This window comes from Micromonospora sp. DT233 (assembly GCF_049841815.1).
Lineage (GTDB): Bacteria > Actinomycetota > Actinomycetes > Mycobacteriales > Micromonosporaceae > Micromonospora.
In genome coordinates, this window is sequence record NZ_JBNCLB010000002.1 from 56,036 (window position 1) to 113,706 (window position 57,671).

The 57,671-nt window shown below is 75.1% G+C and carries 48 protein-coding genes and 1 riboswitch (2 of these 49 running past the window's edge); of the genes, 28 read left to right on the forward strand and 20 right to left on the reverse strand.

The window, feature by feature from the left end:
- On the reverse strand, nucleotides 1–635 hold the 5' portion of the coding sequence (locus ACLQ2V_RS04385; protein ID WP_425717059.1) for a copper resistance CopC family protein. The gene continues 28 nt to the left of window position 1, outside the view; 635 of the gene's 663 nt are visible here — the first part of the coding sequence; its start codon is at nucleotides 633–635; the stop codon falls past the left edge of the window.
- 227 nt (nucleotides 636–862) lie between these two features.
- Here ACLQ2V_RS04385 and ACLQ2V_RS04390 point away from each other — a divergent pair, with 227 nt between their 5' ends.
- A complete protein-coding gene (locus tag ACLQ2V_RS04390; RefSeq protein WP_425717060.1) occupies nucleotides 863–1,636 on the forward strand; it encodes a hypothetical protein in 774 nt (257 codons plus the stop codon).
- Between the two features lie 42 nt (nucleotides 1,637–1,678).
- Here the strand turns inward: ACLQ2V_RS04390 and ACLQ2V_RS04395 are convergent, their stop codons facing one another.
- Both ACLQ2V_RS04395 and ACLQ2V_RS04400 read right to left on the reverse strand, forming a co-directional pair.
- Nucleotides 1,679–1,987: a hypothetical protein gene (locus ACLQ2V_RS04395; RefSeq protein WP_425717061.1), complete on the reverse strand. Its 309-nt coding sequence runs from the start codon at nucleotides 1,985–1,987 to the stop codon at nucleotides 1,679–1,681.
- 266 nt (nucleotides 1,988–2,253) lie between these two features.
- Entirely contained in the window at nucleotides 2,254–2,811 is a 558-nt protein-coding gene (locus tag ACLQ2V_RS04400; RefSeq protein WP_425717062.1) for a TetR/AcrR family transcriptional regulator, read from the reverse strand.
- A gap of 74 nt (nucleotides 2,812–2,885) precedes the next feature.
- On the opposite strand from ACLQ2V_RS04400, the gene ACLQ2V_RS04405 reads away from it, so the two are divergent.
- The 9 genes from ACLQ2V_RS04405 (at nucleotide 2,886) to ACLQ2V_RS04445 (ending at nucleotide 12,323) form a co-directional block, all read left to right on the forward strand.
- Nucleotides 2,886–3,851 carry a DsbA family protein gene (locus tag ACLQ2V_RS04405; RefSeq protein WP_425717063.1) on the forward strand — a complete coding sequence of 322 codons (966 nt, stop codon included), beginning with the start codon at nucleotides 2,886–2,888 and terminating at the stop codon, nucleotides 3,849–3,851.
- Between the two features lie 168 nt (nucleotides 3,852–4,019).
- Nucleotides 4,020–5,237 carry a PucR family transcriptional regulator gene (locus ACLQ2V_RS04410; RefSeq protein ID WP_425717064.1) on the forward strand — a complete coding sequence of 406 codons (1,218 nt, stop codon included), beginning with the start codon at nucleotides 4,020–4,022 and terminating at the stop codon, nucleotides 5,235–5,237.
- 119 nt (nucleotides 5,238–5,356) lie between these two features.
- Complete coding sequence (locus ACLQ2V_RS04415) at nucleotides 5,357–6,538, forward strand: acyltransferase domain-containing protein (protein ID WP_425717065.1); 1,182 nt, start codon at nucleotides 5,357–5,359, stop codon at nucleotides 6,536–6,538.
- On the forward strand, nucleotides 6,538–7,482 hold the full coding sequence (locus ACLQ2V_RS04420) for a beta-ketoacyl-ACP synthase III (protein WP_425717066.1): 945 nt from the start codon (nucleotides 6,538–6,540) through the stop codon (nucleotides 7,480–7,482). The genes ACLQ2V_RS04415 and ACLQ2V_RS04420 overlap by 1 nt, the downstream gene beginning before the upstream one ends.
- Before the next feature lie 83 nt (nucleotides 7,483–7,565).
- Nucleotides 7,566–7,805, forward strand: coding sequence for an acyl carrier protein (locus ACLQ2V_RS04425; protein WP_334485728.1), 240 nt, complete (start codon nucleotides 7,566–7,568; stop codon nucleotides 7,803–7,805).
- Between the two features lie 2 nt (nucleotides 7,806–7,807).
- Nucleotides 7,808–9,034: a beta-ketoacyl-ACP synthase II gene (fabF, locus tag ACLQ2V_RS04430; protein WP_425717067.1), complete on the forward strand. Its 1,227-nt coding sequence runs from the start codon at nucleotides 7,808–7,810 to the stop codon at nucleotides 9,032–9,034.
- 26 nt (nucleotides 9,035–9,060) lie between these two features.
- A complete protein-coding gene (locus tag ACLQ2V_RS04435; RefSeq protein WP_425717068.1) occupies nucleotides 9,061–10,479 on the forward strand; it encodes an acyl-CoA carboxylase subunit beta in 1,419 nt (472 codons plus the stop codon).
- Nucleotides 10,480–10,716: 237 nt separating this feature from the next.
- Nucleotides 10,717–11,430: a class I SAM-dependent methyltransferase gene (locus tag ACLQ2V_RS04440; protein ID WP_425717069.1), complete on the forward strand. Its 714-nt coding sequence runs from the start codon at nucleotides 10,717–10,719 to the stop codon at nucleotides 11,428–11,430.
- A gap of 275 nt (nucleotides 11,431–11,705) precedes the next feature.
- Entirely contained in the window at nucleotides 11,706–12,323 is a 618-nt protein-coding gene (locus ACLQ2V_RS04445) for a lipoprotein (RefSeq protein WP_425717070.1), read from the forward strand.
- Nucleotides 12,324–12,404: 81 nt separating this feature from the next.
- On the opposite strand, the gene ACLQ2V_RS04450 is transcribed toward ACLQ2V_RS04445, so the two are convergent.
- A complete protein-coding gene (locus ACLQ2V_RS04450; protein WP_425717071.1) occupies nucleotides 12,405–13,037 on the reverse strand; it encodes a TetR/AcrR family transcriptional regulator in 633 nt (210 codons plus the stop codon).
- A 106-nt stretch (nucleotides 13,038–13,143) separates the two neighbouring features.
- On the opposite strand from ACLQ2V_RS04450, the gene ACLQ2V_RS04455 reads away from it, so the two are divergent.
- Nucleotides 13,144–14,274: an FAD-dependent oxidoreductase gene (locus ACLQ2V_RS04455; RefSeq protein ID WP_425717072.1), complete on the forward strand. Its 1,131-nt coding sequence runs from the start codon at nucleotides 13,144–13,146 to the stop codon at nucleotides 14,272–14,274.
- 39 nt (nucleotides 14,275–14,313) lie between these two features.
- Here the strand turns inward: ACLQ2V_RS04455 and ACLQ2V_RS04460 are convergent, their stop codons facing one another.
- The 5 genes from ACLQ2V_RS04460 to ACLQ2V_RS04480 form a co-directional block, all read right to left on the reverse strand.
- Nucleotides 14,314–15,474, reverse strand: coding sequence for an ROK family protein (locus ACLQ2V_RS04460; protein ID WP_425717073.1), 1,161 nt, complete (start codon nucleotides 15,472–15,474; stop codon nucleotides 14,314–14,316).
- 87 nt (nucleotides 15,475–15,561) lie between these two features.
- Complete coding sequence (locus ACLQ2V_RS04465; protein WP_425717074.1) at nucleotides 15,562–17,832, reverse strand: hypothetical protein; 2,271 nt, start codon at nucleotides 17,830–17,832, stop codon at nucleotides 15,562–15,564.
- Entirely contained in the window at nucleotides 17,829–18,905 is a 1,077-nt protein-coding gene (locus ACLQ2V_RS04470; protein WP_425717075.1) for a glycosyltransferase family 2 protein, read from the reverse strand. Before ACLQ2V_RS04470 ends, ACLQ2V_RS04465 begins: the two co-directional genes overlap by 4 nt.
- 84 nt (nucleotides 18,906–18,989) lie before the next feature.
- Complete coding sequence (locus ACLQ2V_RS04475; protein ID WP_425717076.1) at nucleotides 18,990–20,723, reverse strand: glycoside hydrolase family 3 protein; 1,734 nt, start codon at nucleotides 20,721–20,723, stop codon at nucleotides 18,990–18,992.
- Nucleotides 20,724–20,813: 90 nt separating this feature from the next.
- The gene (locus ACLQ2V_RS04480; RefSeq protein ID WP_425717077.1) at nucleotides 20,814–21,305 is read right to left on the reverse strand and encodes a DUF3145 domain-containing protein; all 492 of its coding nucleotides are present in this window, start codon (nucleotides 21,303–21,305) and stop codon (nucleotides 20,814–20,816) included.
- Between the two features lie 348 nt (nucleotides 21,306–21,653).
- Here ACLQ2V_RS04480 and ACLQ2V_RS04485 point away from each other — a divergent pair, with 348 nt between their 5' ends.
- The 5 genes from ACLQ2V_RS04485 to ACLQ2V_RS04505 all read left to right on the forward strand — a co-directional run bounded on the left by ACLQ2V_RS04485 (nucleotide 21,654) and on the right by ACLQ2V_RS04505 (nucleotide 27,762).
- On the forward strand, nucleotides 21,654–21,983 hold the full coding sequence (locus ACLQ2V_RS04485; RefSeq protein WP_425717078.1) for a hypothetical protein: 330 nt from the start codon (nucleotides 21,654–21,656) through the stop codon (nucleotides 21,981–21,983).
- Between the two features lie 183 nt (nucleotides 21,984–22,166).
- A complete protein-coding gene (locus ACLQ2V_RS04490; protein ID WP_425717079.1) occupies nucleotides 22,167–23,093 on the forward strand; it encodes an alpha/beta fold hydrolase in 927 nt (308 codons plus the stop codon).
- Nucleotides 23,094–23,272: 179 nt separating this feature from the next.
- On the forward strand, nucleotides 23,273–25,390 hold the full coding sequence (locus tag ACLQ2V_RS04495) for a HelD family protein (RefSeq protein WP_425717080.1): 2,118 nt from the start codon (nucleotides 23,273–23,275) through the stop codon (nucleotides 25,388–25,390).
- 92 nt (nucleotides 25,391–25,482) lie between these two features.
- A complete protein-coding gene (locus ACLQ2V_RS04500; RefSeq protein ID WP_425717081.1) occupies nucleotides 25,483–26,400 on the forward strand; it encodes a cation diffusion facilitator family transporter in 918 nt (305 codons plus the stop codon).
- A 154-nt stretch (nucleotides 26,401–26,554) separates the two neighbouring features.
- Nucleotides 26,555–26,684: riboswitch (cyclic di-AMP (ydaO/yuaA leader) on the forward strand.
- Nucleotides 26,685–26,688: 4 nt separating this feature from the next.
- Nucleotides 26,689–27,762 (forward strand): coiled-coil domain-containing protein, encoded by a 1,074-nt coding sequence (locus ACLQ2V_RS04505; protein WP_425717082.1) that lies wholly within the window; start codon nucleotides 26,689–26,691, stop codon nucleotides 27,760–27,762.
- Between the two features lie 133 nt (nucleotides 27,763–27,895).
- On the opposite strand, the gene ACLQ2V_RS04510 is transcribed toward ACLQ2V_RS04505, so the two are convergent.
- Both ACLQ2V_RS04510 and ACLQ2V_RS04515 read right to left on the reverse strand, forming a co-directional pair.
- Nucleotides 27,896–28,381 (reverse strand): SRPBCC family protein, encoded by a 486-nt coding sequence (locus ACLQ2V_RS04510; protein ID WP_425717083.1) that lies wholly within the window; start codon nucleotides 28,379–28,381, stop codon nucleotides 27,896–27,898.
- Nucleotides 28,382–28,481: 100 nt separating this feature from the next.
- Entirely contained in the window at nucleotides 28,482–28,844 is a 363-nt protein-coding gene (locus tag ACLQ2V_RS04515; protein ID WP_425717084.1) for an STAS domain-containing protein, read from the reverse strand.
- Nucleotides 28,845–29,263: 419 nt separating this feature from the next.
- Here ACLQ2V_RS04515 and ACLQ2V_RS04520 point away from each other — a divergent pair, with 419 nt between their 5' ends.
- Nucleotides 29,264–34,204, forward strand: coding sequence for an SCO7613 C-terminal domain-containing membrane protein (locus ACLQ2V_RS04520; protein ID WP_425717085.1), 4,941 nt, complete (start codon nucleotides 29,264–29,266; stop codon nucleotides 34,202–34,204).
- A gap of 82 nt (nucleotides 34,205–34,286) precedes the next feature.
- Here ACLQ2V_RS04520 and purE read toward each other — a convergent pair whose 3' ends face one another.
- The 3 genes from purE to ACLQ2V_RS04535 all read right to left on the reverse strand — a co-directional run bounded on the left by purE (nucleotide 34,287) and on the right by ACLQ2V_RS04535 (nucleotide 38,046).
- Nucleotides 34,287–34,778: a 5-(carboxyamino)imidazole ribonucleotide mutase gene (gene purE, locus ACLQ2V_RS04525; RefSeq protein WP_425717086.1), complete on the reverse strand. Its 492-nt coding sequence runs from the start codon at nucleotides 34,776–34,778 to the stop codon at nucleotides 34,287–34,289.
- On the reverse strand, nucleotides 34,775–35,938 hold the full coding sequence (locus tag ACLQ2V_RS04530; RefSeq protein WP_425717087.1) for a 5-(carboxyamino)imidazole ribonucleotide synthase: 1,164 nt from the start codon (nucleotides 35,936–35,938) through the stop codon (nucleotides 34,775–34,777). The genes purE and ACLQ2V_RS04530 overlap by 4 nt, the downstream gene beginning before the upstream one ends.
- A 71-nt stretch (nucleotides 35,939–36,009) precedes the next feature.
- Nucleotides 36,010–38,046 (reverse strand): thioredoxin domain-containing protein, encoded by a 2,037-nt coding sequence (locus tag ACLQ2V_RS04535; RefSeq protein WP_425717088.1) that lies wholly within the window; start codon nucleotides 38,044–38,046, stop codon nucleotides 36,010–36,012.
- 218 nt (nucleotides 38,047–38,264) lie between these two features.
- Here ACLQ2V_RS04535 and ACLQ2V_RS04540 point away from each other — a divergent pair, with 218 nt between their 5' ends.
- Genes ACLQ2V_RS04540 through ACLQ2V_RS04555 form a run of 4 tightly spaced genes read left to right on the forward strand, consistent with a single transcriptional unit; the run spans nucleotide 38,265 to nucleotide 42,439 of the window.
- The gene (locus ACLQ2V_RS04540; RefSeq protein ID WP_425717089.1) at nucleotides 38,265–39,947 is read left to right on the forward strand and encodes a hypothetical protein; all 1,683 of its coding nucleotides are present in this window, start codon (nucleotides 38,265–38,267) and stop codon (nucleotides 39,945–39,947) included.
- Nucleotides 39,944–40,861, forward strand: coding sequence for a hypothetical protein (locus ACLQ2V_RS04545; protein ID WP_425717090.1), 918 nt, complete (start codon nucleotides 39,944–39,946; stop codon nucleotides 40,859–40,861). Before ACLQ2V_RS04540 ends, ACLQ2V_RS04545 begins: the two co-directional genes overlap by 4 nt.
- Nucleotides 40,858–41,691: a hypothetical protein gene (locus ACLQ2V_RS04550; RefSeq protein WP_425717091.1), complete on the forward strand. Its 834-nt coding sequence runs from the start codon at nucleotides 40,858–40,860 to the stop codon at nucleotides 41,689–41,691. Before ACLQ2V_RS04545 ends, ACLQ2V_RS04550 begins: the two co-directional genes overlap by 4 nt.
- Nucleotides 41,692–41,737: 46 nt before the next feature.
- Entirely contained in the window at nucleotides 41,738–42,439 is a 702-nt protein-coding gene (locus tag ACLQ2V_RS04555; protein WP_425717092.1) for an NUDIX domain-containing protein, read from the forward strand.
- A gap of 22 nt (nucleotides 42,440–42,461) precedes the next feature.
- Here the strand turns inward: ACLQ2V_RS04555 and ACLQ2V_RS04560 are convergent, their stop codons facing one another.
- From ACLQ2V_RS04560 to mca, 3 genes are all read right to left on the reverse strand, one after another.
- Nucleotides 42,462–44,981, reverse strand: a complete 2,520-nt coding sequence (locus ACLQ2V_RS04560; protein WP_425717093.1) for a putative bifunctional diguanylate cyclase/phosphodiesterase — start codon at nucleotides 44,979–44,981, stop codon at nucleotides 42,462–42,464.
- A 188-nt stretch (nucleotides 44,982–45,169) separates the two neighbouring features.
- A complete protein-coding gene (locus ACLQ2V_RS04565; RefSeq protein ID WP_425717094.1) occupies nucleotides 45,170–45,454 on the reverse strand; it encodes a hypothetical protein in 285 nt (94 codons plus the stop codon).
- Nucleotides 45,455–45,502: 48 nt separating this feature from the next.
- Nucleotides 45,503–46,384 (reverse strand): mycothiol conjugate amidase Mca, encoded by an 882-nt coding sequence (gene mca / locus ACLQ2V_RS04570; RefSeq protein WP_425717095.1) that lies wholly within the window; start codon nucleotides 46,382–46,384, stop codon nucleotides 45,503–45,505.
- A gap of 180 nt (nucleotides 46,385–46,564) precedes the next feature.
- On the opposite strand from mca, the gene ACLQ2V_RS04575 reads away from it, so the two are divergent.
- Together ACLQ2V_RS04575 and greA are read left to right on the forward strand one after the other, a co-directional pair.
- Entirely contained in the window at nucleotides 46,565–46,996 is a 432-nt protein-coding gene (locus ACLQ2V_RS04575; RefSeq protein WP_425717096.1) for a DUF4307 domain-containing protein, read from the forward strand.
- A 140-nt stretch (nucleotides 46,997–47,136) separates the two neighbouring features.
- Nucleotides 47,137–47,637: a transcription elongation factor GreA gene (greA, locus tag ACLQ2V_RS04580; RefSeq protein WP_425717097.1), complete on the forward strand. Its 501-nt coding sequence runs from the start codon at nucleotides 47,137–47,139 to the stop codon at nucleotides 47,635–47,637.
- 73 nt (nucleotides 47,638–47,710) lie between these two features.
- Here the strand turns inward: greA and ilvA are convergent, their stop codons facing one another.
- The 3 genes from ilvA to ACLQ2V_RS04595 form a co-directional block, all read right to left on the reverse strand.
- Entirely contained in the window at nucleotides 47,711–48,931 is a 1,221-nt protein-coding gene (gene ilvA, locus ACLQ2V_RS04585; RefSeq protein WP_425717098.1) for a threonine ammonia-lyase, read from the reverse strand.
- Nucleotides 48,932–49,042: 111 nt separating this feature from the next.
- Nucleotides 49,043–50,452 carry an amidase gene (locus ACLQ2V_RS04590; protein ID WP_425717099.1) on the reverse strand — a complete coding sequence of 470 codons (1,410 nt, stop codon included), beginning with the start codon at nucleotides 50,450–50,452 and terminating at the stop codon, nucleotides 49,043–49,045.
- Nucleotides 50,453–50,488: 36 nt separating this feature from the next.
- Complete coding sequence (locus ACLQ2V_RS04595; protein ID WP_425717100.1) at nucleotides 50,489–51,631, reverse strand: cystathionine gamma-synthase; 1,143 nt, start codon at nucleotides 51,629–51,631, stop codon at nucleotides 50,489–50,491.
- A 140-nt stretch (nucleotides 51,632–51,771) separates the two neighbouring features.
- Here ACLQ2V_RS04595 and ACLQ2V_RS04600 point away from each other — a divergent pair, with 140 nt between their 5' ends.
- From ACLQ2V_RS04600 to ACLQ2V_RS04620, 5 genes are all read left to right on the forward strand, one after another.
- A complete protein-coding gene (locus ACLQ2V_RS04600) occupies nucleotides 51,772–52,191 on the forward strand; it encodes an HIT family protein (RefSeq protein ID WP_425717101.1) in 420 nt (139 codons plus the stop codon).
- A gap of 102 nt (nucleotides 52,192–52,293) precedes the next feature.
- Nucleotides 52,294–52,953 carry a peptide-methionine (S)-S-oxide reductase MsrA gene (msrA, locus tag ACLQ2V_RS04605; protein WP_425717102.1) on the forward strand — a complete coding sequence of 220 codons (660 nt, stop codon included), beginning with the start codon at nucleotides 52,294–52,296 and terminating at the stop codon, nucleotides 52,951–52,953.
- Between the two features lie 241 nt (nucleotides 52,954–53,194).
- Nucleotides 53,195–54,979, forward strand: a complete 1,785-nt coding sequence (locus ACLQ2V_RS04610; protein ID WP_425717103.1) for an N-acetylglutaminylglutamine amidotransferase — start codon at nucleotides 53,195–53,197, stop codon at nucleotides 54,977–54,979.
- Nucleotides 54,980–54,981: 2 nt separating this feature from the next.
- On the forward strand, nucleotides 54,982–56,904 hold the full coding sequence (ngg, locus tag ACLQ2V_RS04615; RefSeq protein WP_425717104.1) for an N-acetylglutaminylglutamine synthetase: 1,923 nt from the start codon (nucleotides 54,982–54,984) through the stop codon (nucleotides 56,902–56,904).
- Nucleotides 56,901–57,671, forward strand: partial view of an osmoprotectant NAGGN system M42 family peptidase gene (locus tag ACLQ2V_RS04620; protein WP_425717105.1) — the 5' portion only. The gene runs 420 nt beyond the window's last position; only the first 771 of its 1,191 coding nucleotides appear in the window; its start codon is at nucleotides 56,901–56,903; its stop codon lies beyond the right edge, outside the window. Before ngg ends, ACLQ2V_RS04620 begins: the two co-directional genes overlap by 4 nt.

The window sequence follows — 57,671 nt, forward strand, 5'->3', positions numbered from 1 at the left end:
ACGAGGAGCCCGGCCACGGCGGCGGCCAGCAGCAGGACCCCGCCCCCCACCGCCCAGAGCCAGCCGGGCAGCCCGTCGTCGGACGTCTCGACGGCGGACGGCAACGCGGTGACCGGATCGTCGGTGGCCGGCACGGCCGGTGACGACGCGCCGGGCGACGCGCCACCCGCGCCGGGCGACGCGCCACCCGACGGTGCCGCGGTCGCCGTGGACGGCGCGGCGGCCGAGGACGGCGGCTCGGCCGGGGTGCCCGTGGTGAGGGTGAACCGCACCTCGCCCTTGACCGGATGGCCGTCGGCCGAGGCAAGCTGGTACCCGACGATGTAGAGGCCGGCCGCGCCGGGGGTGAAGGGCACCCGCACCCGGCTGCCGGAGAAGATCGGCTTGCCGCCCGTGGCGGCCACGTTGTCCGGCCCGGTAATTGTGATCTTCGTCGTACCGGGGTCTGGTGTGGACAGGAAGCGCAGCTCGACCCGGGCCGGTGCGGCGGCGAGCCGCGCCCCGTTCTTCGGATCGCTGCCGGTCAGCGAGTTGTGCGCGGCGGCGGGCGACGCCGGCAGCGCCACCGACACACCGAGCGCCACGCCGAGAAACACCATCCAGGTCCGCGCGACGCGCGGGAACCTACTCCCCATGAACCCCTCCGCAAAGGTAATATCCGCCCGCCGATCAATGACTGACCTGTTAGTCGGGCCGAGATCGCAGATAGTTCCAATTCCGGATCCAACTGCTGCAACTTATCGACGTTCTGCACAGTCTTAGAGGTGGGCACCCGCCCTGGGGGGCTTGGTCACCGCCGTCGACCGACCAACGCGTGACCTGCAGCGAAGCCACCCAAATCGAACGGGGCGAGGAGGCGGCGATGGCCCGACAGGTGCGGCGGTTGTGCGCAACGACCATAGGAGTGCTGCTGGCGGCGGCGCTGACGGCGGTTCATCCCGGGCCGGCGCAGGCCGCTGGCTCGGCGGGGAGCACCGGCCTCGGCCCGACGCGGTCCGTGGGGGCAGGCATCTCGCGGGCCGCCGCCCTGGCCAGGCCGATACGGGCCGCCGCCCTGACGACGCCGGAGCGGGCCGCGCCGAAGAAGCCCCCGGCCGGCGTGGACATCAGCGGCGACCAGCTCACCGAGCCGCTGCGGCTGCGGGCCGCCAGCAGCCCCGCCGAGGTGGGCGCGGTCGTCGACCAGGTGAACTGGCTCGGTGGCATCGGTGCCACCCACGGGCCGAAGAAGAGCGCCCTGGGCCCGAAGTTCACGGTCGTCGTGCTCGCCGGGGAGGTCGCCACCCAGACGTACGACCTCTATCCGCTGGCCCAGGGCGGCCCCCGGGTGTACCGGCCGGCCAAGCAGCCGGACGCCTCCCGCCGGGTCAAGGCGGGGTGGTTCCTCGGCCGGCTGAACATGCCGGAGACGCTGCGGACGGTCGGGGTGCCGCTGGAGGGGCAGGTCGACACGGTCACCGGCGGCGTCGGCGGCGGTGAGCGGGTGATCCCCGAGGAGGCGCTGAACCCGGGCCGGGACCTCGACGAGGCGCTGGGCGAGTTGCAGCGGCTGCTGCTGCTCAACGTCGGGGTGATGTTGGCGATCACCCTCGGGCTGGCCGGAATCGCCCTGCTGATCCGCCGCCGCACCCGCTGATCCGCCGCGCCCGGCGGCGGGTGGTCAGCACCAGCGGGGTGGTCAGCACCAGCGGCGCGGCGGGTGCTCCCGGCGGACCGCCCGGTGCCGGGGGCGGACCGGGCCGTGCCGGTGCGCGCCGGCCCAGCCGGGCAGGTCGCTGCGACAGGCCGCCGTGCGGGCCGGCTCGGCGTCGATGCCCGGCTCGGGGGCGCGCTGGCGCGGGACCGTGGCGTCGTCGGGCCGCCCCACCGTCGGTTCGGCCGGGCCGACGAGTCGGCGCACGTGCTTGCCCGTCGGCTGTGGGTCGTGGTGGCCCGGCCGGCAGGTCTCCCCCTGGGCACAGCCTTGCTCGGCCTCCCCGTGCCCCATGCCGGCCTCCCTCACGCTCACCGTCGCGGGCCGCTGATCCTGGCCCGCGTGCCCTGCCACCGTACTGGGGCCGGCCGACGGGTCGTGCGCCCCATCCCCCACCTCGGCGGCGCCGGCCGCCGGGCGCTGCCGACCGCCGCTCGCCCCGCCGGGACCGCAGCGCAAGGGTCGCCCGGGTCGGCGGGCCGGCGGCGCAGGCGGGCCGGATCAAGGGGTGCGTGGGGCTGCGGCCGGTCGGGTGCGCAAGGGGCCGCAGCTGCGGCCGGTCAGGTCCGCAGCAGTCGCCAGGTGGCCAGCGCGATGCCGGCGGGCGGCGCGGGACGGTCGGCGGCGAGCCAGTGGTCGAGCAACCCCAGGAGCGCGCCGGCGAGCCACGCCGCGTGCACGTCGACCGGGACCTCGGCGACGCGGGGCGGGCGGGCGCCGGTGGCGAAGCGGGCGGCCAGCTCGGCGGCGAGCCGGTCCCGCAGGCGGGCCGCGCAGCGGGCACTGCCCTGCGGGCCGAGCACCCGTCGGTAGAGCACGGCCCGGTCGGCGACGTGGGCGAACAGGTCGACCAGGGGGGCCGGGGCCACGTCGGGCGGGGCGTCCAGCGGGCAGAGTGCGGCGGCCCGGGCGACCACGGCGACGGTGTCCTCCATCGCGTCGGTGAGCAGCGCGTCGAGGTCGCGGTAGTGCTGGTACAGGGTGGCGCGGTTGACCCCGGCGCGGGCGGCGACCGCCGACATGGTGACGTCGCTCAGCTCCCGCTCGGCGGCCAGCTCACGCAGCGCGGCGTGCAGGGCGGCCCGGGTGCGCCGGGCCCGGGGGTCGTCCAGGTTCACCCCCTGACGGTACGACACCCGTCGACTAAACGACATTCGTTGTATAGACGTCATGTGTCGTTTAGTCTGAGCTCATGTTGATCGAGGTGTGGGCGGACGTGGTCTGCGCGTGGGCGTACATCGGCAAGCGGCGACTTGAGCGGGCGCTGGCCGGCTGGTCGGGGCCGGCGGTGCGGGTGCAATGGCTGCCGTACCGGATCGACCCGACCGCCCCGGCGACGGCCGAGCCGCTCGACGAGGCGCTGCGCGACCCGGTGGTCGACGGCGCGCTGCGGCACTGCGCGCCCGGCCTCTCCCCCGCCGAGAACCGGGTCCGGGTCTCCCGGATCGCCGCCGAGGAGGGGTTGGGGCCGCGCTGGGGGGCGGCATGGCGGACGTCCAGCCACGACGCGCACCGGCTGATCGCGGCCGCGTACCGCGACGGCGGCCCGGCGGCCCAGGACGCGGTGGTCGAGCGGGTGCTGCGGGCGCACTTCGTCGAGGCGGCCGACATCGGCGACCCGGCGACGCTGGCGGGGATCGCCCGGGCCGCCGGGATCGCCCCGCTCCCGGCCGGGGCCGGCGACACCGAGCTGCGCGAGCTGCTGCTGCGGGGCCGCGCGGTCGGCGTACGCACCTCGCCGACCCTCGTGGTGGGCGGCCGGGCGCTCGCCGGGGCCCAGCCCCCCGAGGTGATCGCGCAGTTCCTCCACGCGGCGGCCGGCGACCCGCCCCGGCGGGTGCCGCCCGAGGTGCAGCGGCTCCGGCAGGCCGAGTCGCTGCTCGACCAGGGCGACCCGCTGGGCGCGCTCACCCTGCTCGATGCGCTGCTGAGCGCGCACGGCGACGACCGGGGGGTGCGACTGCTCGCCGCCCGCGCGTACGTCGCCTCGGCGTCTCTCGGCCGGGCCCGCGCGGCGCTGGAGCGGCTGGTGGCCGAGGAGCCCGGCGACGCCTACCTGCGGCTGCTGCTCGGGCGGGTGCTGCGCCGGCAGGGGCACCCCGAGCAGGCCGCCGGGCAGCTGCGCCTGGCGGCCGCGATGGCCCCGGCGTACGACTGAGCGCCGCGCCGCGCCGCGCCGACGGGCGCGGGCCGCTCGAGCGGGTCGCCGATCCGGCGGGACGCGGCCGGTGCGGGCGAGCGGGACGCGGCCGGCGCGGACGAGCGGGACGTCGTCCGCGCCGGAGGCGTTGACCTGGGGCCGCGCGCCTTCTGCGAAGCTGAGGTGGTGAGCGACCCGGAGGGGATCGAGCTGTCGGCCACGCTGCGCCGCATCGAGCGGGCGGCGGGGGCGCTGGCGTCGGCCAGCGTGGCCCGGATGGACGAGACGCTGCCCTGGTTCCGGACCCTCCCGGCCGACCAGCGCGCCTGGGTGATGCTGGTGGCCCAGGCCGGCGCGCAGTCGCTGGTGCAGTGGCTGCGCGACGGCGGCGGCACGCCCGACAGCACCCAGGAGGTCTCCGACGAGGTCTTCGCCACCGCGCCGCAGGCGCTGGCCCGCTCGATCAGCCTCCAGCACACGGTGGCGCTGATCAAGGTGACCATCGGGGTGGTCGAGGAGCAGGTCGCCACCCTGGCCGCCGAGGGCGAGGAGCAGCAGCTCCGGGAGGCGGTGCTGCGCTTCTCCCGGGAGATCGCCTTCGCCGCCGCGCGGGCGTACGCGCGGGCCGCCGAGTCGCGCGGCGCCTGGGACGCCCGGTTGCAGGCCCTGCTGGTGGACGCGTTGCTGCGCGGGGAGACCCCCGACGTGCTGGCCAGCCGCGCCGCCGCACTGGGCTGGTCGGACGCCCCGCCGGTGGTGGTGGCGGTGGGCCGCTCCCCCGGCGGCGAGGTGGCCGCCGTGCTGCACACCGCGTCCCGGCTGGCCCGGCGGATCGGCCTCGAGATGATCGGCGGGGTGCACGGTGACCGGCTGGTGATCGTGCTGGGCGGGGCGGAGGCACCCCTGGCCGCCGCCGGGAAGCTGCTGCCCGCGTTCGGCGACGGCCCGGTGGTGGTGGGCCCGGCGGTGCCGAGCCTGGACGAGGCGACGGACTCGGCCCGCGCCGCGCTGGCCGGGTTCCGGGCGGCCCCGGCCTGGCCGGCCGCGCCGCGCCCGGTGCCGGCGGCGGACCTGCTGCCCGAGCGGGCCCTCGCCGGCGACGCCGAGGCCCGGCGGCTGCTGCGCCACGACGTGTACGCCCCGCTGGCCCGTTCCGGTGGCGAGCTGCTGGCGACCCTGGATGCGTTCTTCGCCGCCGGCGGGACGCTGGAGAGCGCCGCCCGGACGCTGTTCGTGCACCCCAACACGGTGCGTTACCGGCTGCGGCGGATCGCGGAGGTGACCGGGTTCTCGCCGCTGACCGCGCGGGACGCGTTCGCCCTCCAGGTGGCGCTCACGGTGGGCCGGCTGGACCCGGTGGCACCGACGACGCAGAAACGGACTGCGACCACCTCAGACCGCTAAATCATCACAAAAATATGATCATGTCCACCGATTTTTGTCGGGTTCCTCCAAAGGTTCTAGTGTGGTTTGGTGCCGGTCGGTAGCGTCTTGACCCCCGGACATCCGGAAGAGTCATATCCGTGCTCGCCGTACTCTCACCCGGACAGGGTGCCCAGAAGCCCGGCTTCCTGACACCCTGGCTCGACCTGCCCGGCGCCGAGGCTCGCCTGCGCTGGTGGTCGGCGCTGGCCGGGGTCGACCTGGTCCACCTCGGCACGGCCGCCGACGCCGACGAGATCAAGGACACCGCCCGTACCCAGCCGCTGCTGGTCGCGGCGGCGCTGCTGGCCGCCGCGCACCTGCCGATGCACGACGTCGCCGTCACCGCCGGGCACAGCGTCGGTGAGCTGGGGGCGGCGGCGCTCGCCGGGGTCGTGTCCGCCGAGACCGCGATCGCCCTCGCCGGGGTGCGCGGCCGGGAGATGGCCGCGGCCTGCGCCCTGGAGCCGACCGCCATGGCCGCCGTGCTGGGCGGCGACGCCGACGAGGTGCTGGCCGCCCTCGACACCCACGGGCTCGCCCCGGCCAACCGCAACGGCGCCGGGCAGATCGTCGCCGCCGGGTCCCTCGACGGGCTGGACAAGCTCGCCGCCGAGCCGCCGACGAAGGCCCGGGTGGTCCGGCTGAAGGTGGCCGGCGCGTTCCACACCCTTTACATGGCGCCGGCCGAGGCCACGCTGGGCGCGGTGGCCGCCGGAATCGTCCCGGCCGACCCGCAGCGGATCCTGCTGTCCAACCTCGACGGCACGGCGGTCGGCCACGGCCGGGAGGTGGTGCGGCGGCTGGTCCGCCAGGTCACCTCGCCGGTCCGCTGGGACCTCTGCATGCGGGCCCTCGCCGACCTCGGTGTCACCGGGATCATCGAGCTGCCGCCGGCCGGCACCCTCGCCGGTCTGATCAAGCGGGAGCTCAAGGAGTCCGGGGTCCCCGAGCTGGTCACCCTGAACACGCCCAAGGACCTGCCGGCCGCCCGCGACCTGATCGCCCGGCACGGCACCGCCCACGGCGCGACCCACGCCCACCCGCCGGCCGCCCGGCTGCGGGTGGTGGTGGCGCCCGCGGCGGGTGCCTTCGCGCCGGCCGAAGGGCTGGTCGAGGGCGAGCCGCTGCGCACCGGGCAGGTGATCGGTCACATCACCACCGGGCAGGGCCCGGTCCAGGTGACCGCGCACGACAGCGGACTGCTCACCGAGTGGTTCGCGCACCACGACGACCCGGTCGCCCCGGGCCAACCGCTCGCCCGAATCGGGGGTCAACACTGATGACTGGCAGCCGAATTCTGGCGCTGGGGCACTACCAGCCCTCCCAGGTCGTCACCAACGACGACATCGCCAAGATCGTCGACACCAACGACGAATGGATCCGGGACCGGGTCGGCATCGTCAGCCGCCGGATCGCCGTTGACGAGACGGTGGTCGACATGGCGACGGCCGCCGCCGGCAAGGCCCTGGCGAACTGCGGCCTCACCGCCGCCGACATCGACCTGGTCGTGGTGGCCACCTGCACCGCGATCGACCGCAGCCCCAACGTGGCCTGCCAGGTCGCCGCGCGGCTCGGCATCGTCGCGCCGGGGGCGTACGACATCAACACCGCCTGCTCCGGCTTCGGGTACGCGCTGGGCACCGTCGACCACGCGATCCGGGCCGGTGCCGCGCGCAACGCGCTCGTCATCGGCGCGGAGAAGCTCTCCGACATGATCGACTGGACGGACCGCTCCACCTGCATCATCTTCGCCGACGCGGCCGGCGCCGCGGTGGTCACCGCGACCGCCGAGGGCGAGCCGGCCGGGATCGGCCCGGTGGTCTGGGGTTCGGTCCCCGACAAGGGCGACGCCGTACGCATCCAGGGCTGGCGCCCCTACCTCAAGCAGGAGGGCCAGACGGTCTTCCGCTGGGCCACCACGGCGCTGGCCCCGCTGGCCCTGCAGGCCTGCGAGCGCGCCGGGGTCGCGCCGTCGGAGCTGGCCGCGTTCGTGCCGCACCAGGCCAACGCCCGGATCATCGACGGCATCGCCAAGCGGCTCGGCCTCACCGACGCGATCGTCGCGAAGGACATCGTCGAGTCGGGCAACACCTCGGCGGCGAGCGTCCCACTGGCCCTGTCCAAGATCGTCGAGCGCCGGGAGGTGCCCTCGGGCGCGCCCGTGCTGCTCTTCGGATTCGGCGGCGGCCTGACCTACGCCGGTCAGGTCATCCGCTGTCCCTGACGTCCGGCCCCACCGGGGCCGGTTCGCCCGCCGCCGGCGCACGTCGCGCGGCGAGTCCCATCATCGAGAGGAACGCACCAACCATGACCCGTGACGAGATCACCGCCGGCCTCGCCGAGATCCTCGAAGAGGTTGCCGGGGTGAACCCGGACGACGTGGCCGAGGGCAAGTCCTTCACCGACGACCTCGACGTCGACTCGCTCTCCATGGTGGAGGTCGTGGTCGCCGCCGAGGAGAAGTTCGGCGTGAAGATCCCCGACAACGAGGTGCAGAACCTCAAGACCGTCGGCGACGCCGTCAGCTTCATCGAGGCGCAGTCCTGATCATGTCCTACTCCGACGTCGTCGTCACCGGGCTCGGCGCGACCACCCCGCTGGGCGGGGACGTCGCGTCGACCTGGGACGCCATGCTCGCCGGCCGCTCCGGGGTGGGTCCGCTCACCCAGGAGTGGGCCGCGCAGCTGCCCGTCCGGATCGCCGCGCAGCTCGCCGTCGACCCGTCCGAGCTGCTCGACCGGGTCAAGATGCGCCGGCTCGACCGGTCCGAGGCCATCGCGATCATCGCCGCGCGGCAGGCCTGGGCCGACTCGGGTCTGGCCGATTCCGGGCTGGACCCGGAGCGGCTGGCCGTCAGCGTCGGCTCCGGCATCGGCGGGGCCACCACCCTGCTCGCCCAGGACGACATCCTGGAGGCGTCCGGCCCGCGCCGGGTCTCCCCGCACACCGTGCCCATGCTGATGCCCAACGGCCCCGCCGCCTGGGTGGGGCTCGAGGTCGGGGCGAAGGCCGGGGTGCACGCCGTGGCCAGCGCCTGCGCCACCGGCGCGGAGGCGCTCGCGCTGGGCCTGGACATCATCCGCTCGGGCCGGGCCGACGTGGTGGTGGCCGGCGGCACCGAGGCGATAATCCACCCGCTGCCGATCGCCGGCTTCGCCGCCATGCGGGCCATGTCGACCCGCAACGACTCCCCGGAGCAGGCCTCCCGCCCGTGGGACCGGGGCCGGGACGGCTTCGTCCTCGGCGAGGGCGCGGGCGTGCTGGTCCTGGAGCGGGCCGAGCACGCCGCCGCCCGGGGCGCCCGGGTGTACGCACGGCTGGCCGGCGCCGGCATCACCTCCGACGCGTACGACATCGTGCAGCCGCACGCGGAGGGCGAGGGGGCGATCCGGGCCGTCCGCAAGGCGCTCGCCGACGCCGACATCGCCCCGAGGGACATCGTGCACGTCAACGCGCACGCCACCTCGACCCCGGTCGGGGACATGCTGGAGATCGGCGCGCTGCGTACGGCGATCGGCGACCACCCGGTGATCACCGCCACCAAGTCGATGACCGGCCACCTGCTCGGCGCGGCCGGCGCGTTGGAGTCGATCGCCACCATCCTGGCCATCCGCGACGGCGTCGTCCCCCCGACGATCAACCTGGACGACCCGGACGAGGGGCTCACCATGGACGTGGCCGCCCACAAGCCGCGCCACATGGAGATCCCCGCCGCGCTGAACAACGCGTTCGGCTTCGGCGGGCACAACGTGGCGCTCGTCTTCACCCGGCCCTGACCTCGGCCTGGCCTGGAGAGACCCACGTGGGCAGCACCCCTGGAGGCGGCACCTCGGCGGTCGACCAGCGCGACCCCGAGGGCCGGCTGCGGGCGCTCTTCGACGCCGGCACACTGCGCCCGGTGGGCCCCCCGGATGCCTCGGGGGTGCGCTGGGCCCGGGGCCGGATCGACGGCGTGGCGTCCGTGGCGTACGCGACGGACGCCAACCGGATGGGCGGCGCGATGGGTGCCGAGGGGTGCCGGCACATCGTCGACGCCATCGACACCGCCGTCCGCGAGCGGCTGCCGGTGCTGGGCCTCTGGCACTCCGGCGGGGCCCGGCTGGCCGAGGGCGTGGTCGCCCTCGACGCCGTCGGGCAGGTCTTCGCGGCCATGGTCCGCGCCTCCGGCCGGGTGCCGCAGATCTCCGTGGTGCTCGGCCCGGCGGCCGGCGGCGCCGCGTACGGTCCGGCACTGACCGACATCGTGGTGATGAGCGACGCGGGCCGGATCTTCGTCACCGGGCCGGAGGTGGTCCGCCGGGTGACCGGCGAGGAGGTCGACATGGCGCGCCTCGGCGGCCCCGAACCGCACGGGCGGCGCTCCGGGGTGGCCCACCTGACCTGCGCCGACGACGCCACCGCGCTGGCCGGCGCGCGCACCCTCGCCGCGCTGCTGGGCCGCCAGGGCCGGCTCTGCCCCGACGACGCGGCCCGCACCGGGGACGGCCGCGACCTGGCCGCGACGGTGCCGGCCGAGCCCAACCGGGCGTACGACGTCCGGCCCGTGGTCACCGCGCTGCTGGACGCGCCCGGCGTGGAGCTGCATGCCCGGTGGGCCCCGAACGTCGTCACCACGCTGGGCCGCTTCACCGGCCGGACGGTCGGCGTGGTCGCCAACAACCCGCTGCGCCTCGGCGGCTGCCTCGACGCGTCCGGCGCCGAGAAGGCCGCCCGGTTCGTGCGGATGTGCGACTCGCTCGGGGTGCCGCTGATCGTGCTGGTCGACGCCCCCGGCTACCTGCCCGGCCTGGGCCAGGAGTGGGACGGGGTGGTCCGGCGCGGCGCGAAGCTGCTGCACGCGTTCGCCGAGGCCGTGGTGCCACGGGTGACCCTGGTGACCCGCAAGGCGTACGGCGGCGCGTACATCGCGATGAACTCCCGGTCGCTCGGCGCGACGGCCGTCTTCGCCTGGCCGGGCGCGGAGGTCGCGGTGATGGGGGCGGGTGCGGCGGTGAACATCCTGCACCGCAAGCGGCTCGCCGCCGCCCCGCCCGAGGAACGCGAGGCGCTGCGCGCCCGGCTGGTCTCCGAGCAGCTCCGCGTCGCCGGCGGGGTCAACCGGGCCCAGCAGATCGGCGTCGTGGACGAGGTCATCCCCCCGTCCCAGACCCGCCACCGCATAGCCAATGCCCTAGCCACCGCCCCCACAGCCCGAGGCGCCCACAGCAACATCCCCCTCTAACCACCCCACCCCCACCCCCACCCCCACCCCCACCCCCACCCTCGCCCCCACCCCCGCCCTCGCCGTCGATCATGGACTTGTGGTGCCGGAACGGCGGCATTCACGGCCTTTGTCCCCCGCCACAACTCCATGATCGACGAGCTGGGGGCGGGGGCGAGTGGGGGGCGGGCGGGGGCGGGTGGGGGGTGGGGGGTGGGGGTTAGGGTGGGGGTTGCCGGAGTGCTAGGAGTGCAGGCCGTGGAAGCGACCGAGATTCGTAAGCTGGCCGCACTTGAGGGCGCCCACTGGTGGTACCGGGAGCGGCGGGTGCTGCTGGCTCGGGCGCTGCGGCGGCTGGCCGCCGCCGGTCACCGCCCCGGGCGGGCGCTGGACGTCGGGGCTGCCGGCGGGGGCAACACCCGGGTGCTGCGGGCGCACGGCTGGCGGCCGGTGGCGCTGGAATACAGCGCGGAGGGCGCCGGGGTGGCCCGGGAGCGGGGCCTCGACGTGATCCGGGCCGACGCCCGGCATCTGCCGTTGCCCTCGGCGAGCCTGGGCCTGGTGACCGCGTTCGACATCCTCGAGCACGTCGACGAGGACCACCTCGCCGCCGCCGAGATCCGCCGCACGCTGCGGCCCGGCGGCGTCGCGCTGATCGCCGTACCGGCGGACATGGCGCTCTGGTCGGCGCACGACGTGGCGGTCGGGCATGTCCGGCGCTACGACCGGGCGGCGCTGCGGGCGGTGGTGGAGCAGGCGGGGCTGGTCGTCGACGAGCTGTGGAGCTGGAACGTGCTGCTGCGGCCGGTGGCGGCGTGGCGGCGGCGCAGCTCCACCGGCAGCGACCTGGACGAGCTGCACCCGGCGGTCAACCTGGGGCTGCGCACCGTCGTGGCCGCCGAGCGGTACCTGCCGGTGCGGTCGCTGCCCGGCGTGTCGCTGATGCTGCGCGCCCACCGCCCCCCGGGCTGAGCCGCAGCACGCCCACCGTCCACCCCGGTGCGCCGCACGCACCGATCCGCAGCACGCCCGCCGTCCACTCCGGTGCGCGGCACGCACCGATCCGCAGCACGCCCGCCGTCCACTCCGGTGCGCCGCACCGGTGCGCCGCCCGGGGACGGCGTCGGTCGCGGGCCGGTCGGCAACCGGTGCGTCCGCTACGATCCAGCGGCCGTCCGGTGTGCAGCGGGCGCGCGACGATCGCAGGGGAAGTGGACACGGTGTTCCGACGTACGGGGGCGGCCCTGATGTCCGCATTGGTCCTGTTGACGGCGGCCGGCTGCGCCGACGGCGGGTCGGGGCCGACAGCGGCCCGCGCGGCGGCGCCCGGCGCGTCCGGCGTGGTCTCCGGGCCGCCCTGGTACGACGAGGTGGCCCCGGCGCGGGCCGCCGGCACCGTGGGGGCGGGGCGCAGCGCCTGCCAGCTGCCGATCACGTTCTCCGTGCCGGCCCGCTGGGTGGCCGAGCCGGTCGACGACGGCTCCGCGATGACCCTCGGCGGGTCCCGGCTGCGCTGCGAGGTCGACGCGAAGCCGGCCGGGAACGTGGGCTTCCTGCGGGTCTGGGCGGCCGAGGAGGGGACCCTGGACGTGCGCGCCTCGCTGGAGGACTTCCTCGCCGAGCACGGCCGGGTCAGCGAGATCGAGTACCGGCACGTGCGGCGCGGCCCGCTGGACCTGGTGGAGGCCACCTATCTGCAGCGCAACGAGCTCAGCGGCGGCCCCAACCGGCAGCGGGCGTTGGCGGCGCAGACCCCCGGCGGGGCGATCCTGCTGACCTTCGGTGGGATGGACACCGGCGAGTTCGAGGCGATGTTCCCCGCGTACCAGCTCGCCACGAGCACCGTGCGGGCCACCACCCGCTGACGGGGGTCGCGGGCCGCACCCGACACGCGCTGGGTCGCGGGCCGCACCCGACACGCCGCGGGGCCGGGACCGTCGCCGGCGTCAGGGCCGGGCCGGGGGTCGGGGTTCGGCGGAGATGCCGTGTTCGATCGCGTCGAAGGCCCGGCGCAGGCGCTGCCGGTGGGCCGCCGCGATGTCGGCGAGGTCGTCGCCGCCGAGCCGGCGTCGGACGGTCGCGACGACGACCACGCGGTACGCGGCGACGACGAGCCCGGCGAGGAGCGCGGCGTCGCCGGTGAAGCGCCTGTCGGATGCGAGTTCCTCGGCCAGCGCCACCTCGACCTCGTGCTCGAACACGCGGAGCCGGGCGATCACCGTCGGGGCCGCCACGACGATCCGCAGGAACGGCTCGATCCCCTCAGCCAGGACGGAGAGCCCGTGCCGTTCCTCGGCGAGGGCCAGCAGGGTCTGCCGGATCGCGGTCACCGGGCCGACGTCGTCCGCCCGCTCGCGCACGGCGGCCCGCGCGATCTCGACCACGTCGGGGAGACGGTCGAGCAGCAGGTCCTCCTTCTTCGCGAAGTGCGCGAAGACGGTCACCTTCGACACCCCGGCCGCGGCAGCCACCTCGGCGATCGTGACGTCGTCGAAGCCGCGCTCCAGGAACAGGCCGGTCGCGACGTCGGCGATGTGCGCCCGGGTCCGCGAGCCGCCCCGGTCTCCTCGATTGGGCATGTACACGAACTCCTCGGCGCGCTAGCCTTACTCGGTAAGCTTACCCGGTAAATATACCCGGGTGGGTCTCACGGCAGAGACTAGACGCACCCCCTGGAGGCACACCGTGTCCACTCCCGTCACGATCATCGGCGCCGGCCTCGGCGGGCTCATGCTGGCCCGCGTCCTGCACCTGCACGGCATCCCCGCGACGGTCTACGAGGCAGAGACCTCCCCCACCGCACGCACCCAGGGCGGCCTGCTCGACATCCACGACCACGACGGCCAACTGGCCCTGCGGGAGGCCGGCCTGGCCGAGGGGTTCCGCCGCCTCGTCCTCGCCGGCCGGCAGGCCAGCCGGTTCCTCGCCCCCGACGGGACCGTCCTGGCCGACCAGCCCGACGACGGCACGGGCGGCAGCCCCGAGATCCTCCGCGGCGACCTGCGCCGGCTCCTGCTCGACTCCCTCCCGCCCGACACCATCCGGTGGGGCCACCGGGTCAGCGACGTGGCCGCCCTCGGCGATGGCCGCCACGAGGTGACCTTCGCCGACGGCGGCACGGTCGTCACGAGACTGCTGGTCGGCGCGGACGGCGCCTGGTCCCGGGTCCGGCCGCTGCTCTCCGGCGCCGCCCCCGAGTACACCGGCATGTCGACCGTCGAGACCTACCTGTTCGACAGCGACGCCCGGCACCCCGCCACTGCGAAGGCCGTCGGCCACGGGGCGATGTACGCGCTCGCCCCGGGCAAGGGCCTCCTGGCGCACCGCGAGCGGGGCGGCACCCTGCACAACTACGTGTTCGTCACCGCGCCGCAGCCCTGGTTCGCCGCCATCGACTTCACCGACGCCACCACGGCCGCCGCCCGGATCGCGCGGGAGTTCGCCGGTTGGGCCCCCGAGCTCACCGCGCTGATCACCCACAGCGACACCCCGCCGGTCCTGCGCCCCCTCTACGCCCTGCCGGTCGCGCACCGCTGGGACCGGGTGCCCGGGGTGACCCTCCTCGGCGACGCCGCCCACCTCACAGGCCCGAACGGCCAAGGCGCCAACCTGGCCATGTACGACGGCGCCGAGCTCGCCAAGGCCATCGCCGCCCACCCCGACGACGTCGAAGCCGCCCTCGCCGATCACGAGCGGGCCATGTTCCCCCGCAGCGCCGAGGCCGCCGCCGACGGCATCCGAACCCACCAGCTCCTCTTCGGGGCCGGCACGCCCCACGTCCTGCTCGGCACGGACACCGACGACCGGCAGCCCTGACGAGCCCCCACCGGCCCTGGTGGGCCGGCGCCCGACGGGTCAGGAGCCCGGCGGCAGGGCGGGCCGGCCGGCCGCGGCGGCGAGCGCGTAGCTGACCGCCCCGTGCAGCACGGCGCGGTCGCCGAGCACCGCCCGGCGTACGTCGGTGCTGCTCGGCGCGGCGGCGGCGACCAGGCCCTGCAACCGGTCGACGGCCGCGTCGTCGAGCTGCGCGGCGGCCCCGCTGAGCAGCACCCGGCCGGGGTCGACGACGCAGACGCAGGAGACGATCAGCCGTGACCAGGCGGTCAGCACCTCGTCGAGGTACCCGGCGGCCCGCGCGTCGTCGCGGGCCAGCTCGACCAGCGCGGCCACCGGGGCGTCCGGCCGCCGCCCGGGGGCCAGGGCAGCCACCCGCTCGGCGACGGCGCGCTCGGACCAGCGGGCCTCGAACGGGCCGATCCCGTCGTGGCCCCGGTCGGCCGGGTCCAGCGGCAGGAAGCCGACCTCCCCGGCCGCCCCGCCCGCGCCCCGGCGGACCCGGCCGTCGAGGACCAGGCCGGCGCCGATGCCGTCGGCGACGTGCAACAGCAGCAGGTCGGCCACGTCGGCGCCGGCCCCGGCCGCGTGCTCGCCGGCCGCCATCAGGTTGACGTCGTTGTCCACCACCACCGGCACGCCGAGGTGCCGCTGGACGGCCTGCCCGATCGGCCGGCCCTCGACCAGGCCGACCGAGGGTGCCAGCCGCACCGCCCCGCCGGAGGAGACGCCGGGGGCGGCGATGGCGACCCCGCGCAGCGCCGACAGGCCCTCGCCGGCCAGCTCCGGCACGCAGCGGCAGATGGTCTCGGTGATGTCGCCGGTGAACGGGACGGCCCGGTGGGCGACCACCGTGCCGTCGCTGTCGGCGATCTCGCAGTTGATCCGGGACGGCTCCAGCGACACGGCGGCGACCAGCTCGGCGCGCGGGTTGAACTCCAGCATCGCCCGGGGGCGGCCGGTGCGGGACGCCCCGGGCCCCCGTTCGATCAGGTACCCCTCGGCGATCAGCTCGCGCACCAGCGGGGTGAGCGTGGCGGGGCTCAGGCCGGTGAGCTCCGTCAACTGGACGCGGGAGAGCATCCGCACCTGGCGGGCGGTGGAGATCACCGAGGACCGTTTGATTCCCTTGGACCGTTCCCGGCTCACCGGGCTCGTGGGTGGCGTCACCACGTCAGTCACACTTCCTTCCTGCGGCGGTGCACCAACTATGGGGCTCCGGTGCGACACCGCGCCTCCCCCGGAGCCCCCTGCCGGCAGAACCGCCCGTCAGCGCAGGCGGTAGACGGCCAGTCGGGCATTGGTGTGGCGCAGCTCCGCCAGCGTGGCCAGGGCCGGCGACTCCGGGGCCACCGCACGGTCGACGACCAGCCAGCGCACGCCGTAGGCGTCCCGCAGCCGGGCCAGGCCGGCGGCGGTGGGGGCGGTGAACGCCTCGTCGTTGGCCCGCAGCCGCTCGGCGTCCCAGAACGGCGCGTACGGGCCCTCGGGGCGGCCGACCATCCGGGGCGCGAACGCCCACCCCTCCACCAGCACCGACCGCTGGGCGTACCCGCTGAGCCAGAACGACCGGGCGTCGCACCAGCCGTCGACCACGGCCCGGCAGTGCGCGTTGGTGGCGAGCACGTCGTCGGGGTCGCTGTGCGCGTACACCCAGCGGGCGGCCGCCACCCGCGACGCCGGCATCCGCTCCGCCGGGTACGCCCCGCCGTTGGGGAACCGGTGCGCGGCGGCGGCGTCGGACACCAGCCCCGGCGCGCCCGCGACCAGGGCGGCGGTGAGCAGCACCGCCGGGCCCCGGCCGGCCAGCCCCGGCCACCGCCGGATGAGCGCCGGCCAGCAGAGCTGCACCGCCAGCGCCACCGCCAGCAGCACCGCCGCCCAGGTCAGCAGCGGCAGCACCGACTCGTACGACGGGGTGGGCGGCGAGGTCGCCGGGAAGCGCAACTGGACGGCGGTGAGCAGCACGGCGAACCCGGCCGCCCCCGCGCCGAGCAGCGCCCGGCCCCGCGCGCCGAGGGCGGCGCGGTCCAGCAGCTCCACCCAGCCCCAGCCCGACAGGAGCACCCCGAACGCGAAGCCGGCGCGGGTGAAGTACTGGTTGCTGCTGCCCGGGTGCCCGACCAGCAGGTAGATCGCCGGGCCGGCGAGCGCCCCGCCGAGCAGGAACACCTGGACCGGCTCCGGCCGCCAGCGGCGCAGCCGCAGCAGCACCACCGCCCCGGCCAGCCGGAGCTGGAGGTTGAGCAGGAACGCCACGAACGTCAGCGCCCAGAGCAGCGCGGTCGTCCCCGCCGCCCCCGGTTGGACGTACGGGCGCAGCCCGGAGAACGGCTCGACGGTCACGCCGTGGCTCTCGAACGCGAAGAGCACCGCCGTGGCGAAGAGCTGCGCGGCCAGCGCCAGCCCGGCCGCCGCCAGCACCGCCCGGGGCAGCCGGCGGCGGACCGCCAGCCAGAGAGCCGCGGTGAACGCCAGCGCGGCCAGCACCACCGGCACCGAGCTGGCCTTCGCCCCGGTGGAGGCGGCCAGGAACAGGGCCGCCAGCACCCACGCGCCGCGCCCCAACGCCGGCACCGTCGACCCCCGGGCCCGGCCGACCAGCTCACCCAGCGCCGCCAGCAGCGGCAACAGCAACACCCAGCTGTACGTCATCGACGGGCTGCCCCAGACGATGAAGGTGGCCTGGGTGCCGAAGAGCTGCCGCAACCCGTTCTCGTAGCCGAACTCGCCGACGGTGAACATCAGCGCGGCGGCGGCCACCCCGGCGTACGGGCGGCCGCTGATCCGCCAGCCGACCACCGCGACCAGCACGGCGGCCAGCGCGCAGAGCGTCGGCACGCCGAGCCGGAAGAAGACCGTCGGCAGCTCCACGCCGCTGATCAGGCTCCCCGCCGCGAGGTGCGCGAAGCCGAACCAGTGGTAGTGCAGCGGCTCCCCGGCGACCTGCGGCACCTGCAGCGGCGCCTGATGGGTGGCCGCCCCGGCGAGCGAGAGCTGGAACGCCAGGTCGATGTACTGCGCCTGCCCCTCGTCGGCGGGCAGCACCGGGTTGACCCGCAGGAACGAGGCGTACAGGTAGAGGGTGAAGCCGGCGACCACCCCGGCCAGCGCCCAGGCCCACCCGATCGGCACCGGGGCGTAGCCGGTGACCCGCCAGTGCCGGCGCAGCCGGGGCACGGCCGCGAACGGCACGAGCACCGCCAGCGGCCAGAGCCAGAGCAGCTCCGCCGCCCCGGCGGCGGTGAACATCGCCCAGCCGGCCAGCTCCAGCACCAGGCCGACGGCCGCGCCGAACGCCAACTCCTCGACCAGGGTGTGCGGCCGGCGGCGCAGCGCCCGGAAGACCAGCGTGCCGGGGAGCAGCACGGCCAGCAACAGGTAGCCGGTCCACCGGAGCAGGTCGGTCGGGGCGGTGCCGGTGCCGAGCAGGGCGGCCGCGATCACGGCGTAGCCGGCGACGGCGGGGGCGTACCGGGCGGCGGCCGACCGGGCGGACCCGGCGGTGTGGGACCGCTCGGCGGTGGCGAGCGCGGTCACCGGAGGCTGTCGGCCAGCTCGGCCCGCCCGGCGGTCCCGGCGGGCGCGGCGGCGGTGTCAGTGGCGCCTGCGGTGTCAGCGCCGGCGCCGGCGTCGGTGTCGGTGTCGGCGGCCACGAAGTACGCCGGGCGGGCCTGCACGGCGGTGTAGATCCGGGCCACGTACTCGCCGAGCAGGCCGAGGCAGAGCAGTTGCACCGCGCCGAGGAAGAGCACCGCCACGTAGAGCGAGGGCCAGCCGGTGACGGTGGCCCCGGCCAGCCAGGCGAGCACCGCCACCACCACCAGCACCGCGCAGACCACCACCCCGGCCAGCCCGAGCCAGGTGGCCATCCGCAGCGGCGCGGCGGAGAAGCTGGTGACGCTCTCGGCGGCCAACCCGACCATCCGCGACAGCGGGTACTTCGTCCGGCCGGCCGCGCGTTCGGCACGCTGGAAGGCGACCTCGCCGCTGGGGAAGCCCAGCCAGGGCACCACCAGCCGCAGCACCGGGCTGCGCTCGGGCAGCTCCCGCAGCGCCTCCACGGCGGCCCGGCTGAGCAGCCGGAAATCGCCCGCGTGGGCGGGCACCTGGGTGCCGACCAGCCGCCGCATGAGCCGGTAGTAGCCGGCCGCGGTCCACCGCTTGAACCGGGTGTCGCGGCTACGGTCGGCGCGGACCCCGTAGACGACGTCGAGGTCGTCGGCGCGGGCCCGACGCAGCATCTCGACGATGACCTCCGGCGGGTCCTGCAGGTCGGCGTCGATGCTGACCACATGCGCCCCCCGGGCCCGCAGCAGCCCGGCGACCAGGGCCGCCTGGTGGCCGCTGTTGCGGCGCAACCGCAGCACGCGCAGCTGCGGCCAGCGGGCGCGCAGCCCGGCCAGGCCGGCGGCGGTGCCGTCGGTGCTGCCGTCGTCGACCACCAGCACCTCGTACGGCTCGTCGAGGGCGTCGAGGACCGCCCGCAGTCGCCGGGCCAGCAGCGGCAGCACACCGGCCTCGTTGAACATGGGCACCACGACGGACAGCGCCGGCTCCGGTCGGGTCACGGGGCTGGCCTCCGTCTCCTGCTCGGGCTGCGACAGCCGCACGCTACCAGCCGGGCCGAGACCCGAACGGCCCTCCGGAGCCACCCACCTGTCAGGCGTCGCAGGTGGTCGCGGGGAGGCACACCGTCAGGTGTCGCAGGTGGTCGCGGGGAGGCCGGAGACCCGTACCGGCGCGCGGCCGGCGGGGCGGGCCTTGCCGGCGAGCACGTTCGCCAGCGCCGTCATCGACGCCCGGCTGGAGGAGTACGTGGCCAGCAACGTCGGCGACTTCGCCCCGCCCAGCACGTACGGGGTGTCCATGGCCACGGTCACCGCGGCGTCGCCGCGCAGGTCGGACGCGCCGTCGCCGTACCCGACGAGGTGCACCTTCGTGCCGCCGCTGGCGACCACCTTCACCCCGGCGGCGGTGAGCGCGTCGGCCAGCAGGCCCCGGGTGGCCTCCCGGCCGCCGGAGGAGGTGACGGTCACCGGCCCGCGTACGCCGCCGGTGCAGGAGCCGCGCAGCACGGTCACCGCGCCGGCGGCGAGGGCCTCGGCGGCCTGCCGGTGTTCCGGGCTGTTCAGCGTGGACATCGCCGGGGCGGGCCGCTCGGCCAGGGTGAACTTCATGGTCAGCACCCGGGTGGCCGCCTCGACCAGCCGGGCCCGGGGCAGCGAGCCGTCGCGCAGCGCGGCCAGCAGACCGTCGTACGCCTGGCCGACGTGCGGCGGCATCAGGATCAGGTCGTTGCCGGCCTTGAGGGCCCGCACCGCCGCCTCCCCCGGCCCCCAGCGCTTGGCGGGGGCCATGTTCATGCCGTCGGTGATCACCACGCCCTTGAAGCCGAGCTGACCGCGCAGCACGTCGGTGAGGATCTTGCGGGAGAAGGTGGCCGGGGTGCCCTTGTCGATGGCGGTGACGTCGAGGTGGGCGGACATCACGGCCAGCGCCCCGGCGTCGATGCCGGCGGTGAAGGGCGGGAACGCGGTGCGGTCGAGCACCTTGCGGCTCTGCGGGATCACCGGCACGTCCTGGTGCGAGTCGGTGGGGCTCAGGCCGTGCCCGGGGAAGTGCTTGACGCTGGCCGCCACCCCGGCGCTCTGCAACCCCTTGACCGCGCCGGCGACCTGGGCGGCGGCCCGCTTGGGGTCGGCCCCGAAGGAGCGGGAGCCGATCACCGCGCTGCGGGTGACCAGCACGTCGGCGACCGGGGCGAAGTCCATGTTGATGCCCATCGCGGCCAGCTCGGCCCCGGCGGCCCGCCAGGCCGCCTCGGTCAGCGCCGGGTCGCCGGCCGCGCCGGCGGCCATCGGGCTGGGCAGCAGGGTCACCCCCTTGGTGATCCGGTTGACCACGCCGTGCTCCTGGTCGGTGCCGATCAGGAAGGGCGCCGCGCCGGTGGGGAGCTTCCCGGCGGCCTCGTTCAGGCCGGTGGTCAGCTCGCGGACCTGCTCGGGGTCGTCGACGTTGGTGGTGGCCTGGTTGCCGGCGGTCGGGTCGTCGGCGCTGAAGCCGACCAGGATCAGCCCGCCGAGCCGGTACTTGCTGATCATCTCGGCCGGGGTCTCCACCCCGGCGAGGGCGCGGTTGCCGGCGGCGGAGCCGCCCGAGACCTTCGTCGCCGAGCTGCCGTAGGCGTACGGCATCAGCACCTGGCCGACCAGGTCGGCGTCGGCGAGGGTCCCGACCAGCGCGGCGGCGCGCTCGGCCGGGCCGGCTGCGGTGGGGGCGGCCGACGCGCTCGGGGCGGCGGCGGAGGCGCTGGCCGACGGGATGGGGCGGGGCTGCTCCGGCTCCGACGTGCATCCGCTGACGAGCACGGCGGTCAGGGCGGCGAGCGCGACGCCGGCACGTCGCGGGGTAATCGACACGGCATCCATCCCACCAGTTCCCCCCTTATCGGGGCAAGTCAGGCCCGGAACCGGGCCCGATCGTGGTCGGCCCTGGGTGGGACGCCTGCGGGGCCCGGTTCAGCCGACCCGGGTGAGCAGGGTCACGGGGGCGCCGTCGCCGGCGTACCGGTAGGGCTCCAGCTCGGCGTCCCACGCGGTGCCCAGGGCCTTGTCCAGGGCGTGCGCCAGCGCCTCCGGGGCCCGCGCGGCGGCCATGATGGCGCGCAGCCGGTCCTCGCCGAGCTGGATGTCCCCGGCCGCGCCGACCGTGGCCCGGAACAGGCCTCGGCCCGGCACGTACATGAAGCGTTCGCCGTCGACGCCCGCGCTCGGTTCCTCGGTCACCTCGAAACGGATCATGGGCCACTGCCGGAGGGCAGCAGCCAGCTCGGCGCCCGTCCCCGGGCGACCGGTCCACCCGCACTCGGCGCGGCGCGCGCCGGGCTCGACGGGCTGGCCCGTCCACTGCAGGTTGACCGGCGCGACGAGGACGCGCGCGATCGCCCACTCGACGTGCGAGCACACGGCGAGCGGGGTCGAGTGGACGTATACGACGCCACGCGTTGGCACGGTGACCTCCCGGAGAGCGAGGTGCGTCTTCCCCTACGACCTCGACCACCGAGTGGTTGTTGGAACACATGATGACTGGTGTGACGGATGGTGCGCCAGGGAATCGGCGAATTCGTCGCGGCGCAGCCTGGGAGCCGTCGGCGGGCCCCGGGCGGAATGCCCGGCCGACCTGCGTGGTTGTCTCCTCGTGACAGGCACGGTGACCAGCCAGGCATCGGGGTCGTGTAAAGTTCACCCGGCGGCTTGTTGCCGCGCACAACTTCGGCGGGGCCGACGCTCCTCATCGGGCATCCCCCGTCACAGCCCCCGGACGTTACCGTCCTCCCGTACGTCTCAAGGAGTACCTCCGTGGCGAGCAACACCTCAAAGACCGCGCGCGCGTCAGTCCGGGCCGGCCAGGCTGGCCAGGGTGGCGCCCTCAGCGTGCTGGGCGAGTTCAAGTACCTCATCCCCCTCAACGGCGGCAAGCACGCCTACGTGCGGAACCTGACCAACGGCAAGACCGCGCACCTGCGCACCGACTCCGACGCCTTCGTCGAGGAGATCCGGGTGCTGGCCGCCGCCGGCCACGCCGCCAAGATCCGGGCCGAGCTCAACACCCTGGCCGAGGCCCACCCGGGCCAGGGCTGGGACGCCACCGAGAAGCGCCTCGCCGAGGCCGGCGTCTTCGGCGGCTGAGCCCGCCCCTGTCGCGACACCACGACCGCCCGCCGGGACCATCCCGGCGGGCGGTTCGTCGTCTCCGCCCGGCGGCGAATCTTCCCCGCAAGGCGGTTGATGTGCTGTTCTGACGGGTAGCCCGTGTCGTCACCGGGTCATCCGGTGACGAAGTTCTTGCGGCTACCCGGAGGGGAGGCGGCGATGCCGGAACGGACCGAGGTGCGGCTCCCCGACGACGTGCGGCTGCACGTCGAGGCGTCGGGGCCGCCGGAGGCCGAGGTCACCGCGGTCCTGCTGCACGGCTGGACGCTGGACGGGCGCAGTTGGCACCGCCAGCGGGCCGCGCTGCGGGAGCTCTTCGGCGACCGGGTGCGGGTGGTCGCGTACGACGCCCGGGGGCACGGCCGGTCGAGCTGCATGGCGCTGCGCACCGCCACCCTGGCCCAGCTCGGCGACGACCTGGCCGCCGTGCTCGACGCGGTCGCCCCGACCGGGCCGGTGGTCCTGGTCGGGCACTCGATGGGCGGCATGACGATCATGGAGTACGCGCACCACCATCCCGATCGCTTCGCCGCCCGGGTGGCCGGGCTGGTCTTCGTCTCGACCACGGCCGAGGGGCACGCCCACACCCTCTACGGCCTCCCACCGCGAATCGCCCGGTTGATCCGGTTGGCCGAGACCACCGGCGCGGGGGTGCTGGCCCGGTGCGGCGCGTGGCGTCCGCCCCGGGCCCTGCTGCGGGCCCTGCGGCCGAGCATCCGCTGGCTGCTCTTCGGCGACCGCTGCGACGCCACCGACATCCGCCTGGTCACCTCGGCGGTGGCCCGCGCGTCGCTGCGCTCGATCGGCGGTTTCCGGGCCTCGATCGGCACCCAGCACCGGCTGGAGACCCTCGCCGCGCTGGCCCACCTGCCGGCGGCGGCGCTGGTCGGCGACCGGGACCGGCTGACCCCGCCGCCGTGCGCGGAGTCGATCGCGGCGGCCCTGCCGGCGACCGAGCTGACGGTCTGCCCCGGTGCCGGGCACATGCTGATGATGGAACGGCCCGGCGAGGTCAACGGGGCCCTGGCCGGCGTGCTGCGCCGGGTGCTCGGCGCCGCCCGCCCGGCAACCGTCGCCCCGGCCTGACGGGCATCCGCTCGGGTCGGCCGAGCGCGGTTCACCGGGGGCCGTGGACGTGGGCGGGATCGCCCCGACGGCATGGCCCCGCGTCCCGGCCGGCCGGTGGCCGTACCCTCTGCGGTTAGCCTGGCGCGCGGCCCGCGCTCCGGCGCGGCCGTTCGCCGCCGTCTGCGAGGAGCATCTGCGTGACCGACCGGACCATCCTGGAGCAGGAGATCAGCGTCGAGCAGCGGCATCTGGACCGGGTGTACGCGCGCCTCGCCGAGCTGCGCCGCTCGGCCGCCCAGGCGGAGCAGGACGGCTACCGGATGGCCCGGGTGGGCACCTTCGGTGCGCTGGTGGAGCGGGACGCGATGGTGTTCCACGCCGCCCGGCGTCGGCACGTGCTCGACGCCGAGCACGAGGGGCTGGTCTTCGGCCGGCTGGACCTGCGCGACCGGCAGGTGCTGCACGTCGGGCGGCTCGGCGTGCGCGGGGAGAACGCGGAGACGCTGGTGGTGGACTGGCGGGCCCCGGCCGCCGCCGCCTTCTACCAGGCCACCCCGGCCCAACCGCTGGGCGTGGTACGCCGGCGCACCATCTCCTCCTCGTCCGAGCGGGTCACCCGCATCGAGGACGACCTGCTGGACCCGGCGGCGGCCCCGGCGGACATGGCGGTGGTGGGCGACGGGGCGCTGCTGGCCACCCTGTCCCGGGCCACCGGGCGGGGCATGCGGGACATCATCGCCACCATCCAGCGCGAGCAGGACGAGGCGATCCGCTCCCCCGCCTCCGGGGTGACGATCGTCTCCGGCGGGCCGGGCACCGGCAAGACGGCGGTCGCCCTGCACCGGGCGGCGTACCTGCTCTACTCCGACCGCAGCCGGTACGCCGGCGGCGGCATCCTGGTGGTCGGCCCGTCGGCGGTCTTCGTGCAGTACATCGCCTCGGTGCTGCCGTCGCTGGGTGAGGAGACCGCGACCCTGCACTCGCTGGGTTCGCTCTTCCCAGGGATGAGCGCCACCCGCACCGATCCGCCCCGGGTGGCGGCGGTGAAGGGGTCGCTGCGGATGCGGCAGGTGCTGGAGCGGGCGGTCCGCGACGCGGCGCCGGGCGGCCCGGAGGAACTGCGCCTGCTCTACCGGGGCGGGTTGCTGCGGCTGGACCTGCGGGAGCTGGACGCCATCCGGGAGCGGGCGCTGAGCCGGGGGGCCCGCCGCAACGAGGCCCGCCGGGCCGGTTTCGACGGGGTCTTCGCCGCGCTCTGGGGGCAGGCCCGGCGGGTGGGCGTGCGCGGCCTGCCCGACCAACGCGCGTTCGAGAGCGAGATCGCCGAGCGCACCGAGTTCCGCGAGTTCCTGAAGGCGTGGTGGCCCCGGCTGCACCCCCGGCACGTGCTGGGCTGGCTGGCCCGTCCGGACCGGCTGCGCCGCTACGCCGGGGGGATCCTGTCCCGGGCGGAGATCGACCTGCTGGTCGAGGCGTACCGGACGCTGGACGACGAGGGGCTGACGATCGCCGACATCGCCCTCATCGACGAGCTGGACGCGCTGCTGGGGCAGCCGATGCGGCCGAAGCGGACCAACCGGGACCCGTTCCAGCTCGCCGGGGGCGTGCGCGAGCTGAGCACGCAGGCCGACCGGCAGCGGGTGGCCCGCGACGCGGCCCGGCAGCGCCCGGAGGACTACCGCGAGTACGCCCACGTGGTGGTCGACGAGGCGCAGGACGTCTCGCCGATGCAGTGGCGGATGATCGGCCGGCGCGGCCGGTTGGCGTCCTGGACGGTGGTGGGCGACCCGGCGCAGACGGCGTGGACCGGCGCGGAGAGCGAGCTGACCCGGGCCCGCGACCAGGCGCTGGGCCGGCGTCGCCGGCAGCAGTTCGAGCTGACCACCAACTACCGCAACTCGGCGGAGATCTTCGCGGTGGCGGCGGCGGAGATCCGCCGGCTCTACCCGGACCTGGCGCTGCCCCGCGCGGTGCGCTCCACCGGGGTGGAGCCGGTCGCGCTGACCGTGGCACCGGCCGAGCTGGAACGGGCCACCGTCGCGGCGGTCACCGCGCTGCTCGGCGAGGTGGAGGGCACGGTCGGGGTGGTCACGCCGGTGCCGCGCCGCGACGAGGTCGCCGGCTGGCTCGCGGGGCTGGTCGCGCCGCGCCTGCAGGTGGTCACCAGCCTCCAGGCCAAGGGCATGGAGTACGACGGGGTCGTGCTGGTCGCCCCGGGCGAGATCCGGGCCGATCCGGGCTCCGGGGTGCGGACGCTCTACGTGGCGCTGTCGCGGGCCACCCAGCGCCTCACCACGATCGACCCGACGGACTGACCCGGCGTCGCCGAGGGGCCGATATTGCTTGCACACATTGCGATGTGAGCATACATTGGGCCCGGTCCGGCTCGGGGACGGAGGGTGTCGGCGTGGGCGCAGGTCATGACCACCACCACGGCTCGGCGGCCACCGCCTCGGACCGCCACCGAGGGCGGCTCTGGGCCGCCTTCGCGCTGCTCGCCGCGCTGATGCTGGTCGAGGCGGTGGCCGCGTTCGGCACCGGCTCGCTGGCCCTGCTCTCCGACGCCGGGCACATGTTCACCGACGTGCTCGGCATCGGCATGGCGCTCGCCGCGATCACCGCCACCCGACGCGCGGGCGCCGACCCGCAGCGCACCTTCGGGCTCTACCGGCTGGAGGTCCTCGCCGCGCTCGGCAACGCCGTCCTGCTCAGCGGCGTGGCCGGCTACGTCCTCGTCGAGGCGCTCCGCCGCTTCGGCGACCCGCCCGAGGTCTCCACCGGCCCGATGCTCGCGGTCGCCGTGCTGGGCCTGCTCGCCAACGTCGCCGCGTTCGCCCTGCTGCGCGACGGGGCGAAGGAGAGCCTGAACCTGCGCGGGGCGTACCTGGAGGTGCTCGGCGACCTGCTCGGCTCGGTCGGCGTGATCGCCGCGGCTGCCCTGATCTGGGTCACCGACTGGTGGTGGGCGGACCCGCTGGTGGCCGTCGCGATCGGCGTGTTCATCCTGCCCCGCACCTGGCGGCTCGGGCGGGCCGCGGTGCGCATCCTGGTCCAGGCCGCCCCGGAGCACCTCCAGGTGACCGCCGTGCACGACCGGCTGGTGGCGGTGCCGGGCGTGGTCGAGGTGCACGACCTGCACGTCTGGACGCTGACCTCCGGCATGGAGGTGGCCTCCGCCCACCTGATGACGGCGTCGGACGCGGAGGTGGGCGCGGTGCTCACCGAGGCCCGCACCGCCCTGCGCGAGGACTTCCACATCGAGCACGCCACGCTCCAGGTGGAGCCCGGGGCCTCGGCGGGACCCTGCGGACCGTCCGGATGGTGATACCCGCCGGCGGCGGATCGCGTGGAGTATCGTACCTTTATGCCGGTTTTATGGGTTTTGATCCCGACACCATCCGTAACGGGTGCAGCGCGAGCCCCATGGGCACCGGTAGGCTCTGATCCGGCCTCCGCCGGGCGGCGCCCATCGGCGCCTGCGGTGGCCGCCGCCTAATCGCCGCAGGGCGAGCCGGGGAACCAGGTCCGTGGGGTGCATCCGCGTGAGCGGTAGGGATCTTCCGTCCCGAACCCGTCAGCTAACCCGGTCGGCGGCTGACGGAAGGACGTACACATGCCAGTAGTGACACCCGCACGAACCACCACCGCCCGGATGGCGGCGTTGCTGGTGGCGACGCTCGCCGTCGGCCTCGGGCTCGGGCCGGTCGCCCCGGCCGGCGCGGCACCGCCCGCCACCCGGCACGCCGCCGCACCCGAGCAGGACGTCGAGGGCGGCACACCCGCCCTGCGCGCCCAGCTCGAGGCGGCCAGCAAGGGCTGGCTGGAGGCCAAAACCGCCCTGGCCCGCTCGGTCAAGCGCCAGCAGCAGCTCGACGGCCAGCTCAAGACGACCGAGGCGGAGCTGACCGTGCGCAGCGCCAAGGTCGACGAGATCGCCGCCGTGGCGTACCGGTCGGGCCGCCTCGGCCCAATGGCGGCGCTGCTCAACAGCTCCACCCCCAAGGGCTTCCTCGACCGGGTCGCCGCGCTCGACGCGGTCGCCACCAACGAGGACCGGGCGCTGCGCGACCTGATGCAGACCCGCGACCAGGCCGCCGCGACCAGGCTGGCCCTCGACGGCGAGATCCGCGAGCAGCGCAAGCAGGTCACGATGATGGGCAAGCGCAAGGAACAGGCCGAGAAGGCGCTCACCGTGGCCAACCGCAAGGCCGCCACGACCCAGAGCGGCGGGTCGAACCGGGGCACCTCCAACACCAACGCCACCCCGGCCAAGCGCAACTCCGACGGCTCCTGGCCCTCGGAGTCGTGCAGCGTCAACGACCCCACCCCGGCCAGCGGCTGCATCACCCCCCGCACGCTGCACGCGCTCAAGCAGGCCCAGGCCGCCGGCTTCACCCGGTACGTCTCCTGCCACCGGCCCAGCGGCTCCGGCGAGCACCCCAAGGGGCGGGCGTGCGACTTCGCGGCCCAGAAGGACGGCTTCGGCGGGGTGGCCTCCGGCGGGGACCGCACGTACGGCAACAACCTGTCGGCGTACTTCATCCGCAACGCCGACCGGCTGGCCGTGCTCTACGTGATCTGGTTCCGGCAGATCTGGCTGCCCAGCAGCGGCTGGAAGTCGTACAGCGGGGGCAACGGTGACCCGTCCAGCGACCACACCAACCACGTGCACCTGTCGGTGATCTGACCCGCACCCCCGGTGATCCGCCCGTGCGCGGCGGGTCACCGGGGCGGGTCGCCGACGGGCTGGGTCGGCAGGTCGCTGCGGCTCAGGCCCCGGGCCGGCTCAGACCCCGGGCCGGCTCAGACCCCGGGCCGGCTCAGGCCCCGGGCCGGTCGGGCTGGGCGGTCGGGCCGTCCGCGCTGCGGTCGAGCACCTCGCCGAGCCGCTGGGCCAGCCCGAGGTGCGCCGAGCGGGCCTGCTTGAAGGCGTAGCGGAACAGCGGCGCCGGTGCGGCCAGGGTGATCTCCACGTCGATCCGGACCACCCCGTCCGGTTCGTCGCGCAGCCGGGTGTGGTTACGGACCGTCGTGGCCGGCCACTGCCGGGCCACCGTGACGATCTCGTCGTCGCCGAGCGTCAGCACGTCCGCCTGGTACGTCGCCGAGAAGCGCAGCGGCCCGGCGACGTGCCGATCGGTGATGGCGTAGCTGGACCGGGCACCCGGCCGGGGCGGCAGCCGACGCACCCGCGTGATCAACGGGTGCAGCTCGCCCTGCCGGGTGAGGTCGCCGAGCAACGCCACCGCCTCGGCCCGGGGGCAGCGGGCCTGGACCGAGTACTGAAAGCTGTCTCGCCGGAGCACGCCCCGATCGTGCCCCACCCACCCTCGGAAGGAAAGGACCGACCCGGCGCGGGTCCGTGGACTGCCGGCGCCCGGTCGGGGCCGGACGGCGGCGGCGAACTCAGGCCCCGGGGAGGACCTCGGGCGTGCCGGCCCCGGCGTAGTAGGGCTCCGGAGCGCCGAAGAGCCCCAGCAGACCGGTCACCCAGAGTTGCCGGTGCACGAACCGGCTCGGCTGGGTGACGATCAGCTTCACGCCGCTGACCTCGGCGGTCTGGAAGCCGGCGACCATCGCGCTGATGCCCACGGAGTCGATGAAGGTGACGAGGCGCATATTGAGCTCGATGCGGGCGGGAAGCCCCTTGGCGAGCACCTCGGCGATGGCCTCGCGCACCTCGTACGCGGTGTCGACGTCGATCTCACCGCGCGGGGCGATTTCGATGACACCACCAGACAGGACCGACTTGACGATCGACAGGCTCACGCGAGCACCTCCACTCGCCCGTTCACGGGCGCCTCATCAGTACGCGGGCCGCGACCGAGAGTATTCCTCCCACGGCCTCGGTCGCCACCCCTCAGGATGAGAAATTCGTGGATCAGGGCCAGCAAGCCAGCCCTTATCCGGACTTTTCACAATCTCACCGTCAAACGAGCGACCCATGGTCGACGTCGCCGACCCAGGGTAGCGGCGACCCCAGACATTCGCGTACACCCAACCCCCCGGCGGGGGCCCCCCCGGCGCCCTTTTTTTCGGGCGACGGTGCGCGCGTCGCCGCCGGTCCCGGCCCGGCCGTGCGGTTTTTGTCGGCGCGGACCCGCCGACAAGTGTCGAAATCCGCGCCGGCTCAGGGCATGCTTCGACAGTGGGAATCCACAGTGCGGGTCGGCGGGTGGAGGGGTGTCGTGCAGACCTTTCAGTGCTCCTCGTGCAGCCGGGAGATCAAGCCCGCCGCACAGTGCCCGCACTGCGGCGCGCACCAGCCCCAGTGGGCCGGGCACCTGGCGGACATCGAGCGCTCGATCGCCGAGATGAAGGCCCGCGAGGCCGCCATCGCCGCCGAGCAGCGCCAGATCGCCGCGAAGATGCAGGCCGCGCTCTTCCAGCGGGACATCCTCGCGCACGCCGGTGAGGAGCGCACCAAGCAGGCCACCCGGCCCCGCCGGGTGCTGCGCCGCCGGGCCGGCCGCCGCCCGCCCACCGCCACGACCGCCACCACCGGCGGGGCGCCGCCCCGGGTGCCCCGGCAGGGCGCCACGCCGCCCGGCCCGGCGGACCCGCCCCCGCCCCCGCCCGCGGCGGCCCGCTGGCTGGACGCCGACAACCCGGAGCACCCGCCGGAGGCGTCCTCCCGGGAGGTGCAGAACATCCCCCTCGGGCTGGGGGCGTTGCTGCTGGCCGTCGCCGCGGTGGTCTTCGCTGCGGTGGCCACCAGCTCGATGGACGCCCTGTCCCGGCTGGGCATCCTGGTCGTCGCGACGGTGCTGCTGCTGCTCGCCCCGCCGGTGCTGGCCCGGCGCGGGCTCACCTCGACCGCCGAGACGGTCTCCGCCGTCGGCCTGCTGCTGGTGCCGCTGGCCGGGTACGCGCTCTGGGCGGTGGACCGGGTCGGCGGTAGCGGCTCGGGGGCGGTCTTCGCCGCGGTGATCTTCGCAGGCACCGCCGTCGTCAGCTTCGGCTACGCGCTCTGGACGGGGCTGCGCGCGCCCCGCTTCGCCGCCGTGCTGGCCGCGCAGCCGGTGCTGCCGCTGCTGGCGTACGACCAGGTGACCGGCCCGGCCGGCTGGGCGCTGGTGCTGACCGCGCTCGCCGCCGTGGACCTGGCGCTGGCCCGCTCCCCGGTGACCGTCGAACCGCCGGTACGCGGCGACCTGCCGGCTGCGCCGACCGTGCCACCCGCGCCCCCGGCCGCCCCGCCGCCGCGCCGCTCCACCGAGGACGGCCGGCCGGAGGGCGCTCCGGAGGAGTCCGGCGAGGTCCTCGACCCCACCGCCGGCCTGCCCGCCGCCACCGCGCCGGCGACCCGCCCGGTTCCGGGGCTGGGCAGGCTGACCTGGCTGCTGCACGGCGCGGCGGTGGCGCTGGCGCTGGCGTACGCGGCGACCGCGCTGCTGAGCGCCGCCACGGTGCCGACGGCGGCCACGGCCGGCGGGGTGCTGCTGCTGGCCGCCCTGACGGGTCTGGCCGGGGCGCTGGTCGTGCGCCGGCAGCCACTGCCGGACGTGGCCGCCGCCATCCTCACCCTCGCGGTGATCGGCGCGTGGGGCCGGGTCGCCTCGGTGGCCTACCCGGGCCGGTCCCTGCTGCTGGTCGCCGTGATCATCATGCTCACCGGGCTGGCCGTCCGGGCCCTGCCGGTAAGGGCCCGGCGGGGGCCGCAGGCCGCCTCGGCGGCGGCGCTGACGGTCTGCGGCCTGGTCGTGGCCGGTGGCGCGCTGCGCGCCGGGCTGGCCCCCGCCCGCGCGGCCACCCCCGCCTGGGCGGCGGACCTGGCCCGCTACCCGGCCGAGCTGGCCGCCTCCGTCGGGCCGGCGGCCTGGCAGCTCGCCGTCAGCGCCTTCCTGCTCACCGTCACCGCCGCGCTGGCCCTGCCCCGGGAGATCCGCCGCGAGTTCGCGGTGGTCGGCGCGGGGCTGACCGCGCTCGCCGTGCCGGCGTCGTTCGGGCTGGGCTGGGCGGCGGCACCGTGGCCGATGGTGCTCACCGCCATCGGCATCGGCGTGGCCGGGCTCAGCGCCACCACGAACCGGGCCGCCACCGTGCACGCCGTCACCGCCACGGTGGTGGGTCTGCTCGGCGCGGGCGCGGGGCTGGCCCGTCCGGCGCTGACCGCCGCCGTGCTGCTCGCCCTCTTCCTGGCCGGCGCGCTGGTCGCGGTGGCCCCCCGGGTCCGCATCGCCGTCGCGCCTGCGGAGATCGTCGCCGGCTGGGCCGCCGGGGGCGCGGCGTTCGCCCTGCCGGGGGCCGTCGCCTCCTTCGTCGCCGCGAGCGTGCCGACCGACCCGACGCCGACCCCGACGAGCCTGCGCGAGGCCACCGTGCCGGTGCTGGCGGCGACGTTCCTGGCGGTCTGCGCCACCCTCGGGTACGCCGCCATGGTGCAGGTCTCCGAGCGGCACATCCCCGTGCCGCTGGCGGTGGGCACCGGCCTCGGCGCCCTGGTGGTGACCGCCGTCGCGTTCTTCTCGCCGGGGGCCACCGCCGCCGACGCCTGGGTGGGCGGGCTGATCCTGGTGGCCGGGACGCTGGTCTTCCTGGCGCCGTCGATCGACGCCAGTCGCCGCTCCGACCTCTCGTTCGACGGTGCCGACCTGGCCGCCGCCGCCGTCACCACGGCCCTGATCGCCACCCTGGTGCGGATCGCGTCGGTGCTCACCCCCGGCGGGCAGCTCGTGGTCGCCGCCGCGCTGGTGACGGTGATCGCCGTCGCGGCGCGGGCCATGCCGCAGGAGTGGCGACGCGGGCCCACCCTCGGGCTCGCCGTGGGTGGCACCCTGATCGGGCTGCTGGCCGGCTGGAGCGCCCTGCGCGGCGGCTGGGGCGTGCTGGCCACCCCGGGCCCGATCTGGGCGGGTGACCTGACCGGCTGGCCGGCCGCGCCGGTCGGCGGCTCCACCTGGCAGGGGCCGGTCGCGCTGGCGTTGCTCGGCGTCGCGGCCGGGGTGCTGCTGCGGCCCCCCTTGAAGTACTACGTCCCGGGCGTCGCCGCCTTCCTCGCCACCATCGGCGTGCCGGCCGCCTTCGACCTGCCCTGGTGGTCGCCGGTGCTGGTCGGCCTGGCCGTCGCCACGGCCTTCGGTGCCGCCGCGGCGGCCTCGCTCGAGCCGCGCGCCGGGCTGACCTGGGCCGTCGTGGCCGGGGCGGTCGGCCTGCATGCGGCCGGGGCCGGCCTGGTCCGCCCGTGGACCACCGCGCTGGCGCTGGGCGGCATCACGCTGATCGGCGTCGTCGTGGCGGCCCTGGCGCGGGTCTCCGCCGTGCCGCTGGTCGACGACGTCGTGGCCGACGGGATGCCGCCGCACCTGGCGCAGATCGGCGGCGGCGCGGCCGGGGCGGCGCTGTTCGCGTTCCCCGGCGCGGTCGCCGCCCTGGCCGCCGAGTACGGCCGCTCCCCCGACGTGGTGCTGACCGCCGCGCTGGCCGCGTCCAGCCTGGGGCTGGCGGCGATCGCCGTGGTCCGCCGGCAGGTCCCGCAGTACCTGCCCTACGCCAGCGCGGCCCTGGTGGGCGGCGCGACGGTCAGCGCGGTCGCCGCCATCGTGACGGGGCGCCCCTCCGGCGTCTACGCGGCCGCCGCCGCGCTGCTCGGGGTGCTCGCCGAGCTGATCCGCGCCGCCACCGTGCCCCCGGCCGCCGCGGCGCAGCCGGTGCGCCGGTGGTCGGTGCTGCTCAACGGCGCCCTGCGCCGGGTGCCGGGCGACGACGGCACGGCGGTCCGCTGGCGGGTCAGCCCGGCGGCCGGTGCGCTGGCCGCCGCCGCGCTGCCCACCGCGCTGGCCGTGGCCTCGCTCGCCCCCGCGCTGGTGGTGGCGCTCGTCGAGCCGTACGCCTCGCTGGGCCGGGTGTGGCAGGGGCCGCCACCGGAGCTGATCACCCCGCCTTCCGACGCGGTCGATCCGACGCACGTGCTGACCGCGCTGCTGCTCACCGTGACCGCGGCCCTGGCCGCCGTCGGTCTCAGCGGCGGCCGGCGGTTCCGGGCGGTGCCGGTGGTGCTGCCGGGGGTGGCGGTGACCCTGCTGATCACCCCGATCGCGCTCGGCCACGGCTGGCCGGAGAGCGTGCTGGCCGCGCTGTCGGTCTTCACCGTCTCGATGCTGGGGTTGGCCCTGACCCCGCCCCCGCCGCCGGCCGAGCGGGCACGCTCGCTGCGCACCGCGCGGGTGCTGGTCTTCGTCATCGGGCTGGCCGGGGGCGGGGCCGGGATCCTGGGCGGCCTGGCCACCCGGGAGCTGACCCTGTTCACCCTGGGCGGGGCGGTGGGCGTCGGCACGGTCGCCGCCCTCTACGGCACCACCCAGCGGGCCCGGATCCTGGGTTGGCTCTTCGCCTCGCTGACCGCGCAGCTCTTCGTCCTGGTCGCCGGCCTGGTCTCCGGGCTCGCCGCCGTCTGGTCCGCGTTCGGGGTGCTGGCGGTCGGCGCGGCCCTGCAGGTCTTCGCCGCGACCCTGCCCCGACTGCGCCGCCCCGAGGCGCAGCCGGAGGCGGCCACGGTGGAGTGGAGCGGGTACGCCGCCGCGCTGATCGCCCTGGCGTTGGCCTTCGACTCGCCCCGGCACATCGCCGCGCTGCTGGCCGCCTGGGGCGCCGTGCTCGGGGTGGCGGCGACCCGGCCGCACCGCCGCCCGGTGGAGCGGCGGATCCTGTTCTGGGCGGTGGTGCTCTGCGAGATCGTCGCCTGGTGGATCCTGATCCGCGTCGCCGACGTGGCGCTGCCGGAGGCGTACACGCTGCCCTTCGCGGCGCTGGCGCTGCTGGTGGGGGTGCTGGAGCTGCGGCAGCGGGCGGACCTGTCGAGCTGGGTGGCGTACGGGCCGGCGCTGCTGGCCGCCTTCGTGCCGACCCTGGCGATCGTGCTGGCCACCGACTCCAGCACGCTGCGTCAGGTGCTGCTCCTGCTCGGCGCGGTGGTGGTGCTGATCTTCGGCAGCATGAGCCAGCAGCAGGCCCCGGTGATCGTCGGGGGCGCGGTGACCGCCATCGCGGCGGTGCACGCCCTGTTCAGCCTCGGCCCCTGGCTGGTGCTGATCCCGGTCGGCCTGGTGCTGCTGATCCTCGGGGCCAGCAACGAGCGCCGCCGCCGCGCGCAGGACCGCCTCCAGACGGCCCTGCGCGGCATGAGATGAATCGGAGGGGCCCTGCGGCGTGGGTGGGTGGGCACGCAGAGTGGCGCCGGTGGTCGCGTGGGGCGACGGGCGGGTGAGGGGCCTAGCGCAGGGTGGCGTGCAGGGCGGCTTCCTTCTCGGCGACCATCGTCGCCAGGCCCTCCTGGTAGGCCACCATGCGGGCCCGCAACCCCGCGTCGGCGGCGGCCAGGATCCGCACGGCCAGCAGCCCGGCGTTACGGGCGTTGCCGATCGAGACGGTGGCGACCGGCACACCGGCCGGCATCTGCACGATGGAGAGCAGCGAGTCCATCCCGTCGAGGTGCTTCAGCGGCACCGGCACGCCGATCACCGGCAGCGGGGTGACCGAGGCGACCATGCCGGGCAGGTGGGCGGCCCCGCCGGCCCCGGCGATGATCACCTTGAGCCCTCGGTCGGCGGCGGTGCGGCCGTACTCGATCATCTTGTCCGGGGTGCGGTGGGCCGAGACGACCCCGACCTCGTAGCCGACCTCGAACTCGGCCAGAGCCTCGGCGGCGGCCTTCATGGTCGGCCAGTCCGAGTCGCTGCCCATGATCAGTCCAACGGTGCTCACGCCTCGCCGCCCTCCCGCAGCCAGCGGGCGGCCCGCGCCGCCCGCGCCCGTACCTCGTCCAGGTCGGTGCCGAGCACCGTGACGTGCCCGATCTTGCGGCCGGGACGGACCTGCTTGCCGTAGAGGTGCACCTTCGCGCCCGGCTCGGCGGCGAAGAGGTGGTGCAGCCGCTCGTCGATCGGCATGCCGCCCGGCTCCCCACCGAGGACGTTCGCCATCACCACCACCGGGGCGGTCAACCCGGTGTCGCCCATCGGGTAGTCGAGCACGGCCCGCAGGTGCTGCTCGAACTGCGAGGTCCGGGCCCCCTCGATCGTCCAGTGCCCGGAGTTGTGCGGGCGCATGGCCAGCTCGTTGACCACCAGCCCGGTCGAGGTCTCGAAGAGCTCCACCGCCAGCAGGCCGACCACGCCCAGCGCGGTGGCCAGGTCGATGGCGAGCTGCTGGGCGGCGAGCGCCCGCTCCTCGGCCAGGCCGGGGGCCGGGGCCAGCACCTCCACGCAGATCCCGTCGACCTGCACCGTCTCCACCACCGGGTACGCGGCGACCTGCCCGAACGGCGAGCGCGCCACCTGCACGGCCAGCTCCCGGCGCAGCGCCACCCGCTCCTCCACCAGCAGCGGGGTCCCGCCGGCCAGCAGGGTGGCGGCCAGCTCGGCGGCCTGTGTGGCGTCGTCGACCAGCCAGACGCCCCGGCCGTCGTAGCCGCCCCGGGCCGCCTTGAGCACCACCGGCCAGCCCTGCGCCGCGCCGAAGGCGACCAGGTCGGCGGGCTCGGTCACCGGCCGCCACGCGGGGTTCGGTGCGCCCAGCTCCGCCAGCCGCTCCCGCATGACCCGCTTGTCCTGGGCGTGCAGCAGCGCGTCGGCGGGCGGGAAGAGCTTCACCCCCTCGGCGGCGAGGGCGCGGATGTGCTCCGTCGGCACGTGTTCGTGGTCGAAGGTGACCACGTCGCAGCCGTCGGCGAAGGCGCGCAGGGCGGCCAGGTCGGTGTGTTCGCCGTACCGGACGTCGGCGGCGACCAGGGCCGCGCCGTCGTCGGGGGACTGGGCGAGCACGCGCAACGACTGGCCGAGGGCGATCGCGGCCTGGTGGGTCATCCGGGCCAGCTGGCCGCCCCCCACCATGCCGACAACAGGCAGACCGGTTCGGGTATCCATCTCGCCCGCCAGCCTAGCGGCGGCCCCGCCACCCCTTCCGGCGGAGGGGCGGGGCCCGGAGAGGGCTCGGCCTAGAGCTGGGCGAGCAGGTCCTCCACCGTGGTCACCGGGCGCTGGCAGACGAAACCCCGGCAGACGTACGCGGTGGGGCGGCCGTCGACCAGCGGGCGGTCGGCCAGCAGCGGCACGCCGGGCTGGTCGGGGCGGCCCGCGACGAGCACCGCCCCGGGCGGGGCGTGCCGGTACGCCGCCGCCACGAGCGGGTCACCGGCCGGGTCGTCGGTCACCACGGCGATCTCGTACGGGCCGGAGAGCAGCGCCTCGCCGACGGCCGCCGCGTACCCGGTGAACCGGGCGTGCCGGGCGACGATCGGGGCGACCGTGGCCAGGGCGGCCTCGGCGGCCTCCCGGTAGCGGCTCTCGCCGGTCAGCGCCGCGTACGCGACCAGGGCCGCGACGAGCGCGGACTGGCCGGAGGGGGTGGCGTTGTCGGTCGGGTCGGCCGGCCGGGTGACCAGCCGCTCGGCGTCGTCGGCGGTGTCGTAGAAGCCGCCGCCGGGGGCGGCGAAGCGGGCCAGCGCGGTGTCCAGCAGCTCGCCGGCCAGCGTCAGCCAGCGCCCCTCGCCGGTGAGCTGGTGCATCGCGCAGAACGCCTCGGCCACGCAGCCGTAGTCCTCCAGCACGCCCGCCGGCGCGCCGACGGTCCCGTCGCGGGAGACCCGGCGCAGCCGGCCGTCGACCAGGTGCACCCCGGCCAGGTGCTCGGCGGCGTCGCGCAGGGCGCCGTCGGCGACGATGGTGACGCCCTCCAGCAGGTTGGCGTCGGCCTCCTCGTCGCCGACCCCGCGCGCCTGCACGAGGCGGACGAACTCGGCGAGCGCGGTGATCGCCAGGCCGTTCCAGGCCGCCACCACCTTGTCGTCGCGGGCCGGCTGCGGGCGGGTGTCCCGGGCGGCCAGCAGCCGGCCGACGACGTCCCGCCAGCGGCCCCGGATCGCCGGGTCGGCGTCGTCGACGTCCCGGGCCAGCCGCAACACGCTCGTGCCGTGTTCAAAGGTGCCGGCCTCGGTGACCGCGAAGAGGTCGGCGGCGAAGCGCCCGTCGTCGGCGCCGAGGACCTCGACGAGCTGGGCCGGGGTCCAGGCGTAGGTGAGCCCCTCGACGCCCTCGGTGTCGGCGTCCAGCGCGGAGGCGAAGCCCTCGCCGGGCCGGTGCAGCTCGTCGGCGAGGAACCGGGCGGTGTCCCTGGCCACCCGCCGGGCCAGCGGGTCGCCGGTGAGCCGCCACAGGTGGGTGTAGACCCGCAGCAGCAGGGCGTTGTCGTAGAGCATCTTCTCGAAGTGCGGCACGGTCCAGTGCTCGTCGACCGAGTAGCGGGCGAAGCCGCCGGCGAGCTGGTCGTGGATGCCGCCGCGGGCCATCGCCTCGGCGGTGTGCCGGGCGATCTCCAGGCTCTCGGCGGAGCCGGTGCGCTGGTGGTGGCGCAGCAGGAAGAGCAGGTTCAGGTGCGGGGGGAACTTCGGTGCCCCGCCGAAGCCGCCGTTGCTGCGGTCGTACTCCCGGGCGAGCTGGCCGGCGGCGGCGTCGAGCACCTCGGCGGTGAGCGGGGCGGTCGGCCCGCCGACGGCCTGCGCGCCGCCGATCGCCTCGACCACGGCGGCGCCCTGCCGCAGCACCGCCTCGCGCTGCTCGCGCCAGGCCGTGCCGACCGACTCCAGCAGCCGCACGAAGTTGGGCTTCGGGAAGTACGTGCCGCAGAAGAACGGGGTGCCGTCCGGCGCGGCGAAGACCGTCATCGGCCAGCCGCCCTGCCCGGTCATCGCCTGGGTCGCGGTCATGTAGACCGCGTCGACGTCCGGCCGCTCCTCGCGGTCCACCTTGATCGCCACGAAGCCGTCGTTGATCAGTTTCCCGACGCCCGGGTCCTCGAACGACTCGTGCGCCATCACGTGACACCAGTGGCAGGCCGCGTAGCCGACCGAGATGAGCACCGGCACGTCGCGCCGCTTCGCCTCGGCGAACGCCTCGTCGCACCACGGCCACCAGTCCACCGGGTTGTCGGCGTGCTGGAGCAGGTACGGACTGGTGGCGCTCGCGAGTCGGTTCACCGAACGACCATAACCAGCGCCCGGCACGGCGGCATCCCGGTCCCGTCTGGGCCACCCGGAGCAACTAATCGTCTTATTGACACGAAGTAGCCTCGCACCTACCGTGGGCTTATCGTCATATCAACACTAACAGGCGCGGCCACGCGGCCGACGAAGGACGCGAGCGGCCACCCCCTCCGGTCCACCCAGGGCCCACCGATGCCCACAGATGGGACGTCATGACGAACCACGAGCCGACCGGCCCGGTCCCGACCCCGCCGGCCACACCGCCCTTCCCGATGCCGCCGATCCCCACCTCCAACGCCACCCGCCACCTCTGCGCGGGCGCGTACCTCGACGAGGACTTCCAGCGCGCCAGCCTCAACGAGGTCTACCACCAGCGTCGCCGCCTGATCGCCCCGTCGTACGGCTTCGACCTGGTCGCCGTGCTCGGGCAGTGCCTGCAGGCCCGACGGATCGCCGTCCTCCGCGACGCGGCGATCGTCGTGGTGACGGTGTCCGCCCTCTGCGCCGCCCCGCTGGCACTCTCCTTCGTCCTCACCGTGCTGATCACCCTCTACCTGTTCACCTCCGTCTGGCAGGTCGTCCGGGACACCACCCGGGAGCTGCGCCGGGGCCGGTCGGCCAGCGCCGGGCTCATCATCGGCCAGGCCGTCATCGCGATCTTCCGCCTCGTCATCGCGGTCGTCGCCTTCTCCCTACTCAGCCTGGTCGCGACGGGATTCGCCCTCGCCAGCATCGGCGAGGGCTTCGACCAGGTCAACACGCCCACCCCGGAGTCGTCGCTGGCCCCGGCGCTCATCATGGGGCTGCTGTTGGTCGTCTTCGGTGTGCCGATCGGGGCGAACCTGTTCCGACAGAGCCAGCTCGAACGGCTCGCCCCCGGCCACACGCCGCCCGCGCCGGCCCGCTCCGAGCGCTTCGACGAGATCCGGCGGCAGGAGAGCGGCAACACCGTCGTCTTCGCCGACTACCGGCCGTTCGTCGGCTCCGGCTTGGTGCTCAAGAACTGGGGCTTCGCCCAGCGGCTGGTCCGCGCCGGCGACCCGCTGACCGGCCTGACCCCCGAGTCGGACCGGGAGTTCGCGACCGCACCCTTCACCGCCACCGACCTGCTGGCTCACCTCCGCGACGAACTCGGTGGGCTCTCCAGCGATCGGGAGCCCGAGCAGCAGCTTCCCGGGTTGACCGTCGACGACCGGGTCTTCCTCGCCGGGACCGAGGTCGCCCACCTGACCCCGTACACCGACCCCGGCCACCTACCGGCGATCATCCGCCACCCCACCGCGCCGCTGCGGCACTTCCTGGTCTGCCAGGTCGTCTCCTGGCGCGGCGAGCTGGTCACCACCGTCTACGTCCACGTGGCGGTCCAGGGCCGATCGCTCTACATGGAATTCACCTCCACCGCGCTGCCGCCCTGCGCCGACCGGTTCCGGGTGGTCGACCAGGTCGGCGGGACCGGGCCCGCGGCGTTCGTCCGGGCCGGGCTCCAGGGCCTGCTGTACGCACCATCGACCATCGGCCGCGCCCCGCTCAACCTCCTGCGGGCGGGATTCGACGCCGTGACGAACGCCCTCTCCGGCGCTGGCGGCGGCCCGACCCGACCCGGCTACGACTACGGCGCGCGCACCAGCGTCCGGGAACTCGGGATGGCCGCCGACACCCGGCACCACCTGCAGGCCCAGGAGGTCGACAAGCACCAGCGGATCATCGAGCGCCGACTGCTCGCCGCCGCGCTCGACTTCCTCCAGGAGCGCGGGGTGGACACCAGCGAGTACCGGCAGCGGGCCGCGACCCTGCTCAACGCCGGCGCCATCGTCACCGGCGGCAGCCTCACCGTGCACGGCGACGTGCACAGCACCCAGACGAACGACCGCGCTGGCAAAGGGCTGGGGCAATGAGCGAGCACTGGGCCCGCAACAACACCGGGCTGCACGTCACCGGCGGCAGCGTCCAGGTCGGTGGCGACGTCAATGCCGTCCAGCACAACCACGCCAACGTGCGGGAATCCCTCGCGTCGGCCGACCGCCGGGCCGGGCGGCCCACCGACGTCGGGATCCTCACGGTGTTGCCGCTGGAGATGAGGGCGGTCGCCGAGATGCTGAGCCGGGTGCCCGACCACCGGATCGAGCAGATCTACGGTGGCCGGACGGTGCACCGGGCCACCTTCGCGGCCGAGGGCGGCCCGCTACGGGTCGTCGCCGCCCAGGCCCTCCAACCGGGCACGCACTCCGCCTCGTCGGCCTACCGGGAGCTCCGCCAGCACTTCGCGCCGCCGCTCGTGCTGCTGGTCGGCATCGCCGGCGGGATCCGCCCGGACATCTCGGTGGGCGACGTGATCCTGGCCGACGAGGTGATCCTGTACGACAGCCGTCAGGAGACCGAGGCCGGCCCTCGTCGCCGGGGGCGCACCCAGGCCACCGCGGCGGTGCTGCTCAACCGGGTCAACGACTTCCTCGTCCGGCACGGTCCGGTCGTGCACGCCGGGTCGGACGAGAGCTTCCACGTCCACCGGGGGCCGGTCGGCTCCGGCAACGCGGTGGTGACCGACGAGGGCTCGGCCATCCGGTCCTGGTTGACCGAGGTGCACCAGAAGACCCTGGCCGTGGAGACGGAGGCGGCCGGCGTCGCCGAGGCGTTCTACGAGGAGATCGCCGCCGACCGGGCGCTACGCGGCTGGATGACCGTCCGGGGCATCTCCGACCGGGCCGACCGACACAAGGGACACGCCGACCACGCCCTGGCGGCGCGGCACGCCGCGCTGGTCGTGGAGCGGTTCCTGCCGTACCTGCGCCTGGTCGAGGACGCGCGGTGACCGGCGCCGACGACCCGCGCCGGCCCGGACGTGCCCCGGTCCCCGCCCGGCCGGCGGCGCTGGTCCGCAGGCTGACCAGTGGGGAACTGGAGGCATACCTCGTCTCCGGGGCGGCGCTGGTCGTCGGCGCGCTCGGCCTGTTGAACGTGACCAGCCCGGACGTGGTCGCCGCCGCCACCCTGACCGTCCTCGGCGTGATCACCTTCGACCTGCTGACCGGGCGGCGGCGGCTGCGGGGCATCGAGTCCACCCTCCGCGAGCTGACCCGCCGCCTCCGCCCGGAGGGGGGCGAATCCGCCGACCGGCTGCTCACCGCCGCCATGCCGGGCGGGGCTGTGGGGCTGGCCGGCGCGCGGGACATCCGGCTGGTCGGGGTGACCCTGAGCCGGACGATCCGCAGCCACCTGGACGACCTGCGGCAGCAGTTGGCGGCGGGCGCCACGGTGCGGGTCGCGCTCATCGACCCGGCCGGCCCCGCCCCCGAGGAGGCGGCCCGCCGCAACGGGCTGCCCGAAGGCGGTGGCGAGGTCTTCACCCGCCGCATCCAACCCACCATCGATCTGCTCGACTATCTGGCCGGCCAGGAGGGCGGCGGGCGGCTGGAGGTCCGCCTGCTCCACTTCGTACCCGCCTTCGGCATGGCGCTGCTCGACCCGGAGGAGTCGACCGGCCACCTCTCGATCGACGTCTACTCCCACCGGCCCGACGGGCGCGAGGCGACGTTGACCCTGCGTGCCGACCGGGATCCGGTCTGGTATCGGCACTTCACCCGCGAGTTCGACCAGGTCTGGGCCGCCGGCCGCAGCCGCGATGGCCGAAGCCTCACCTGATCGGGATGCACGCGCCCGCCTCCGGGCCGGCCGCTACCCTTCCGTTGTGTCCGACCAGCGCACCGTCTTCCGAATCGCCATCGACCTGGCGATTCTCACGATCCGTGACGGCCGGCTGGCGGTCCTGCTGATCGAGCGAGGCAAGCCTCCGTTCGAGGGGCAGGCCGCGCTGCCCGGCGGCTTCGTCCGGGCCGGCGAGGACCTGGACGACACGGCAGCGCGGGAGCTGTCGGAGGAGACCGGGTTGGACGCTCGCGCGCTGCACCTGGAACAGGTCCGCACGTACGCCACGCCGGAGCGGGACCCACGCGGCCCGGTCGCCTCGGTGGCCTACCTGGCCATCGCCCCCGACCTGCCCATCCCGGTGGCGGGCACGGACGCGGCGCGGGCCCGGTGGGAGCCGATCGACCACGACCGGCTGGGCCACGGCTGGCTCGCCTTCGACCACGACACCATCCTGGCCGACGCCCTGGAACGGGCGCGGGCCAAACTGGAGTACTCCCCACTGGCCACGGCGTTCTGCGGCGAGACCTTCACCATCGGCGAGCTGCGCGCGGTCTACGAGGCCGTCTGGCAGGTACGCCTCGACCCGCGCAACTTCCACCGCAAGGTCACCGGGGTGAGCGGCTTCGTGGTGCCCACCGGGCAGCGGCGCAACCCGCCCACCGGCCGCCCGGCCGCCCTGTACCGGCGCGGCGACGCCACCATGCTCCACCCGGCGATGCTGCGCCCGCCCGCCGGTCGGTAGCAGCAGCACCGGAGGCGGTCAGTCAGGCGCCGTCGGCGCGCAGCGGGAAGACGTTGCCCTGCGCGGAGTCGAGCAGCGACCCGAGCACCGCGCCGATCTTGTCCGCCGGCATCGGCTTGAAGAAGTGGTAGCCCTGGGCGGACGTGCAGCCCAGCTCGGCCAGGGCGAGCCGCTGCTCGGCGGTCTCCACCCCCTCGGCGACCACCCGCAGGCCCAACTCGTGGGCGAGCCCCACGGTCGCCCGGACGATCGCCGCCGCCTCCGGCGACTCCGCCATCCGGATCACGAACGAGCGGTCGACCTTCAGCTCGTCGACGGGGATGCGGGTGACGAACGACAACGACGAGAAGCCGGTGCCGAAGTCGTCCACGGCGAGCTGCACGCCCATCGACCGCAGCGTGGCCAGCACCTCGTCGATGACGTCCAGCTCGCTCATCACCACCGTCTCGGTGATCTCCAGCACCAGCCGGTGCGGCGGCACCTGGTGGCGGCGCAGCGCCTCGCCGATCTCGGCCGGCAGCCGGGGGTCGAGCAGGCTGCGGGCCGAGAGGTTCACCGAGATCGGCACGTCCAGCCCCTGCCGGGCCCAGTCGGCGGCCACCCCGAGCGCCTTGTCCAGCACGTACCGGGTGAAGGCGCCGAGCTGCTCGCTGTGCTCCACCGGCCGGATGAACTCGGTCGGGCCGAGCAGTCCCCGGCGGGGGTGCCGCCAGCGGATCAGCGCCTCCACCCCGGTCGGCGCCCCGGTGGCCAGGTCCACCGCCGGTTGCAGGGCCAGCACCAGTTGGTCGTCGGCCGCGAGGGCCTCCCGCAGCTCCGCCAGCAGCGCGAGCGCGTCGGTGCTCGCGGCGTCCCGGGAGCTGTCGTACGCGGCGACGCTGCCGCCACCGCCCTTGGCCTGGTACATGGCGATGTCGGCCCGGCGCAGCAGCTCGGTCAGGTCGGCGGCCCCGGCCTCGGCCACCACCACCCCCACGGAGACCTCGACCGACATCCGCACCCCGGCCACCTCGGTGGGGGCGGCCAGCCGCTCGGCGATCTCCCGGGCCTGGCGCAGCGCGTACGCCAGCGGGGCGCTGCGGTCGCCGAGCACCGGGACCGTCGTCAGCAGCAGGGCGAACTCGTCGCCGCCGAGCCGGCCCAGCAGGTCACCCGAGCGGGTCAGCGCGCCCAGCCGCTCGGCGGTCAGCCGCAGCAACTGGTCGCCTGCGGCGTGCCCGAGGGTGTCGTTGACCTCCTTGAACTGGTCGACGTCGAGCAGCAGCAGGGCGACCGGGTGGTCATGGGCACGCTGCCGCAGGGCCCGGTCGCCCTCGCTGAGCATGGCGGCCCGGTTCAGCAGCCCGGTGAGCGGGTCGTGCACCGCCTCGTACGACGACCGGGCGGTGATCAGCCGCAGCTCGCGGTGGGTCGCCGCGTCGTGCAGGGCCGCGGCGAGCGCGTCGGAGAACGCGGCCACGGCGTCCTGCTCGCGGGCGGTGGGCGGCGCGCTGCGGGGGAAGCGGATCCGCAGCTCGCCGACCCGGGTGCTACCGACCTTCAGGGGCCGGACCAGCTCCCACGGGTCGGATTCGGCGCGGACCGGCGGGCCGACCTCCCGGTCGACGACCTGGCCGGCGGCGTCGACCCGGTAGCGCCGCCACCGGCCGTCGCCCCGCGCCACGTCGGCCTCGACCGCCTCGGCCCCGAAGAGGGTCGCCGCGCCGGTCACGGCGGCGGTGGCCACCCCCCGCTCGTCGAGCTGGTTGAGCCCGGCGGTGGCCTCGGCGAAGGCCCGCCAGCTGCGCCGCTCCTGGTCGGCGCGGAGCCGGTGCCGGTAGGTCTGCTGGAGCAGCCAGAGCACGGGCGGGCCCAGCAGCAGCCAGCGGGCGTCGACCTCCAGCAGCGCCACCACGGCCAGGCCGACGCAGACGTTCCCGACGAACATCAGCAGCTTGCCGTGCAGCGCCGCCAGCAGCGGCGGGGCCATCGGCACGCCGTGCCGCAGCGCCACGGTGACCCCGCCCAGCCAGGCGCCGACCAGCAGGTACGTCACCGCGCCGGCGACCAGGGCCAGCACGAGCTCCGGGGTGGGGGCCGCCAGCAGGGGCGCGCCGAAGGCGGTGGCGACGGTGACGGCCAGGGCGGTGGCGGAGGTCAGCGAGGTCACGATGCGGACGGTCTCCACCGGCGACCGGCGGTCGCCGGTCACGGAGAGCGCCGCCCAGGCCGCGCCGGCGCCGAGCAGCGTGGCGGCGGGCAGCCAGCCGGCGGGCACCAGGTAGAGGGAGACGATCAGCGCGGCCTCGCCCCAGGTGATGCTGGCCATCCCGGAGCCGACGCGGAAGCGCAGCCGGGCGAGCTGGGCGACGGCGAACGCCACGACGGCGACGGCGAAGCGGGCGGGGGCCGGGAGCGGATCGTCGGCCGGCAGCTCGGTGGGGAGGGTGAGGCCGACCACGACGGCCGACAGGGCGGTCAGCGCGACGGCGGCGGTCAGCAGCAACACGCGGTGCGGCACGCCGCGCACGCCGAGCCGGTCGCGGCCCCAGCCGGAGGTCACCGGCCCGGCCCGTCCGTCGACCGGTGCACGGCACGGTGGGCAGCCGTCGCTGACCCGGTCATCGGCGCCCCTTCCCGCGCGCGGCTAAGGGGACTCTTGGCCCCCGGCGGGAAGGCTAAGCCAAAGCCGGGGGCGGCAACAGGGGGCGACAACGGGCTTCGGCGTGAATCACGCCCGGATCACGCGTCTCAGCCCTGCTGGGACGCCCCGGGAGTGGCCGGGCGTGACTCCTGCCTCTCAGTCCCGTCTGTCGGATCGACGACTGAATCCTCCACCCGGACCGGCCCGGGGGCGGTGCCGGTGGCGGGGAAGCGGTCGGGCAGCCGGCGCAGCCGGGCGTTCATGTTGCGGATCAGCAGCACGGTCGCGGTGGCCAGGACCAGGATGAGGAACAGGCCCATCGGGCCGGCGAGGCCCCCCGTGCGGGTGTCACCGAAGTTGTTCTCCGCGAGCACCTGGGCAGCGGTCAGCATGGCGTTCCTCCGTAGTGCGACTGGTGACCAGGGTAGCCCGCCACCGGGTCAGCGGGCATGGACCGTGCCGCGCACCCCGGCGAAGAGGTCGGATTCGGGCACCGGGCTGTCGACCACGGAGCGGGCGATCTCGAAGTCCTCCGTCGGCCAGGCCTCCCGCTGGAGCTCCATCGGCACCTGGAACCAGAACCCGTCCGGGTCGATCTGGGTGGCGTGGGCGCGCAGCGCGTCGTCGCGGACGGGGAAGTAGTCCGCGCACTCGACCCGGGTGGTGATCCGGCGGCCCCGGTCGGGGCGCTCCTCCCACCGCTTGAACCACTCCTCGTACGGCGAGGGCAGGCCGGCGGCGACGATGCGGTCGTGCAGGGCCTGGATCTTGTCCCTGGAGAACCCCACGTCGTAGTAGAGCTTGAGCGGCTGCCAGGGCGCACCGAGCTCGGGGTGCCGGGCCGGGTCGCCGGCGGCCTCGAAGGCGGCGACGGTCACCTTGTGGGTCATCACGTGGTCGGGGTGCGGGTAGCCCCCCTCCTCGTTGTAGGTGGTGACCACGTGCGGGCGGAACTGGCGCATCAGCCGCACCAGCGGGCCGGCCGCGACCTCGACGTCCTGCAGGGCGAAGCACCCCTCGGGCAGCGGCGGCAGCGGGTCACCCTCGGGCAGCCCCGAGTCGACGAAGCCGAGCCACGCCTGCTCGACGCCGAGGATCGCCCGGGCCGCGTCCATCTCGGCGCGGCGGATCTCACCGATGTTGGCCCAGACGTCCGGCCGGTCCATCTTGGGGTTGAGCACGCTGCCGCGCTCGCCGCCGGTGCAGGTCACGACCAGCACGTCGACCCCCTCGGCCACGTACTTCGCCATGGTCGCGGCACCCTTGCTCGACTCGTCGTCGGGGTGCGCGTGAACGGCCATGAGGCGCAGTTGCTCTGCCACGTGCGGCGCTCCTCGTTGATCCCACCGATGCTGACCTGACGCCGGACGCGGGCCGACCTGTCATCCTTGAGTCATCATCGGTGATTCGGCGCTCGTCCGACGAGTCGGCGCCGGGCTTGGAAGATGGACCCTGCCATTCTTGCCGATGCCACCGACAACGACGCCAGGAGATACCCAGCGGTGACCGAGACGCACGCCACAATCGCCCCCGCTGCCCCGGTCTTCCCGCCCGGCCGCTACGGCCGCCGCCGGGAGACCGGCCGCCGCCCGGCGCTGGTCGCCCTGCTGGCCGTCGCGCTGGTGGCGGTGCTCGGCGTGGCCGCCTACAGCCAGTACGACAAGTACGGCGACCCGGACTACGACGCGAAGGTGATCTCCTACACGGAGATCACCGACAACCAGGTGGTGATCGACTTCCGGGTGACCGTGCCGGTCGGCGAGTCGGCGACCTGCCTGCTGCGGGCCCGCTCGTACGACGGCGCCGAGGTGGCGCGGGAGGAGGTGACCCTGCCGGCCCGCGCGGGCGAGTCGCAGCTCGGCCTGCGGCACCGGCTGGTCACCACCGCCCGCCCGCACGCCAGCGAGGTGGTGCGCTGCCGTCCCACCGGCTGAGCTGCCGAAACGTTCCCCTGCCGCACACACTCCGGGTTCCGTCACCGGCACCCGCGGTAATCGCCGGCACCCCTACGGGCGCGGCACTGGTAACTTGGTGGTTTACCGTCAGCCAGTCCGAACACACGAGGAGACCGCCTGTGTCCAACACTGACAACGAGGCTCCCGCCACCTGGCTGTCCCAGGACGCGTTCGACCGCCTCCAGGGCGAGCTCGACGAGCTGATCGCCAACCGACCGGTCATCGCCGCCGAGATCAACGCCCGGCGCGAAGAGGGCGACCTGCGGGAGAACGGCGGCTACCACGCCGCCCGCGAGGAACAGGGCAAGGCGGAGGGCCGGATCCTCTACCTCAAGGAGCTGCTCCGCACCGCCAAGGTCGGCGAGGCCCCGACCGCCGACGTCGTCTCCCCCGGGATGGTCGTCACGATCTACTTCGACGACGACACCGCCGACACCGAGACCTTCCTGCTCGGGTCGCGGGAGATCTCCTCGACGACCGAGCTGACCGTCTACAGCCCCGAGTCGGCGCTCGGCAAGTCGATCCTCGGCAGCCGCCCCGGGCAGACCGTCACCTACACCGCGCCGAGCGGCGCGGACATCAAGGTGACCGTGGTCAGCTTCGAGCCGTTCGCGGGCTGAGCCCACCCGACGTCTCCCCGGGGCCGGCTGCCGGCCCCGGGGAGACGTCGGTCCCGCGCCCGCGGGGGCGCGCTCAGGACCCCGCGGCGAGGACCACCTGGTAACCGCTGGCCCGTAGGGCGCCGATCAGCTTGTCGGAGTGCTCGACCCCCCGGGTCTCCACCGACAACGCCACCTCGACCTCACCGAGGTGCAGGTGCGGGTTGGCCCGCTGGTGCTCCACGTCGACCACGTTCGCCCGGTGCTCGGCGATCTCGCCGAGCAGGGAGGCCAGCTGTCCCGGCCGGTCCGAGCAGCGCACGGTGACCCGCAGGTACCGCCCGGCCGCCGCCAGGCCGTGCTCGATGACCCGCATCATCAGCAGCGGGTCGATGTTGCCGCCGGAGAGCAACGCCACCACCGGCGTCTCGACCTGCATCACGCCGGCCAGCAACGCCGCCACGCCCACCGCCCCGGCCGGCTCCACCACCTGCTTGCCCCGTTCCAGCAGCATCAGCAGCGCCCGGGAGATGTCCTCCTCGGTGACCGTCACCACCTCGTCGACGAGCTTGCGGACGTGGTTGAAGGTGAGCTCCCCCGGGCGTCCCACCGCGATGCCGTCGGCGATGGTGTTGAACACCGGCAGGCGGACGGGTTCCCCGGCGGCCAGCGACGGCGGGTAGGCCGCCGCCCCGGCCGCCTGCACCCCGATCAGCCGCACGTCCGGCCGCAGGGCCTTGACCGCGACCGCCATGCCCGAGATCAGGCCGCCCCCGCCGACCCCGGTGATGATCGTCCGTACCTCCGGGCACTGTTCGAGGATCTCCAGCGCGACGGTGCCCTGCCCGGCGATCACGTCCGGGTGGTCGAACGGGTGGATCAGCACCGCCCCGGTGCGCTCGGCGAAGGTCTGCGCCGCGACCAGGGCCTCGTCGACGGTGTGGCCGGCCAGCTCGACCTGCGCGCCGTACCCCTTGGTCGCGGCGACCTTCGGCAGCGGCGCGTTCACCGGCATGAAGACGGTGGCGTGGGTGCCGACCAGCCCGGCGGCCAGCGCGACGCCCTGCGCGTGGTTGCCGGCGCTGGCGGCCACCACCCCCCGGTCGCGCTCCGCCGCCGACAGCCGGGAGATCCGCACGTACGCCCCACGCACCTTGTACGACCCGGCGCGCTGGAGGTTCTCGCACTTGAGCCAGACCGGCCCGCCGAGCGCCGCGCTCAGCGGCCGGGAGGGCTCCAGCGGGGTGGTGCGGGTGACGCCGGCGAGCAGTTCCCGCGCGGCGCGCACGTCGGCCAGACCGACCAGTTCCGTCATGCCCCGATCGTGCCACCCGTCGCCCCGGCCACCGGCGGCGACACCACCCCGCGCACCCCCGCTACCTGCGGCGACGACTCCGTGACGGCACAGCGCCGGGCGGTGACGCGGTCACGCCGTGGCCGGTGCGCCCGTCCCGCTGCGGGGGTAGCCGGGGGCGTGCCGGGCCCACGGCGCCTCGAGCTCGAACTGCCCGGCGACGCCGAGCAGCAGCAGCTCCGAGCCGGGCGGGCCGACGAGCTGCACCGCCACCGGCAACCCGTCGGGACGGCGGCCCACCGGCACCACGATCGCGGGCAACCCGGCGATGTTCCACGGGGCGGCGTACGGGGCGTACCGGATGCTGGCCGCCATGTTCGCCCGCCAGGACCGGCCGGACCAGGCGGCGGCCGCCGGCGGCGGGCCGGCCAGCGCCGGGGTGAGCAGCAGGTCGACCGAGTGGTCGGCGAAGAAGTCGATCGAGCGGGCACGCCAGGCGGCCCGGTCGGCCTCCCGCACGTACCCCCGGCGGTGCGCCCACTCCCCCAGCGCCACGTGCCGGCGGGTACGCCGCTGCAGGCCGCGCCGGTCGAGCCCGGCGGCCCGCACCTCGGTGGCGGCGGCGGCGAACCAGGTGGCGATGCCCTGCAGGCCCAGTTTGGTCGGGTAGACCGGGTCGGCGGGGACGGTGTCGTGACCGGCGGCGGCCAGCAGCCGCCCGGCGGCGGCCACCGCGTCCCGGTTGGGCGCGTCGGCCGAGATGCCGCGGACCGGGGAGGCCAGCGAGACGCCGACCCGCAGCCGCTGCGGCGGGACCAGCTTCTCCTGCCGCCGACCGGCGAGCACCTGGAAGCCGACCGCCGCGTCGGCGACCGTGGTCGCCAGCATGCCGTGCTCGGTCAGGCCGAACCAGTCGTCGGCGCCGAGCTGGCAGGGAACCACCCCCCGGCCGGGCTTCAGCCCGACCAGCCCGCAGCAGGCCGCCGGAATCCGGATCGAGCCGAGCCCGTCGTTGCCGTGCGCCAGCGGCACCAGCCCGGCCGCGACCGCGGCGGCCGCCCCGCCGGAGGAGCCGCCCGGGGTGCGCCCGGGGTCCCACGGGTTGCGGGTGACCGCGCTGGGGTCGTCGGTGAGCGCCCAGAGGCCCAGCTCCGGCATCCGGCTCACCCCGAGGATCACCGCACCCGCGCCGCGCAGCCGCCGGACCACCTCGTGGTCGGCCTCCGCCACGGCGCTCCGTACGGCGGCCGAGCCGTTCCAGGTGGGCAGGCCGGCGACCGGGGTGTTCTCCTTGACCGCGACCGGCACCCCGGCCAACGGAAGGTTCGCCAGCTCCTCCTGCTCGTCGACCTTCTCCGCCTCCGTGATCGCCTCCCCGCCGCGCACGGTGCGGAACGCGGCGAGGTCCGCGTCGGCCCGGGCGATGTGGTCCAGGTGGTCGGCGACGACCTGGGTGGCGGAGACGTCACCCCGGCGTACGCCGCGAGCGATCTGTTTCGCGGTCGCACCCACCCAGGTCGGCATGATGTCCTGCACGGCCACCCTCCCCAGCCAGCGGTCAGCCCAGCGCTTGCTCGGTCAGCCCAGCGCCTGCTCCAGATCGGCGAGCAGGTCGTCGACCGTCTCGATGCCGACAGACAGTCGCACGAGATCGCCGGGAACTTCAAGCGGCGAGCCGGCCGCACTTGCGTGTGTCATCCGGCCCGGGTGCTCGATCAGGGATTCCACGCCGCCGAGGGACTCGGCGAGCACGAAGAGCTTCGTCCGGTTGCAGATCTCGATGGCGTGCTCCTCGCCGCCGGCCGCCCGGAACGAGATCATGCCGCCGAACCGGCGCATCTGCTTCGCGGCCACCTCGTGACCGGGGTGCGACGGCAGGCCCGGGTAGATGACCTGACCGATCTTGGCGTGCCCGTCCAGGTACGCGGCGATCCGCTCGGCGTTGTCGCAGTGCCGGTCCATCCGTACGCCCAGGGTCTTGATGCCGCGTAGGGTCAGCCAGGCGTCGAACGGGCCGTTGATCGCGCCCATCGCGTTCTGGTGGTAGCGCAGCTCCTCGCCGAGGTCCCGGTCGGCGGCGATCAGCGCGCCGCCGACGACGTCGGAGTGCCCGCCGACGTACTTGGTGGTGGAGTGCACGACCACGTCGGCGCCGTGGGCGATCGGCTGCTGAAGGTACGGCGAGGCGAAGGTGTTGTCCACCACCAGCAGCGCCCCGGCCTCGTGGGCGACGGCGGCCAGCGCGGCGATGTCGGCGATGCCGAGCAGCGGGTTGGTCGGCGTCTCCACCCAGACGACCCGGGTGACGCCGGGTCGGATCGCGGCCCGCACGGCGTCGACGTCGGAGATCTTCGTCGGGGTGTACGACAGCCCCCACCGCTGCGTCACCTTCGCGAAGAGCCGGTACGTGCCGCCGTACGCGTCGTCGGGGATCACCACGTGGTCGCCCGGCTTGCACACCGCGCGCAGCAGGGCGTCCTCGGCGGCCAGGCCACTGGCGAAGGCGAGCGCGACCGGGCCGCCCTCCAGCGCGGCGAGGCACTCCTGCAACGCGTCCCGGGTGGGGTTGCCGGAGCGGCTGTACTCGTAGCCCAGCCGGGGCGCGCCGACGGCGTCCTGGGCGTAGGTGCTGGTCTGGAAGATCGGCGGGATCACCGCGCCCGTGCGGGCCTCCGGGTCCTGGCCGGCATGGATGGCGAGCGTCTCGAAGCCGTGATTCATCCCCCAGACGTTAGTCGGTGCACAGGGGCTGCCCCGCCGCAACGCCTCCGGGGTCTGGGCGTTCCCCTCGCTCCCCGACACCGCCCGGCGCGGCGCGCGACGCACGGGCGGGGACGGGCCGGGCGCACTAGCCTGGCCGGATGGACAGGGCGGGCGGGTGCGTGTTCTGCGGGATCGTGGCCGGCGAGGTCCCCGCGTTCCGGGTCGCCGACACCCCGGACGGGGTGGCGTTCCTCGACACCCGGCCGGTGTTCCGGGGGCACGTGCTGGTGGTGCCGCGCGCCCACCTGGTCACCCTGGCCGACCTGCCGGCCGAGGCATTGCCGGGCTACTTCGGGCTGGTCCAGCGCCTCGCCGTGGCGGTGCAGACGGGTCTGGGTGCCGGCGGCACCTTCGTGGCGATGAACAACCTGGTGTCCCAGTCGGTGCCGCACCTGCACACCCACGTGGTGCCGAGGACGAAGGGCGACGGCCTGCGGGGCTTCTTCTGGCCGCGCACCCGCTACGCCGACGACGCCGAGGCGGAGTCCCACGCCGCCCGCATCGCCGCGGCCCTCTGAGCTGGTACGGCCCCCCGTGCTCCGCCTGGGTGTGGGTGAAGTGGGTAAGGAAGGGGCAGCCGGCGGTGTTACAGGCTGCAGAGGTACGAGAGGAGTTCCACCGTGTTCCTGCGCCGAATGAAGTCCGAGTTGCCCACCCCCGACCAGGCCCTGCCGGGCCGCCTCATCGCGATGCCGATCGCCGACCGGCACGAGGTGTTGGGCACCCCGCTCAAGGGTCCGTTCCCGGAGGGCGCGCGGGTCGCGGTCTTCGGAATGGGCTGCTTCTGGGGTGCCGAGCGGCTGTTCTGGACGCTGCCGGGCGTGCTCACCACGTCCGCCGGCTACGCGGGCGGGGTCACGCCGAACCCGACGTACGAGGAGGTCTGCTCGGGCCGGACCGGGCACGCCGAGGTGGTCCAGGTGGTCTACGACCCCACGGTGATCAGCTACGAGGACCTGCTCAAGGTCTTCTGGGAGAACCACGACCCGACCCAGGGCATGCGCCAGGGCAACGACGTGGGCACCCAGTACCGGTCGGCGATCTACGTCACGGGCGACGATCAGCTCGCCGCCGCGCAGGCGTCCCGGGACGCGTTCGCGCCGATCGTGGCGCGGGCCGGCAAGGGCGAGATCACCACGGAGATCGAGCGGCTCGGCGACTACTACTTCGCCGAGGACCAGCACCAGCAGTATCTCGCACCCACCAAGAACCCGAACGGGTACTGCAACCACGGGCCGAACGGGCTGAGCTGCCCGGTCGGCGTGGCCCGTACGGCCTGAGCGCCGGCACCGCGCGGCCGGCGGGGCATCTCCGCCGGCCGGCGGGGCGGGGTCCGCCGGCCGTGCGGGCTTTGTCACATCGCCGGCGCCCGGGATCCGCCTCAGAGGGCCGGGTGGCCGGCGAGGATCGGCGGATGGAGAGCGGGGCCGCGCGGAGGGGCGCGCATTTTAGCAACCGCGTAACCGCATCGACATCATCTCAACAGGCGAACCGCGCTGACCTCTGGCAGCATTGTCTGTCATGTGCGGACTGGCTGGGGAGTTTCGCCGTGACGGCTCGCGGGCCGACGTCGCGGCGGTGGAGCGCATGGCGGCCACGATGAGCGACCGGGGCCCGGACGACAGCGGGGTGTGGTCCCAGGGGCCCACCGCCCTCGGGCACCGCCGCCTGAAGATCATCGACCTCTCGGCGGCGAGCTGCCAGCCGCTGGTCGACTCGGCGGCCGGGCTCACCGGGGTCTTCAACGGCTGCATCTACAACTACCGTGAGCTGCGCGAGGAGCTGCAGGCCAAGGGCCACCGGTTCTTCTCCGCGGGCGACAGCGAGGTGGTCGTCAAGGCGTACGCCGAGTGGGGGCTCGACTTCGTCGACCACCTGATCGGGATGTTCGCCGTGGCGATCAGCGAGCGGGACACCGGCCGGCTGGTGCTGGCCCGCGACCGGCTCGGCATCAAGCCCCTCTACGTGGCGGAGTCCCCGGGGGCGGTGCGCTTCGCCAGCACCCTGCCGGCGCTGCTGGCCGGCGGCGGCGTGGACACCAGCATCGACCCGGTGGCGCTGGCCCACTACCTGAGCTTCCACAGCATCGTGCCGCCGCCGCGCACGATCCTACGCGGGGTCGCCAAGCTCCCACCGGCCACCGTCCGGGTGTACGAGGCCGACGGCAGCACCCACGAGCGGCTCTACTGGGACCCGGCCTTCACCCGGCGCGAGGAGCGAGCCGGCTGGTCCGCCCGCGACTGGGAGGACGCGCTGCTGGAGTCGCTGACCACGGCGGTGCGCCGCCGGATGGTCGCCGACGTGCCGGTGGGCGTGCTGCTCTCCGGCGGGCTGGACTCCAGCCTGGTGGTGGCGCTGCTGGCCGGCGAGGGCCAGCGCGGCCTGTCGACCTTCAGCATCGGCTTCGACGCCGTCGGCGGGCGCTCCGGCGACGAGTTCGTCTACTCCGACCTGGTGGCGCAGCGCTTCGGCACCGACCACCACCAGATCCGGGTGGCCGCCCGGGACCTGCTGCCCCCGCTGGAGGCGGCGGTGGCGGCCATGAGCGAGCCGATGGTCAGCCACGACTGCGTGGCGTTCTACCTGCTCAGTCAGGAAGTGTCGAAGCACGTCAAGGTGGTCCAGTCCGGGCAGGGCGCCGACGAGATCCTCGGCGGCTACCACTGGTATCCGCCGCTGGCCGGCGTCGACCGGGAGCGGGCCGTCGACACGTACGCGAAGGCGTTCTTCGATCGGGACGCGGCCGGGCTGGCCCGGGTCCTCGACCCGGCGTGGCTGGCCGACGGCGACCCGGCCCGCGAGTTCGTCGCCGCCCACCTGGGGCGGCCGGGGGCGCAGACGGCGGTCGACGCCGGCCTGCGCATCGACACGCAGATCATGCTGACCGACGACCCGGTGAAGCGGGTCGACAACATGACCATGGCGCACGGGCTGGAGGCGCGGGTCCCGTTCCTCGACCACGAGTTCGTGGAGCTGGCCGCGAGCTGCCCGCCGGAGCTGAAGCTGGCCCAGGGCGGCAAGGGCGTGCTCAAGGAGATCGGCCGCCGGGTCCTGCCGCACGAGGTCATCGACCGGCCGAAGGGCTACTTCCCCGTGCCGGGCCTCACCCACCTCGAGGGCAAGCTCCTCGACCGGGTACGCGACGCGCTGCACGCGCCGCAGGCCCGCCGCCGCAACCTGTTCCGCACCGAGTACGTCGACGCGCTGCTGGCCGACCCGAACGCCGAACTCACTCCGTTGAACGGAAACAAGCTGTGGCAACTGGGACTCCTGGAAATGTGGCTCCAGAGCCACGGAATCGACTGACCGTGGGCGACACATCGGCGGCCGACGTGGCGGGCACCGGCGGCGAGCCGGGCCCCGGCCGACGGCGCGAGCGGGTGGGGCCGGGCGGCGACCCGATGGCACCGGTCGGCGGCACCGACCCGGAGCAGCCCGGCGGCGACGGCGTCGACTCCGAGCGCCCGGCCGGGGGCGACGGCGTGGTGCTCGACTGCGGCTGGGGGCGGCTGGTCTTCGGCCAGACCTTCAGCGACCAGGCGGCGGTGGCGGCGGTGCTGCGCTCGGAGGCCGCCGGCGCCCGGGACATCTGCATCTACCTGCGCGACCCGCACGTGCTGGTGTCCCGGCTGCACGACGAGTTGTTCATCGACCCGTCGCTGACGTACCGGCTGCGGTTGCGACCCGCCGGGGCGCCGGCCCAGCGGCAGCCCGCCGCCGAGCCGGGCGAAGGCGAGCGCGACGGCGACGGCCGCGGCGACGGCGACGACCAGGGCGGCGTGCCCGGCCTGCGGATCCGCACGCTGCGCGACGCCGACGACGCGGACGCGGTGAACCGGATCTACGCCCGCAACGGCATGGTCACCGCCCCCGTCGACGTGCTGGTCGCCAACGCCCGCACCGACCGGTTCCTGCACCTGGTGGCCGAGGACGCCGCCGGGGAGCTGGTCGGCACGATCACCGGCGTCGACCACGTCGCGGTCTTCGCCGACCCGGACAACGGGGCCAGCCTCTGGTGCCTGACCGTGGACTTCAACACCGCCCCGCCCGGCACCGGCCAGGCCCTGCTCACCGCGCTGGCGGCCCGCCTCACCGCGCGCGGCCGGGCCTTCGTCGACCTGTCGGTGCTGGCCGCGAACACCGGGGCGATCCGGCTGTACGAGCGGCTCGGTTTCTACCGCACCGCCACGCTCTGCGTGAAGCGGAAGAACCCGATCAACGAGCGCCTCTTCCTGCCGTCGACCCCGCCCGGGTACGACCGGCTCAACCCGTACGCGAAGATCGTCGCGGACGAGGCGATGCGCCGGGGCATCCGGGTGGAGGTCACCGACCCGGAGTGGGGCGAGCTGCGGCTGAGCAACGGCGGGCGGGCGGTCGTCACCCGCGAGTCGCTGTCGGAGCTGACCTCGGCGGTGGCGATGAGCCGCTGCGACGACAAGCGGGTGACCCGGCGGATCCTCACCGAGGCGGGCCTGTCGGTGCCGCGCGGGCGCACGGCCACCTCCGACGACGCCGACGCGGCGTTCCTGGCCGAGGTGGGCCGGGTGGTGGTGAAGCCGGCGCGCGGCGAGCAGGGCAACGGCATCACCGTCGGGGTACGCACCCCGCAGGCGCTGACCGCCGCCGTCGCGCTGGCCCGGGGCTTCTGCCCGGACGTGCTCATCGAGCAGATGCGCGACGGCGAGGACCTGCGGGTGATCGTCATCGACCACGAGGTGGTCGCCGCGGCCATCCGCCGGCCGGCGCAGGTCACCGGGGACGGCGTGCACGACATCGCCGAGCTGATCGAGCGGCAGAGCCGCCGCCGGGCCGCCGCCACCGGCGGCGAGTCCCGCATCCCGGTCGACGACATGACCCGGGACGTCATCGCCGAGGCCGGGTACGCGCTGGACGACGTGCTGCCCGAGGGGACCGTGCTGGCCGTCCGCCGCACCGCGAACCTGCACACCGGCGGCACCATCCACGACGTCACCGAGGAGCTGCACCCGCAGATCGCGGAGGCGTGCGTGGCGGCCAGCCGGGCGCTGGACATCCCGGTGACCGGCCTGGACCTGCTGGTCGGCGCGCCGGACCAGCCCGAGCACGTCTTCATCGAGGCGAACGAGCGGCCCGGCCTGGCCAACCACGAGCCGCAGCCGACCGCCGAACGCTTCGTCGACCTGCTCTTCCCCGGCACGCGGGCACCGCAGCGTCTCTGGACCCCGGCGGGTGCGGCAAGCTCTCAGGCATGACCGCACGCAAACCCGTTCCGCTGAAGATCGACCTGGATTACCTCCGTCAGGTACTGGTGGAGTTGTTGGAGATCCCGAGCCCGTCGGGGCGCACCGACCACGTGCAGCAGTACGTCGGGGAGCGCCTCTCCGCGCTCGGGATCACCTCCACGCTGACCCGGCGTGGCGCGCTCGGCGCCTGCCTGCCCGGCCCCCGCGAAACCGGCGCGGACCGGGCGATCGTGGTGCACACCGACACCATCGGCGGCATGGTGAAGCGGCTCAAGGAGAACGGCCGGCTGGAGCTGATGCAGATCGGCACGCACAGCGCCCGCTTCGCCGAGGGCGCGCACGTGCGGATCTTCACCGACAGCCTGGACCGGGTGATCACCGGCCAGGTGCTCCCGCTCAAGGCCAGCGGGCACCGCTACAACGAGGACGTCGACCTCCAGGGGGTCGGCTGGGAGCAGGTGGAGGTCCGCGTCGACGAGCCGGTGGAGGACGCCGCCGGGCTGCGCGCCCTCGGCATCGACGTCGGGGACTTCGTGGCGTTCCTGCCCAACCCGACGGTCACCCCCGGCGGGTACGTCAAGTCCCGGCACCTGGACGACAAGGCCGGCGTGGCGGCGGTGCTGACCGCGTTCAAGGCGATGGTCGACGCGGACGTCACCCCGGCGGTCACCGCGCACCTGCTGGTCACGGTCACCGAGGAGATCGGGCACGGGGCCAGCCACGGCCTCGACCCGGACGTCGCGGAGATCGTCTCGGTGGACGCGGCGGTCGTCGCC

Bases quoted from the DNA above. Each gene is read 5' to 3' on its own strand.
- ACLQ2V_RS04390 (WP_425717060.1), top strand. From the start codon at position 863: ATGGCCCGACAGGTGCGGCGGTTGTGCGCAACGACCATAGGAGTGCTG.
- ACLQ2V_RS04395 (WP_425717061.1), bottom strand. From the start codon at position 1,987: ATGGGGCACGGGGAGGCCGAGCAAGGCTGTGCCCAGGGGGAGACCTGC.
- ACLQ2V_RS04405 (WP_425717063.1), top strand. From the start codon at position 2,886: ATGTTGATCGAGGTGTGGGCGGACGTGGTCTGCGCGTGGGCGTACATC.
- ACLQ2V_RS04420 (WP_425717066.1), top strand. From the start codon at position 6,538: ATGACTGGCAGCCGAATTCTGGCGCTGGGGCACTACCAGCCCTCCCAG.
- ACLQ2V_RS04425 (WP_334485728.1), top strand. From the start codon at position 7,566: ATGACCCGTGACGAGATCACCGCCGGCCTCGCCGAGATCCTCGAAGAG.
- fabF (WP_425717067.1), top strand. From the start codon at position 7,808: ATGTCCTACTCCGACGTCGTCGTCACCGGGCTCGGCGCGACCACCCCG.
- ACLQ2V_RS04445 (WP_425717070.1), top strand. From the start codon at position 11,706: ATGTCCGCATTGGTCCTGTTGACGGCGGCCGGCTGCGCCGACGGCGGG.
- ACLQ2V_RS04450 (WP_425717071.1), bottom strand. From the start codon at position 13,037: ATGCCCAATCGAGGAGACCGGGGCGGCTCGCGGACCCGGGCGCACATC.
- ACLQ2V_RS04475 (WP_425717076.1), bottom strand. From the start codon at position 20,723: ATGGATGCCGTGTCGATTACCCCGCGACGTGCCGGCGTCGCGCTCGCC.
- ACLQ2V_RS04490 (WP_425717079.1), top strand. From the start codon at position 22,167: ATGCCGGAACGGACCGAGGTGCGGCTCCCCGACGACGTGCGGCTGCAC.
- ACLQ2V_RS04505 (WP_425717082.1), top strand. From the start codon at position 26,689: ATGCCAGTAGTGACACCCGCACGAACCACCACCGCCCGGATGGCGGCG.
- ACLQ2V_RS04530 (WP_425717087.1), bottom strand. From the start codon at position 35,938: ATGGATACCCGAACCGGTCTGCCTGTTGTCGGCATGGTGGGGGGCGGC.
- ACLQ2V_RS04540 (WP_425717089.1), top strand. From the start codon at position 38,265: ATGACGAACCACGAGCCGACCGGCCCGGTCCCGACCCCGCCGGCCACA.
- ACLQ2V_RS04545 (WP_425717090.1), top strand. From the start codon at position 39,944: ATGAGCGAGCACTGGGCCCGCAACAACACCGGGCTGCACGTCACCGGC.
- ACLQ2V_RS04565 (WP_425717094.1), bottom strand. From the start codon at position 45,454: ATGCTGACCGCTGCCCAGGTGCTCGCGGAGAACAACTTCGGTGACACC.
- ilvA (WP_425717098.1), bottom strand. From the start codon at position 48,931: ATGACGGAACTGGTCGGTCTGGCCGACGTGCGCGCCGCGCGGGAACTG.
- ACLQ2V_RS04595 (WP_425717100.1), bottom strand. From the start codon at position 51,631: ATGAATCACGGCTTCGAGACGCTCGCCATCCATGCCGGCCAGGACCCG.
- ACLQ2V_RS04600 (WP_425717101.1), top strand. From the start codon at position 51,772: ATGGACAGGGCGGGCGGGTGCGTGTTCTGCGGGATCGTGGCCGGCGAG.
- ACLQ2V_RS04610 (WP_425717103.1), top strand. From the start codon at position 53,195: ATGTGCGGACTGGCTGGGGAGTTTCGCCGTGACGGCTCGCGGGCCGAC.